Origin of the sequence: Actinomadura nitritigenes, from assembly GCF_017573545.1 — a bacterium.
In the GTDB taxonomy this organism is placed as follows: Bacteria; Actinomycetota; Actinomycetes; order Streptosporangiales; family Streptosporangiaceae; genus Spirillospora; species Spirillospora nitritigenes.
On sequence record NZ_JAGEOK010000006.1, the window covers coordinates 1 to 57,503 of the forward strand.

General features: G+C 73.0%; 50 protein-coding genes, 1 tRNA gene and 1 pseudogene (1 of these 52 running past the window's edge). 15 read left to right on the forward strand and 37 right to left on the reverse strand.

All coding sequences use genetic code 11. The features are described from left to right. Window positions 1–1,066: GumC domain-containing protein (locus tag J4557_RS09955; RefSeq protein ID WP_208266202.1), on the reverse strand; the 1,066-nt coding region annotated here is incomplete at its 3' end. A gap of 18 nt (window positions 1,067–1,084) precedes the next feature. Then, window positions 1,085–2,245, reverse strand: coding sequence for a glycosyltransferase family 4 protein (locus J4557_RS09960; protein WP_307799595.1), 1,161 nt, complete (start codon window positions 2,243–2,245; stop codon window positions 1,085–1,087). A gap of 161 nt (window positions 2,246–2,406) precedes the next feature. On the opposite strand from J4557_RS09960, the gene J4557_RS09965 reads away from it, so the two are divergent. After that, window positions 2,407–3,537, forward strand: coding sequence for a DUF1972 domain-containing protein (locus tag J4557_RS09965; RefSeq protein WP_208266203.1), 1,131 nt, complete (start codon window positions 2,407–2,409; stop codon window positions 3,535–3,537). A 4-nt stretch (window positions 3,538–3,541) separates the two neighbouring features. After that, a complete protein-coding gene (locus tag J4557_RS09970) occupies window positions 3,542–4,459 on the forward strand; it encodes a phosphotransferase (RefSeq protein ID WP_208266204.1) in 918 nt (305 codons plus the stop codon). A 105-nt stretch (window positions 4,460–4,564) separates the two neighbouring features. On the opposite strand, the gene J4557_RS09975 is transcribed toward J4557_RS09970, so the two are convergent. Both J4557_RS09975 and J4557_RS09980 read right to left on the reverse strand, forming a co-directional pair. After that, a complete protein-coding gene (locus tag J4557_RS09975) occupies window positions 4,565–6,193 on the reverse strand; it encodes a hypothetical protein (RefSeq protein WP_208266205.1) in 1,629 nt (542 codons plus the stop codon). Window positions 6,194–6,470: 277 nt separating this feature from the next. Next, complete coding sequence (locus tag J4557_RS09980; protein ID WP_208266206.1) at window positions 6,471–8,114, reverse strand: PQQ-binding-like beta-propeller repeat protein; 1,644 nt, start codon at window positions 8,112–8,114, stop codon at window positions 6,471–6,473. 551 nt (window positions 8,115–8,665) lie between these two features. Between J4557_RS09980 and J4557_RS09985 the strand changes: the two genes are divergently transcribed. Both J4557_RS09985 and J4557_RS09990 read left to right on the forward strand, forming a co-directional pair. Next, window positions 8,666–9,247 (forward strand): hypothetical protein, encoded by a 582-nt coding sequence (locus J4557_RS09985; RefSeq protein WP_208266207.1) that lies wholly within the window; start codon window positions 8,666–8,668, stop codon window positions 9,245–9,247. Window positions 9,248–9,304: 57 nt separating this feature from the next. Next, complete coding sequence (locus tag J4557_RS09990; RefSeq protein WP_208266208.1) at window positions 9,305–11,116, forward strand: right-handed parallel beta-helix repeat-containing protein; 1,812 nt, start codon at window positions 9,305–9,307, stop codon at window positions 11,114–11,116. A gap of 204 nt (window positions 11,117–11,320) precedes the next feature. Here the strand turns inward: J4557_RS09990 and J4557_RS09995 are convergent, their stop codons facing one another. Beyond that, the gene (locus J4557_RS09995; protein ID WP_208266209.1) at window positions 11,321–12,208 is read right to left on the reverse strand and encodes a sulfotransferase domain-containing protein; all 888 of its coding nucleotides are present in this window, start codon (window positions 12,206–12,208) and stop codon (window positions 11,321–11,323) included. A 98-nt stretch (window positions 12,209–12,306) separates the two neighbouring features. Here J4557_RS09995 and J4557_RS10000 point away from each other — a divergent pair, with 98 nt between their 5' ends. Continuing rightward, window positions 12,307–13,665 carry an O-antigen ligase family protein gene (locus J4557_RS10000; RefSeq protein WP_208266210.1) on the forward strand — a complete coding sequence of 453 codons (1,359 nt, stop codon included), beginning with the start codon at window positions 12,307–12,309 and terminating at the stop codon, window positions 13,663–13,665. Here the strand turns inward: J4557_RS10000 and J4557_RS10005 are convergent. After that, a complete protein-coding gene (locus tag J4557_RS10005; protein WP_208266211.1) occupies window positions 13,609–14,532 on the reverse strand; it encodes a hypothetical protein in 924 nt (307 codons plus the stop codon). The genes J4557_RS10000 and J4557_RS10005 overlap by 57 nt on opposite strands. A gap of 161 nt (window positions 14,533–14,693) precedes the next feature. Between J4557_RS10005 and rfbC the strand changes: the two genes are divergently transcribed. Then, complete coding sequence (gene rfbC / locus J4557_RS10010; protein WP_208266212.1) at window positions 14,694–15,293, forward strand: dTDP-4-dehydrorhamnose 3,5-epimerase; 600 nt, start codon at window positions 14,694–14,696, stop codon at window positions 15,291–15,293. Here rfbC and rfbD read toward each other — a convergent pair. The 13 genes from rfbD to J4557_RS10075 form a co-directional block, all read right to left on the reverse strand. Next, the gene (rfbD, locus tag J4557_RS10015; protein ID WP_208266213.1) at window positions 15,266–16,141 is read right to left on the reverse strand and encodes a dTDP-4-dehydrorhamnose reductase; all 876 of its coding nucleotides are present in this window, start codon (window positions 16,139–16,141) and stop codon (window positions 15,266–15,268) included. The genes rfbC and rfbD overlap by 28 nt on opposite strands. Continuing rightward, a complete protein-coding gene (rfbB, locus tag J4557_RS10020) occupies window positions 16,138–17,151 on the reverse strand; it encodes a dTDP-glucose 4,6-dehydratase (RefSeq protein WP_307799597.1) in 1,014 nt (337 codons plus the stop codon). The genes rfbD and rfbB overlap by 4 nt, the downstream gene beginning before the upstream one ends. Next, window positions 17,148–18,215, reverse strand: coding sequence for a glucose-1-phosphate thymidylyltransferase (locus J4557_RS10025; protein WP_208266214.1), 1,068 nt, complete (start codon window positions 18,213–18,215; stop codon window positions 17,148–17,150). Before J4557_RS10025 ends, rfbB begins: the two co-directional genes overlap by 4 nt. An 81-nt stretch (window positions 18,216–18,296) precedes the next feature. Further along, complete coding sequence (locus J4557_RS10030; protein ID WP_208266478.1) at window positions 18,297–19,559, reverse strand: sulfate adenylyltransferase subunit 1; 1,263 nt, start codon at window positions 19,557–19,559, stop codon at window positions 18,297–18,299. Between the two features lie 59 nt (window positions 19,560–19,618). Beyond that, window positions 19,619–20,536 carry a sulfate adenylyltransferase subunit CysD gene (gene cysD, locus J4557_RS10035; RefSeq protein WP_208266215.1) on the reverse strand — a complete coding sequence of 306 codons (918 nt, stop codon included), beginning with the start codon at window positions 20,534–20,536 and terminating at the stop codon, window positions 19,619–19,621. A gap of 120 nt (window positions 20,537–20,656) precedes the next feature. Next, window positions 20,657–21,694: an inositol monophosphatase family protein gene (locus J4557_RS10040; protein WP_208266216.1), complete on the reverse strand. Its 1,038-nt coding sequence runs from the start codon at window positions 21,692–21,694 to the stop codon at window positions 20,657–20,659. 141 nt (window positions 21,695–21,835) lie between these two features. Then, window positions 21,836–23,311, reverse strand: a complete 1,476-nt coding sequence (locus tag J4557_RS10045; protein WP_208266217.1) for a sugar transferase — start codon at window positions 23,309–23,311, stop codon at window positions 21,836–21,838. Window positions 23,312–23,501: 190 nt separating this feature from the next. Further along, on the reverse strand, window positions 23,502–24,077 hold the full coding sequence (pth, locus tag J4557_RS10050; RefSeq protein ID WP_208266218.1) for an aminoacyl-tRNA hydrolase: 576 nt from the start codon (window positions 24,075–24,077) through the stop codon (window positions 23,502–23,504). A 73-nt stretch (window positions 24,078–24,150) separates the two neighbouring features. Continuing rightward, a complete protein-coding gene (locus tag J4557_RS10055; protein ID WP_208266219.1) occupies window positions 24,151–24,795 on the reverse strand; it encodes a 50S ribosomal protein L25/general stress protein Ctc in 645 nt (214 codons plus the stop codon). A 682-nt stretch (window positions 24,796–25,477) separates the two neighbouring features. Next, window positions 25,478–26,458 (reverse strand): ribose-phosphate diphosphokinase, encoded by a 981-nt coding sequence (locus J4557_RS10060; protein WP_208266220.1) that lies wholly within the window; start codon window positions 26,456–26,458, stop codon window positions 25,478–25,480. A 185-nt stretch (window positions 26,459–26,643) separates the two neighbouring features. Next, on the reverse strand, window positions 26,644–28,086 hold the full coding sequence (gene glmU, locus J4557_RS10065) for a bifunctional UDP-N-acetylglucosamine diphosphorylase/glucosamine-1-phosphate N-acetyltransferase GlmU (RefSeq protein WP_208266221.1): 1,443 nt from the start codon (window positions 28,084–28,086) through the stop codon (window positions 26,644–26,646). Between the two features lie 180 nt (window positions 28,087–28,266). Continuing rightward, a tRNA-Gln gene (locus tag J4557_RS10070) sits at window positions 28,267–28,337 on the reverse strand. Between the two features lie 102 nt (window positions 28,338–28,439). Next, the gene (locus tag J4557_RS10075) at window positions 28,440–29,339 is read right to left on the reverse strand and encodes an ADP-ribosylglycohydrolase family protein (RefSeq protein ID WP_208266222.1); all 900 of its coding nucleotides are present in this window, start codon (window positions 29,337–29,339) and stop codon (window positions 28,440–28,442) included. A 160-nt stretch (window positions 29,340–29,499) separates the two neighbouring features. Here J4557_RS10075 and J4557_RS10080 point away from each other — a divergent pair, with 160 nt between their 5' ends. Beyond that, window positions 29,500–30,453 carry an acyl-CoA desaturase gene (locus J4557_RS10080; RefSeq protein ID WP_208266223.1) on the forward strand — a complete coding sequence of 318 codons (954 nt, stop codon included), beginning with the start codon at window positions 29,500–29,502 and terminating at the stop codon, window positions 30,451–30,453. A 53-nt stretch (window positions 30,454–30,506) separates the two neighbouring features. Next, window positions 30,507–31,268, forward strand: coding sequence for a TetR/AcrR family transcriptional regulator (locus J4557_RS10085; RefSeq protein ID WP_208266224.1), 762 nt, complete (start codon window positions 30,507–30,509; stop codon window positions 31,266–31,268). 102 nt (window positions 31,269–31,370) lie between these two features. Here the strand turns inward: J4557_RS10085 and J4557_RS10090 are convergent, their stop codons facing one another. Beyond that, complete coding sequence (locus tag J4557_RS10090) at window positions 31,371–31,733, reverse strand: VOC family protein (protein WP_208266225.1); 363 nt, start codon at window positions 31,731–31,733, stop codon at window positions 31,371–31,373. 225 nt (window positions 31,734–31,958) lie between these two features. Then, window positions 31,959–32,753, reverse strand: coding sequence for a trans-aconitate 2-methyltransferase (locus J4557_RS10095; RefSeq protein WP_243775554.1), 795 nt, complete (start codon window positions 32,751–32,753; stop codon window positions 31,959–31,961). Window positions 32,754–32,866: 113 nt separating this feature from the next. On the opposite strand from J4557_RS10095, the gene J4557_RS10100 reads away from it, so the two are divergent. Genes J4557_RS10100 through J4557_RS10110 form a run of 3 tightly spaced genes read left to right on the forward strand, consistent with a single transcriptional unit; the run spans window position 32,867 to window position 34,643 of the window. Next, entirely contained in the window at window positions 32,867–33,262 is a 396-nt protein-coding gene (locus tag J4557_RS10100; protein ID WP_208266226.1) for a PPOX class F420-dependent oxidoreductase, read from the forward strand. Beyond that, window positions 33,259–34,041 carry a patatin-like phospholipase family protein gene (locus J4557_RS10105; protein WP_208266227.1) on the forward strand — a complete coding sequence of 261 codons (783 nt, stop codon included), beginning with the start codon at window positions 33,259–33,261 and terminating at the stop codon, window positions 34,039–34,041. Before J4557_RS10100 ends, J4557_RS10105 begins: the two co-directional genes overlap by 4 nt. Beyond that, window positions 34,041–34,643 (forward strand): Maf family protein, encoded by a 603-nt coding sequence (locus J4557_RS10110; protein WP_208266228.1) that lies wholly within the window; start codon window positions 34,041–34,043, stop codon window positions 34,641–34,643. The genes J4557_RS10105 and J4557_RS10110 overlap by 1 nt, the downstream gene beginning before the upstream one ends. On the opposite strand, the gene J4557_RS10115 is transcribed toward J4557_RS10110, so the two are convergent. From J4557_RS10115 to J4557_RS10125, 3 genes are read right to left on the reverse strand one after another with little or no spacing between them, the layout of a single operon-like run. Further along, complete coding sequence (locus J4557_RS10115) at window positions 34,633–35,283, reverse strand: response regulator (RefSeq protein ID WP_307799600.1); 651 nt, start codon at window positions 35,281–35,283, stop codon at window positions 34,633–34,635. The genes J4557_RS10110 and J4557_RS10115 overlap by 11 nt on opposite strands. After that, complete coding sequence (locus J4557_RS10120) at window positions 35,280–36,467, reverse strand: sensor histidine kinase (RefSeq protein WP_208266229.1); 1,188 nt, start codon at window positions 36,465–36,467, stop codon at window positions 35,280–35,282. Before J4557_RS10120 ends, J4557_RS10115 begins: the two co-directional genes overlap by 4 nt. 5 nt (window positions 36,468–36,472) lie before the next feature. Next, window positions 36,473–38,656: an MMPL family transporter gene (locus J4557_RS10125; protein WP_208266230.1), complete on the reverse strand. Its 2,184-nt coding sequence runs from the start codon at window positions 38,654–38,656 to the stop codon at window positions 36,473–36,475. Window positions 38,657–38,859: 203 nt separating this feature from the next. On the opposite strand from J4557_RS10125, the gene J4557_RS10130 reads away from it, so the two are divergent. The 3 genes from J4557_RS10130 to J4557_RS10140 are packed head-to-tail and all read left to right on the forward strand — an operon-like array spanning window position 38,860 to window position 40,769. Beyond that, the gene (locus tag J4557_RS10130; RefSeq protein WP_208266231.1) at window positions 38,860–39,780 is read left to right on the forward strand and encodes a zinc-binding dehydrogenase; all 921 of its coding nucleotides are present in this window, start codon (window positions 38,860–38,862) and stop codon (window positions 39,778–39,780) included. A gap of 16 nt (window positions 39,781–39,796) precedes the next feature. Next, entirely contained in the window at window positions 39,797–40,231 is a 435-nt protein-coding gene (locus J4557_RS10135) for a nuclear transport factor 2 family protein (protein WP_208266232.1), read from the forward strand. A gap of 49 nt (window positions 40,232–40,280) precedes the next feature. Next, window positions 40,281–40,769: a MarR family winged helix-turn-helix transcriptional regulator gene (locus J4557_RS10140; protein WP_208266233.1), complete on the forward strand. Its 489-nt coding sequence runs from the start codon at window positions 40,281–40,283 to the stop codon at window positions 40,767–40,769. 187 nt (window positions 40,770–40,956) lie between these two features. Here the strand turns inward: J4557_RS10140 and J4557_RS10145 are convergent, their stop codons facing one another. From J4557_RS10145 to metG, 11 genes and pseudogenes are all read right to left on the reverse strand, one after another. Then, window positions 40,957–42,069, reverse strand: coding sequence for an amidase (locus tag J4557_RS10145; RefSeq protein ID WP_208266234.1), 1,113 nt, complete (start codon window positions 42,067–42,069; stop codon window positions 40,957–40,959). A gap of 57 nt (window positions 42,070–42,126) precedes the next feature. Continuing rightward, window positions 42,127–43,905: an ABC-F family ATP-binding cassette domain-containing protein gene (locus J4557_RS10150; RefSeq protein WP_208266235.1), complete on the reverse strand. Its 1,779-nt coding sequence runs from the start codon at window positions 43,903–43,905 to the stop codon at window positions 42,127–42,129. A gap of 42 nt (window positions 43,906–43,947) precedes the next feature. Continuing rightward, a complete protein-coding gene (locus tag J4557_RS10155; RefSeq protein WP_208266236.1) occupies window positions 43,948–44,193 on the reverse strand; it encodes a hypothetical protein in 246 nt (81 codons plus the stop codon). Between the two features lie 76 nt (window positions 44,194–44,269). Next, complete coding sequence (locus J4557_RS10160; protein WP_208266237.1) at window positions 44,270–44,413, reverse strand: hypothetical protein; 144 nt, start codon at window positions 44,411–44,413, stop codon at window positions 44,270–44,272. Between the two features lie 139 nt (window positions 44,414–44,552). Then, window positions 44,553–45,473 (reverse strand): 4-(cytidine 5'-diphospho)-2-C-methyl-D-erythritol kinase, encoded by a 921-nt coding sequence (locus J4557_RS10165; RefSeq protein WP_208266481.1) that lies wholly within the window; start codon window positions 45,471–45,473, stop codon window positions 44,553–44,555. Window positions 45,474–45,503: 30 nt separating this feature from the next. Beyond that, the gene (locus tag J4557_RS10170; RefSeq protein ID WP_243775556.1) at window positions 45,504–46,700 is read right to left on the reverse strand and encodes a glycoside hydrolase family 26 protein; all 1,197 of its coding nucleotides are present in this window, start codon (window positions 46,698–46,700) and stop codon (window positions 45,504–45,506) included. Window positions 46,701–46,866: 166 nt separating this feature from the next. After that, a pseudogene (gene rsmA / locus J4557_RS10175) lies at window positions 46,867–47,715 on the reverse strand (16S rRNA (adenine(1518)-N(6)/adenine(1519)-N(6))-dimethyltransferase RsmA); the annotation flags it as partial. A gap of 18 nt (window positions 47,716–47,733) precedes the next feature. Beyond that, entirely contained in the window at window positions 47,734–48,528 is a 795-nt protein-coding gene (locus J4557_RS10180) for a resuscitation-promoting factor (protein ID WP_208266238.1), read from the reverse strand. A gap of 655 nt (window positions 48,529–49,183) precedes the next feature. Further along, on the reverse strand, window positions 49,184–50,857 hold the full coding sequence (locus J4557_RS10185) for an FAD-binding dehydrogenase (protein WP_208266239.1): 1,674 nt from the start codon (window positions 50,855–50,857) through the stop codon (window positions 49,184–49,186). 52 nt (window positions 50,858–50,909) lie between these two features. Further along, window positions 50,910–51,740, reverse strand: coding sequence for a TatD family hydrolase (locus tag J4557_RS10190; RefSeq protein ID WP_208266240.1), 831 nt, complete (start codon window positions 51,738–51,740; stop codon window positions 50,910–50,912). Next, window positions 51,737–53,539, reverse strand: a complete 1,803-nt coding sequence (gene metG, locus J4557_RS10195; protein WP_208266241.1) for a methionine--tRNA ligase — start codon at window positions 53,537–53,539, stop codon at window positions 51,737–51,739. The genes J4557_RS10190 and metG overlap by 4 nt, the downstream gene beginning before the upstream one ends. Window positions 53,540–53,733: 194 nt before the next feature. Here metG and J4557_RS10200 point away from each other — a divergent pair, with 194 nt between their 5' ends. Continuing rightward, window positions 53,734–55,344 (forward strand): glycosyltransferase family 39 protein, encoded by a 1,611-nt coding sequence (locus tag J4557_RS10200; protein WP_208266242.1) that lies wholly within the window; start codon window positions 53,734–53,736, stop codon window positions 55,342–55,344. Window positions 55,345–55,360: 16 nt separating this feature from the next. Here J4557_RS10200 and J4557_RS10205 read toward each other — a convergent pair whose 3' ends face one another. Then, complete coding sequence (locus tag J4557_RS10205; protein ID WP_307799601.1) at window positions 55,361–57,145, reverse strand: hypothetical protein; 1,785 nt, start codon at window positions 57,143–57,145, stop codon at window positions 55,361–55,363. A gap of 169 nt (window positions 57,146–57,314) precedes the next feature. Next, on the reverse strand, window positions 57,315–57,503 hold the final stretch of the coding sequence (locus J4557_RS10210) for a glycosyltransferase family 2 protein (protein ID WP_307799604.1). The gene runs 1,149 nt beyond the window's last position; the window shows 189 of its 1,338 coding nt (coding positions 1,150–1,338); its start codon lies off the right edge, out of view; it ends in the stop codon at window positions 57,315–57,317.

Here is a 57,503-nt window from a genome sequence, read left to right on the forward strand (position 1 = left end):
TGGGCGGTCGGGGGGATCGTGGCCTGGATCGGGGCGGTCCGGGGCGGGTCCTCGGGGCGGCGCGGGCGAGCTCGGGCGGCGGCTGCTCCTCCGCGTAGCCGTCGGGCCGGTAGCCCTCGGGCCGGTACGCGTCGTCGCGGCCGTCGCCGAGGGACCGGCGGCCCTGGTAGGACCGGCCGGCCGGAAGCTCGGGCATCGGCGTCCCGGGGCCGCCGAGCATCCCGCCGGGGGCGCCGCCCGGCACGGCGCCCGCCGCGGCGGGGGGCGCGCCGTGCACCTGGCCGCGCGGCCGCGAGGACGCGCGCAGGAACGACACGATGCAGGCCAGGATCGCGCCGATCGCGAAGCCGATCGCGCCGTTCTGCGGCAGCTTGCTGGGCGTCGGCGCGGTCGGGTCGGCGGTGTCGGTGAACTGGACGCCGTCGTTGTTCTTCGACCGGGCCGACAGCAGGCCGCTCTCGTCCGACTGCATCTTCGCGAGCTGGCTCGCCAGCGCCCGGTACGGCCGCGAGCCCGCCTGCGTCGACTGCATCTGCTCGGTGATCTTCGTCTCCTGCTCCTTCAGCCCCTTGATCTGCTCGTCGAGGTTGCTGTTGTTCGTGGAGACGGTGACGTCCTGGTAGGCCTGCAGCACCGCGTTGGCGATGACGGCGGCCTCGGGCATGTTGGAGCCGGAGGCGGTGACGACCACGACCCCGCCGTCCGGCTTGCTGGAGGTCTTCACCCGGCCGCGCAGCTGCTCGCCGGTGAGGCTCGGGCCGTGCTTGCTCTTGACGATCTCGGCGGCGCGGGCCATCACGGGCGTGGAGCCGGCGAACGCCGCGCGCTGCGCGGTGTAGGCGGCGTACCCCTGCCCGGACACGACGCCCATGCGCAGTGCGTTGTTGTTGTTCGTCGGGTCGGTGACGGCGAACCGCGCGGTGGCGGTCGCGCCGCTGAACAGGATCTGGGTGGCGGCGACCGAGGCGAGGACGCTGGCCAGCACGATGATGAGAGACATCAGCCGGTAGCGCCAGACCGCCTCGACGAGGCTGATCTCCGGTGTGACGGGGGTCTGTGCTGTCATCGGATGCTCTTGGAGTCCTCAGGAGGCCGTGGGCGGGATGGGGTCGGCGTCGGGTCCGGCGAGACGGCGGACGGCGTCCCGCAGCTCGTGGTGGTAACGGTCCTTGCCGAACCGCCGGGCGGCGTCGGCGCCGGCCCGCTTGGCCATCGCCTGGGCGCCGTCCCAGTCGTCCAGCAGCCGGGCGATCCCGGCCGCCAGGGCGTCCGGGTCGTCGGGGGCGACCAGCACGCCGTTGTCGCCGTCGGCGACGATCTCGACCAGCCCCTGGGTGGCGCTGGCGACGACCGGCCGGCCGGCGAGCATCGCCTCGACGGCGACGTTACCGAAGGGTTCGACGCGCGAGGGGACGATCGCGATGTCCGCCTCGGCGAACGAATTCCACACCGACGGGCGGAAACCGGCGAAGGACACCGCGCCATCGCCGCCGGCGAGGCCGCGCAGCTCCTCCTCGAACCACTCATACCCGGGGAAGACGCTCCCGACCAGGGTCAGGTTCGCATCGTAGCCGCGATCGCGCAGTGATCGGACGGCGCGCACCGCCACATCGGAGCCCTTGCGCGGCGACAGCCGCCCGACCAGGACGATCCGGGCGGGCCCGTCGAGCACCGCGCGCGGCGGCGCGACCGGCTCGGGCGGCTCCTCGACCCCGTTGTAGATGATCTGGGCGCCGCGGCCGGCGGAGCCGAGGGCGGCGGCGCTGGCGCGGCTGTTGACGACGACGGAGCGCGCGAGCCGCAGCGGCATCGACAGCGCGGCGCGCACCGGGCCGGGCACGTCGTCCTCGGCCTCGTGCACGTGGCACAGCGAGGGCACGCGGGCGAGCCGGCCGGCGAGCAGCCACAGCGGGATCGTCACGGTGTTGACGTAGAGCGCGGCGGCCCGTTCGCGGCGCAGCAGCCGCCAGGCCCTCGGCAGCGCGCGGGCCGCGGCGAACGCCAGCCGGACGAGGCCGAACGGCGTCATGTACGACTTGCGCAGGACCGGGACGGGCAGGACGACGACCTCGGCGCCCGCGTCCCTCAGCACCGGCGCGAGCGGCCCGTCCGCGGGCAGCGTCACGATGACGCGGTGACCGGGGACCAGTGCGCGCACCGACTCCACGAGCATCCGGTCGGACCCGTAGAGATCGGGCGACGGGTGCGCCAGCACCACCGCGGACCTCGCGTCCCGTTCGGCCACTTGCCCCTCCTTCTGGTGATCCAGCCCCCTGGATACCAGTCTCCCGCAACCTTCAGATTAACTGTCGTTTACCGCAAGGACGCGCAACCCCCCTTCCGCATAATCTGGGCGGATCAATCACAAAGTGACGGTAATGGCTGGGGGTCAGGGTGCGCATCGCCATGGTAGGGACGCGCGGGGTGCCGGCGCGGTACGGCGGCTTCGAGACGGCGGTCGAGGAGATCGGCAAGCGGCTCGCGGCGGGCGGGCACGAGGTCACCGTCTACTGCCGGGGCGAGCGCCACCCGGAGCCCGAGTACCTGGGCATGCGGCTGGTGTACCTGCCGGCGATCGAGAAGAAGGTCGCCGAGACGCTCAGCCACACCGGGCTGTCGGTGCTGCACGCCTTCCGCAGCAAGATCGGCAAGGAGGGCGCGGACGTCGCGCTGCTGTTCAACGCGGCGAACGCGCCGATGCTGCCGGTCCTGCGGACGCTGCGGATCCCGGTCGCGACGCACGTCGACGGCCTGGAGTGGAAGCGCACCAAGTGGAGCGGCACCGGGCAGAAGTACTACCGGGCCGCCGAGGCGATGGCGGTGCGCTGGTCGGACGCGCTGATCGCCGACGCCGTCGGCATCCAGGACTACTACCGCGAGCGGTTCGACGCCGACACGGTGTTCATCCCGTACGGCGCGCCGATCCTGACCAGCACCGACACCGGGAAGCTGGCGGAGGCGGGGTACGAGCCGGGCGGGTTCCACCTGGTCGTGGCCCGGTTCGAGCCGGAGAACCACGTGCACCTGGCGGTGGAGGGCTACCGGCGCAGCAGGGCCGCGAAGCCGCTCGTCGTCGTCGGCTCGGCGCCGTACGCCGACGAGTACACCGCGAAGGTGAAGGAGCTGGCGGGCGACGACCCGCGCATCACCTTCATGGGCGGCGTGTGGGACCAGGACCTGCTGGACGCCCTGTACGCGGGCGCGCTCACCTACGTCCACGGCCACTCGGTCGGCGGGACGAACCCGTCGCTGCTGCGCGCGATGGGCGCCGGGGCGTCCGTGCTGGCCTACGACGTGAACTTCAACCGCGAGGTGCTGGGCGAGGAGGCGGGCCGGTTCTTCGCCGACGCGGCGGAGCTGGCGGCGCAGGTGGAGGCGGCGGAGGCCGACCCGGGCGCGGCGGCCGACCGGGGCGACGCGGCGCGCAAGCGGGCGGCGGAGCGGTACGTGTGGGACGACGTCGCGGCGTCCTACGAGCGGCTGTGCGAGGACCTGATGGCCGGTCGCCGTACGCGCAAGACCATTCGCGGTAAGTGACGGCATGACCGAGCAGATGACCACATCCGGTCATGAGTTCGTCCGCCCCCGGATGGGTACCGGCAATGTCCTGGTACCTGCCGATTCACGGCGCGGTGCCCGCGCCGGCGTCTCGCTGTTCACCCGGTCGAAGCTCCCCGCTCTGGCCGCCCAGTGGGTGCTGTACGGCGCGGTGGCGGTCGCCGGGCCGCGCGTCCTGCCGGGCCCCCGCGTCCGGTGGGAGCCGCCGGGAGGACCGGAGCGGTGGCGGACGCTGGTCGACCGGATCGGCACGTTCGACGGCCTCGCCCTCTACGAGCGCCCGCAGGCGTCCCGGACGGGCCTGGCGGCGGTGCTGCTGCGCGACGGGCGCCCCACCGGGTTCCTCAAGCTCCGCGACGACCCCGGCGAGCTGGACCGCGAGGAGCGCGCGCTGTCGGCGTTCCCCGAGGGCCGCGCGGACGGCTTCCGCGTCCCCCGCGTCCTGGACCGCGACGAGACCGCCGGATGGCACTGGATGGTGATCGAGGCGATGCCGCCGCGCCCGGCCCGCCCGGTGCGCGGGATCGCGCTGGCGCCGCTGCTGGCGGACCTGCAGCGGCGGCTCGCGGCGGTGCTGCCCCGCCCGTCCGGCACCCCGGACCACTGGGCGCCGATGCACGGCGACCTGACGGCCTGGAACCTGCGGCACTGCGGCCGGGGCCTGCCGTGGCTGATCGACTGGGAGGACGCGGCGTGGGCGCCGCCGGGCGCCGACCTCGTCTACTACGAGGCGACGCACGCCACCGTGTTCGGGAAGCCGTCCGGACGCGACGACGTGAGCGGCTGCGGAGAGGCGGCGGAGTTCTGGCTGAAGCGGGTCGCGCAGCGTTCCGCAAGCGACCACGACGCCACCTTCAACACCCGGCTCAGCGAGATCCTGCGGGGCATGGGACGGGGCTGAGCCCCCGGCCGGGCCACGGGTCCGCCGCCCCGCGCGCGCACGACGAACGCGCCCCGGTGACGTCCACCGGGGCGCGTTCTCGCGTCAGGGGTCAGTTCACGCGGGTCACCAGGTGACGGCCGTGGAGACCGGACCGGTGATGGTGTTGCCCAGCGGGTCCTTCACGCGGATCCGGTAGGTGTGCTTGCCCCTCGCCATGCTGGTGTCGGTGAAGGACATCGACGGCTCGGCCCAGAACTTCGACAGCCGCTTGACGGTGGTCAGCGCGGTCGTCGAGTTGTCGCGCAGCACCTCGTAGTGCAGCCAGCCGTTGTCCATGTCCCAGGTGCCGGCCCAGGACACCTTCAGGCCGGTGGACGTCTTGGTCACGGTGGGCGCCTTCAGGGAGCCGCTCTCCGGCCCGACCTTGTTCGCCGCGTTGGCCTTGATGGTGAACCGGACGAGGCCCGCCTGCGCCTTGCCGTTCACGTTCGGGAACTCGCCGCCCATCGCGACGTAGCTGCTGTTGCCCGTGACGGCCCACGCCGCCTGGTACTGCTGGGTGAAGGTGCCCATGCCGAGCTTCGGGAACCAGTCCAGGAGCTGCGGGATCGGCTGCCCGCTGTAGTTGCTGTTGGTGCCCGGCTTGGCCTTGTCGGTGCCGCGCGCGTCGAAGGTCTCGGCGAGCGTGCGGTGGTACGTCTCCGGGTCCGTCTCGGGGAACGCGCCGAGCGAGGTGCAGTCGTGCGCGTGGCCGACGCTGTAGACGGTCTGGCCGACGGGCAGGATGCCGTAGGTGGCTCCGTAGCAGTTGTCCAGCCACACCAGGGCGCCGTCGCTCGCCTTGGCGGCGAACCGGCCGTCGAACCAGTGGTACCGCTCGCCGTCGGCCGAGCCGTAGACGACGCCGTTCTGGATCCGCAGGTCCGTGACGTAGGAGTAGCCGTACTTGCCCGCGCTGTCGGGCTCGGTGGCCTTGGCCGGGATCGGCTTGCTGCTCCACGGCAGCGTCCCGCCGTTGGTCGCGCTGACGGCGCCGATGCCGACGTGCTTCTCGCCGTTCAACTGCTGGAACCGGCCGCCGACGATCACGCGGTCGCCGTACACGGCGAGCGCGTAGACCTCGTCGTCGTTCGCGGCGGGCTTCCAGGTGTCGATGTTGGAGCCGTCGGAGGCCTTCACCGCCGCGAGCCGCGTCCGCGACTTGCCGTTGACGTTGAAGAAGTTGCCGCCGACGTACACGGTCGAGTCGGTCGCCGCGATCGCCCGCACCCGGTTGTGCACGTTCGGCGCGAACGAGTCGATCAGCGCGCCGGTGGCGGTGTCGAACGCGGCGAGGTGGTTGTGCGCCTTGCCGTCCACCTTGGTGAAGTCGCCGCCGACGTAGACGCGCTTGCCGTCCGGCGAGGCCATGATGCGCAGGCCCTGGCCGTCGAGGGTGTGCACGAAGCCGGTGCTGAGCTTCCCGGTCGTCAGGTCGAACGCCATGATGTTGCCGCGGGCGACCTCGCCGGTCCCGCCCGCCTTGACGCCCGCCGGGCGCGCCTTGGTGAAGTTCCCGGTCGCGTAGACGGTGTTGCCGACCGTCGCCATGCTCCACACGACCCCGTTGACCTGCGCGGTCGGGAGCGGGTCGGCGCTCACGGTCGCGGGCACGCCCGAGGCCGGCATGGTGTCGGCCGCGACCGGCCCGGCCGGGGCGAGAGCGGCGCCCACGAGCGAGAGGGCGGCGGCGGCCCCCAGGCTCGCGCGCACGCTGGTACGGCGCTGTCGCAAAGAAGCACTCACGAGTCGGTTCCCCTAAAGCACGTGACCCCCGGTGACCCCCTCGGCCACTCCGGTCTGGCGATCTTAGTGGCCCCCGGGCGCCGCCCATCCGCGGAATTATGAAATCGTGATGGAAATCGCTTACAGAGCGCTTGATACCGACTGCTCAGCGCAGTATGGCCAATTCCGGAAATAGAAAAGCGCCCCGAGGTGTCAACCTCGGGGCGCTTTCACGCGTCGGGGGTCCCGGTCGCCCGGGACGCCGTCACCGCTGGACGGAGTTGGACGCCGCGCTCTTCACGGCGTTCCCGCTCGGGTCGACCGCGCGGATCTTGTAGGTGTGGGTGCCCTTCGGGGCGCTCGTGTCGGTGTAGGTGAGGGTCGCCGGGTTCCAGAACGAGGCCGACTTCTCCAGCGTCGCGATCGGGGTCGTGCCGCCGTCGCGCAGCACCTGGTACTTCAGCGTGGCGTTGTCCATGTCCCAGGTGGTCCTCCACGTGACGCGGATGCCGCCGCTGCGCAGGCTCGCCGTCGGCGCCTTCAGGTCGGCCGCCTCCGGGCCCACCTTGTTCGGCGCGTCCGCCTTCACCGCGAACCGGACGAGGCCCGCCTGCGCCTTGCCGTTCACCTTCGGGAACTCGCCGCCCATCGCGACGTAGCCGCCGTTGCCGGTGACCGCCCACGCCGCCTGGTACTGCTGCGTGAACGACCCGATGGCGAGCTTGGGGAACCAGTGCAGCAGGCTCGGGACCGGCTGCCTGCTGTAGTTGCTGTTGGTGCCCGGCGAGCCCTGGTCGGTGCCGGTCGCGACCTTGGTCTCCGACAGCGCCCGGTGGTTGGTCTGCGGGCTGGTGTCGGGGAACGCGCCGAGCGAGGTGCAGTCGTGCGCGTGCGACACGCTGTAGACCTCGTTGGCCACCGGGTACATGCCGTAGGTCGCGCCGTAGCAGTTGTCCAGCCACACCAGGTCGCCGCTGTCGGCCTTGGCGGCGAACCGGCCGTCGAACCAGTGCCAGCCCTCGCCGTCGGCGCCGCCGTAGACGATGCCGTCGTCGACGCGCAGGTCCGTCACGTACGAGAAGTGCTTGCTGTCGAGCTTCGTGGGGATCGGCCGGCTGCTCCACGGCAGCGTGCCGCCGTTGTTCGCGCTGACCGCGGCGATGCCGACGTGGGTCTCGCCGTTCAGCTTCTGGAACTTGCCGCCGACGAGCACGCGGTCGCCGTACAGCGCGAGCGCGTAGACCTCGTCGTCGTCGGCGGTCGGCCGCCACGTCCCGACGTTGGACCCGTCGGACGCCTTGACCGCCGCCAGCCGCGCCCGGCCGCTGCCGTTGACGTTGAAGAAGTTGCCGCCGACGTACACGGTCGAGTCGGTCGCCGCGATCGCGCGCACCCGGTTGTGCACGTTCGGCGCGAACGAGTCGATCAGCGCGCCGGTCGTGGTGTCGAACGCGGCGAGGTGGCCGTGCGGCTTGCCGTCGACCTGGGTGAAGTCGCCGCCGACGTACACCCGGCTGCCGTCCGGCGACGCGATGATCCGCAGTCCCTGGCCGTCGAGCGAGTGCACGAACGTGGTGCTGAGCTTCCCGGTCGTCAGGTCGAACGCCAGGATGTTGGACCGGGTGACCTCGCCGGCGCCGCCCTCGGCGACGCCCGCCGGGCGCGCCTTGGTGAAGTTCCCGGTCGCGTAGACGGTGTTGCCGACCGTCGCCATGCTCCACACCACACCGTTGACCTGCGCCGTCGGCAGCGGGTCGGCGCTGACGGTGGCCGGCGTCCCGGACGGCGGGTCGGTGTCGGCGGCGGCCGGACCGGCCGGCCCGAGCACCGCGCCGGCCAGCGAGAGGGCGGCGGCCGCCGCCAGGCCCGCGCGGACCGTCGTCCGGCGCTGTCGCAGAAGAGCTCTCACGAGTCGGATCCCCTAAGCCTTGGCCCGGTGGCCACCACGGCCACTCCGGTGCAGGGATCCTATTGGGCCACCAATCCGATACATCCGGCCCTCTATGAAATCGTGACCGAAGTCGCTTCCGCTGGCTGACCGGGGAGAACCCGATCTTCGGCGCGGCACGGGCGAGCCCCCGGGCGCGGCACGGGCGAGCCCCCGGGCGCGGCACGGGAGAGCGCCCCGGGCGCGGCCCGGTCCGCGCCCGGCAGTCGCCCCGCCCGGCAGTCACCCCGCCGTGCGATCCGCCGCCCGATGGACAGCCGCCTGCGGTGGTCATGCTCCGCAGGAACCCGTTGACCTGCGCGGCGCAAAAGCGGTGAAGACGGCTATCGCCGTTTTACGGACGCGCGGCGCACGCCGGTGCGAAGGTACAGATCCCACTGACCAATCCCCCGCCGATCGTCTCCGGTGCCCCCTCGGTCCGGAGTGAGAGAGCAGGTGGATCCCGGGTTCCTGTCTAAACTGTTCTGCCCTGGAACCTTCGTTTCGTTTTCCACTGATGAGGAGAAAGCCGGATGTCCGATCGGGGAGCGCGTCCGCACAGGCATCTCGCCGCGACGGGTGCCGTCCTCGCCCTCGCGCTGGCGCTGACCGGATGCGGCGGCGGGAAGAAGAAGTCGGCCGACCCGAAGCCGCCCCCGCCGCCGAGCGCGCAGCCGACCGAGCAGGCCAACGCGGCGCCCGGCTCCACCGCGCTGAAGTCGTCCGGCGGGCTGCGCAAGCCCGTCACCTACGACGACAAGATCAGCGTGGCGATCAGCAACATCCGCTATGTCAAGAACAAGGACCAGGGGCCCGGCGAGCTCACCGGCAAGGTGCTCACCATCTTCACGCTGACGTTCACCAACGGCTCCGGCAAGCCCCTCGACCTCAACAAGGTCCAGGTCACGGCCGTCTACGGGACCAAGAAGACGCGGGCGCAGCACACCTCCTACGCCAACCTGAACGACTTCTCCGGCGCCGTCCCGGCCGGGGGGACCAAGGCGGCGTCCTACGCCTTCGACCTCCCGTCGACGGGCTACAAGTCCGTCATGGTCGGTGTCAAGTTCGACGCCCAGCACAAGACCGCACTGTTCGCGGGCGCCCTCCACAACTGACGGTTCCGCGAGGTACGTTCGTGGTTCCAGCGTTTCCCGGGGGTAAAGGGTCGTGACATGTCTGGCTCGAACCGGTCGCGCACCGCTCAGCGCGCGATGATCGTCAAGGTGCTCGCCCTGCCGGTGATCGCGGGCGTCGGCTTCCTCGGCTGGCAGCTGCCGCAGAGCCACGACCCGGCCCCGCAGACCGTCCCCGTGCCGGGCGCGCCGGGCGCCGCGCCCATCGGCTCCACCGCCTACGAGATCCCCGACGGGGCGCTGTTCGTGTCGCCGTCCGGGAACGACCGCGCGGACGGCACCAGGAAGCACCCGCTGCGCACGCTCGCCAAGGCGGTCGCGAAGGCGCGCTCCGGCGGCACGGTCGTGCTGCGCGGCGGCGTCTACCACGAGTCGGTCACCGTCCCCGGCGGCAAGCGCCTGACCGTCCAGTCCGCGCCGCACGAGGCCGTCTGGCTCGACGGCAGCTCGCCGGTCGGCGGCTGGCGGCAGGGGAACCGCGCCTGGGTGCACGAGGGCTGGACGACCCGGTTCGACGCCAGCCCGACCTACACGGCGGGCGCCCGCGCCAGCGGCGACTCCGACTTCCGGTTCGTCTCGCCCGACCACCCGATGGCCGCCCACCCCGACCAGGTGTGGCTGGACGGCGTCCCGCAGAAGCAGGTCGGATCCCGCGGCGACGTCAAGGACGGCACCTTCTACGTCGACGAGGCGTCCCGCCGGCTCTACCTCGGGACGGACCCGCGCGGCCACGACGTGCGCGCCAGCACGCTGTCCGAGGCGGTCACCATCGGCGGCGCCGGGTCCCGGCTGCGCGGCCTCGGCGTGCGCCGCTACGCCACGTCCCTCCCCCAGCTCGGCAGCGTGAAGGTCACCGCACCGGACGTCACCGTCGAGAACGTCGCGGTGAACGAGTCGGCCACCACCGGCCTCAGCGTGCTCGCCGCGCACGCCCGCGTCCGGCACGTCACCACGACCGGCAACGGCATGCTCGGCGTCCACGCCAACTACGCCGACGACCTGCGGCTCGACGCGGTGCGCAGCACCGGCAACAACGTCGAGCGCTTCAAGTACTCGCCGGTCTCCGGCGGCGTGAAGGTGACCCGGTCCCGGAAGGTCGCGGTGACCGGCGGCGTCTTCGCCGACAACCTCGGCAAGGGCGTGTGGATGGACGAGTCCGTCTACGACATCACGCTCACCGGCGACCGGATCCTGCGCAACGCCGACCACGGCGTCTCGCTGGAGCTGAGCGCCAAGGCGGTCGTCGCCGGCAACGTCATCGGCGACAACGCCGGCGACGGGGTGAAGGTGAACAACACCTCCGACGTCCAGATCTGGAACAACTCGCTGTCCGGAAACGGCCGCACGATCCACCTCGCCCAGGACCCGCGCAGCCCGTCCGACCCGAACGCGGCGGGCCGCGACCCCCGGCAGAAGAGCGGCGACCCGGCGATGACCTGGCGCGTCTCCAAGGTCGTCATCAGCAACAACACGCTCGCCGACGCGCGCGCGGGCACCCCGTGCCTGCTGTGCGTGGAGGACGGGACGCACCAGCGCGGCGGCGGCCAGATGGGCGTCACCGTCAACGGCAACGTCTACGTCCGGCCGGGCGGCGGCCCGAGCACCCTCGTCCGGTGGGCGCGCGGCTCCGGCGGCACCACCGACTTCGGCGACCTCGGCCGGTTCCGGTCGGAGACCGGGCAGGAGGCGCGCGGCGTGCTGAAGACCGCCGCGACCGCCGCCGGGCCGGACGGCGAGCTGGAGCGCACCTTCGCCGCCCAGGCGGACGCCGGCACCGCGCTGCCCCTCCCCGCCCCGATCGCCGCCCTCGTCGGCAAGCCCGCCGGAACCCGCCACATCGGCGCGTTCTAATTGCATCGCCCTCGGCGGTCGGGCCCTGGGGGCCCCTCCCTTCAACGGGCACTGCGTGCGATCGCAGCATCGCTCCGACTCGCCCTGGGGGCTCGCTGCGCGATCGGATTCTCGCAAGCTCGAATCCGGCTTCGCACGCGATCGCGACGCTCGAGGTCCGCGACGGCCGGGGCAGCGGGCTGAGGCCGGCGGGCAGGCGTGCTGTTAAGGGCGCGTCCAGGGGAACTCGCGGCCCAGCAGGGCTTCCAGGTCGGCGTTGTAGGGGGCGTAGTGCTCGGCGAGGGCCTGGCGGGTCGCGGAGGCGAGGTCCTGGCTCGGCGCCGCGTTCCACACCTTGATCGCCGACGGGGGCAGCGGCGCGGGCTCCAGCCCGAGGAACCGCGCCACCATGTCGCAGGCCCCCTGCGGGTCGGCGTAGAACTCCTCCGCCGCCAGCACGCAGAACCGCTCCGCCGGGAAGTGCTTCATCCAGCGCCGCAGGTGCGGGGCGTACTCGCCCTGCGCCCGGTAGGACTGCTGCTCGTGCGCGTAGCTCGCGTAGCCGGGCTGCTCGGCGACGATCCGCTCCTCCTCGCCGGCGAGCCGGTCCGCCTCGGCGGCCAGCGCCTCCTCGAACGAGGGCAGCTCCTCGGCGTTCTGCCGCCGCCGCTCCCGGTAGTGCGAGAACGCCCGCTCGATCGGGTCGCGCAGCACCAGCAGGATCTTCGCGTCCGGGACGTCCCGCCCCGCCCGCTCCGCCGCCAGCGGATGGAACAGGTAGTACGGCGACCCCTCGCCCACGACCTTCCCGGCCCGCCGCGCGGACGCGGGGAAGTGCGACCGGTACCAGGCGGCGCCCTTGTCGTAGTTGGAGTCGAAGTAGTGCACGCCCTTGGTGTGGTTGTCCTTGGGCAGCAGCCGCGCGTTCGGGAACAGCGGCATCACATGCGGATGCTCCAGCAGCGTGTAGTACAGGGAGGTGGAACCCCCGCGCTTCGCCCCGATCAGCAGGAAGTCGGGGCCGGGGCGCAGGGCCGCCGTGCTCATCCCGTACCCACGGATCATGCTGCGGCCCGCGGCGACGACCGGGCCGGGAAGAGTCCCTCGATTCACATCGGACAGATTACCGGCCCGGCGCCCGTATTCTTGGTCTCGTCTTCAACGGGCCCGCGAGGGCGCGACGGCGGCCGGACTCACCCAGGGAGGGCCTCATGACCGTCAGGAGCGTCTTCCCGCGCCGCCGGCCGCCCGCGCCGAGCGCCGGGTGGTGGGCGTTCACCCTGCCGCTCGCCCTGATGCTCGCCAGCGACTACAAGCTGCGCAGCCGCGACGTCGACAACGCCGTCGGCGGCAGCGCCGACCTGACCGTCCTGGTCGAGATCGCGATCTACGGCGCCGCCGCCTTCTACCTGGTGTGGAAGTTCGGGCTGCGGGCGCCGCGCCGCCGCACCACCGGGCTGCTGCTCGCGGCATGGCTGTTCTGCGGGTACGTGGCGTTCTCGGCGCTGTGGTCGCCGTTCAAGTCGCTCGGCCTCGTCCGCGGCGTCCAGCTGCTGATCACGATGCTGGTGGCGCACACCATCGCGACCCGCGCCACCCCCGCCGACCTGCGCAAGCTCGCGCACATCTTCGTCGGGATCGTCCTCGTGTCGGTGGGCATCGGCGTCGCGCACCCGTTCCCCCGGACGCTGCACACCGAGAGCCGGTTCAACTGGCTGTACGTCCACCCCGTCATCGCCGGCGTGTACCTCGCGATCGCGATCCTGCTCGTCGTCGGCTACCTGATCCGGTGGAACCGGCCGCAGGACCGGCTGTGGCACCCGGCCGTCTACGCGGTGGCGCTGGCGCTCCTGACGGGCGCGCTCGTCGCCACCGGGACGCGCGGCGCCGCGCTCGGCTGCGCCGCCGGCCTGCTCGTGCTGCTGGCCACCGCCCGGGGCCCCAAGGGCCGGATCGACGTGATCGTGATGGGCGCCGCGGTCTCCGTGCTGGCGGTGCTGGCGTTCTCCGACAAGATCCTCGCGTTCGTGGCGCGCGGCGAGAGCACCCAGCAGCTCGCCACCCTCAACTCCCGCACCGAGCTGTGGTCGCTGGCGATGGACGCGTTCCGGGAGGAGCCGATCTTCGGCCGCGGCCTCGGCGCGTCCCGCGGCCTGTTCCTGGACAGCATCGGCCTCGGCGGCGGCCACAACGCGTTCATCAACGCGCTCGTCGACAACGGCGTGGTCGGCACCGTCGCGTTCGCGGCGCTGCTGCTGACCCTCGGGTTCGTCCTGCTGACGCTGTGCCGGCACCAGACGCTGCGCGCCGACGCCGGCATGCTGCTGGGCATCTTCGGCTGCTTCCTCACCGACAGCATGACCACCGAGGGGCTCGCCGCCCCCGCGAACGTGTCGTCGGTGTGGCTGTTCATCCTCGTCGCGTGGGCGGAGACGCTGCGCCGGCAGGGCGGCGACCCGCTCCCGGTCGTGCAGCGGTCGCCCGCGGAGACGGTCGTGGACGCGGCCGGCTGGTCACCCGCCACCGTGACGGCGACCGCGCAGATAGAAGCCGGCCCCGAGCAGCCCTAGCAGCACCAGCCCGACCAGCGCCCCGGTCCCGAGGAGACCGCCCGGCATGCCGGACTTGGACGGGATCTCCACCGGGGAGCCGCCGCCGGTCGCCGGCGACGCCGACGCGTCCGGCTCCGTCGCCGCGTTCGCCTCGGGCAGCGCCACCGTCCGGAACACCGGACGGGCGCCCGCCCCCGCCAGCAGGGCCTTCCGGCCGTCCGACGACACCCCGAACGCGGGCCCCGCCAGCGACGCCGCCGTCTTCACGACCTGCCCGACGTCGTCCCGGATCCCGCCGAGGATCCGCACGTCCGTGGTCGTCTTCAGGACCACCCGCCCGTCCCGGGTGAAGTCGCCGCCGCGCACCGGGAACGGCAGCGTCCGCAGCCGCGTCAGCGCGTTGTACGACGGGCCGAGCACCCCCGGCAGCGCGAACACGGCCGCGGCCGTCGCGTCCCGGGTGATGATGTAGACGCGGCTCTCCGCCGGATCGGCCAGCAGCGCCGCGCCCCGGTGCCCCCCGTCGGGGTACTTGAGCCTGAACGTCTTCACCGGCAGCGCCCCGCCGGTGAGGGTCTTCGGCTCGGCGACCCGGTGCAGCAGCAGGCTCCCCGCCCGGCCGGAGCTCAGGTCCCCGACGAACAGCCCCGACTCCCCGGCCCCGTTCTTCACGACCGTGATGGCGTCCCACCGCGCCGCCGCCGCGCCGGACAGCGTGTACGTCGCGCGGGTGCGGCCCTTGGCGTCCAGCGCGAACAGCCGGGGGCCGCCTGCGGCGGAGGCGACCGTCCACCAGATGTCGGGATGCAGTACGCCCGCGACCATCGCGGCGGGCCCGGCCAGCGCGGGCCGGAACGCGGCGCGGGCGGCCGCCGTGGTCGTCACGGCGGGACTCGGTGACGGCGCCGCCTCCGCGCCCGCCGCCGGCCCTGTCAGAACCACGAGCACCGCCGCCGCGCCACCCGCGGCGAACCGGAGCCTGAGGGGATGCGTTCTCACAGTTCGACGTCCATCTCTGCCGGGAATCGTGTGGCATTCTTGCGCATGTGGATCCGCTCGGCATTAAAGGTACTTACTCCTTCACCCCCCGTGTGCACGGTGACCAGCGGGGATCTTTCCATGAGTGGTTCCGGGGGGACGAGCTGCGGACGGCCGCGGGGCACGGCCTGAACCTCGCGCAGGCGAACTGCTCGGTGTCGTCCAAGGGGGTGCTGCGCGGCGTGCACTTCGCCGACGTCCCGCCCGGCCAGGCCAAGTACGTGACGTGCCTGCGCGGCGCGATCCTCGACGTCGTCGTCGACCTGCGCGTCGGCTCCCCCACGTTCGCGCAGTGGGAGGGCGTCCGGCTGGACGACGAGTCGCGCCGCTGCCTGTACGTCGCCGAAGGCGTCGGTCACGCTTTCATGGCGCTGACGGAAGACGCGACGGTCGTCTACCTCTGCTCGGAGCCCTACGCGCCGGGCCGCGAGCACGCCGTGCACCCGCTCGACCCGGAGCTCGGCATCGAGTGGCCCGCCGACATCGAGCCGGTGCTGTCCGACAAGGACGCGCAGGCGCCCACCCTCGAGGAGGCCCGCCGGGCCGGCCTGCTGCCGTCCTACCAGGACTGCCTCGACCACTACGCCAAGCTCGGCCTGCCCGGCTGAGCCTCCGGCCACGCGGCCGCCAGGGACGGCCAGGCGGCGTGCAGGGCGTCCCGCCAGTCGTGCATGGGCGCCAGGCCCGCCGCCGCCCACCGGCCGTGCCCGAGCACGCTGAACGCCGGACGCGGCGCGGGCCGCACGAACCTCTCGCTCGTCGTGGGCCGCACCCGGGCCGGGTCGAGGCCGAGCAGCGCGAACACCTCGCGGGCCAGCCCGTACCAGGTCGTCCGGCCCGCGCTCGTGCCGTGGTACACCCCGGCGGGGGCGCCGGCGCGGGCCAGCGCGACGATCCGGTCGGCGAGGTCGCCGGTCCAGGTCGGCTGCCCGGCCTGGTCGTCGACCACCTCGACGGTGTCGCGCTCCCCCGCCAGCCGCGCCATCGTCCGGACGAAGCTGGGCCCGTGCGCCCCGTACAGCCACGCCGTCCGCACCACGTACCCGCGCTCGTAGCCGAGCACCGCCGCCTCGCCGGCGAGCTTGGTGCGGCCGTAGGCGTTGACGGGCGCGGTCGGCGCGTCCTCCGGGTAGGGCTCGGTGGCGGTGCCGTCGAACACGTAGTCGGTGGACACCTGCACGAGCTTCGCGCCGATCTCCGCGCACCCCGCGACGAGCGCCTCCACGGCGGTGCCGTTCACGGCGAGCGCCGCGTCCTCGTGCGCCTCCGCGTCGTCCACGGCCGTCCAGGCGGCGCAGTTCACCACCACCTCGGGCCGGTGCCGCCGCAGCGCCTCCCGGACCGCGCCCGCGTCGGTCAGGTCCAGCTCGCCGCGTCCCGGCGCCACGGCGCCGTCGAGGCGCGCGACGACGTCGGTGCCGAGCATTCCGCCGGCACCGGTGACCAGCCACGTCACCCCGCGCTCCCGGCGTCCTCCGACCGCTTCTTCAGCGGCTCCCACCAGGCGCGGTTCTCCTCGTACCAGCGGACCGTCGCGGCGAGGCCCTCGTCGAACGCCACCTGCGGCGCGTACCCGAGGGCCCGCAGCTTCGCGTCCGACAGCGAGTACCGGCGATCGTGGCCCTTGCGGTCCTCGACGCGCTCGACCATGTCCCAGCCGGCGCCGACCGCGTCCAGCAGCCGCCGCGTCAGCTCCAGGTTCGTCAGCTCCGCCGTGCCCGCGATGTGGTACACCTCGCCGGGCTCGCCGCGCTCGGCGACCACCTGGATGCCGCGGCAGTGGTCGGCGGCGTGGATCCAGTCGCGCACGTTCCCGCCGTCCCCGTACAGCGGCACGGTACGGCCGTCCATCAGGTTCGTGGCGAACAGCGGGATGGCCTTCTCCGGGTACTGGTACGGCCCGTAGTTGTTGCCGCAGCGGGTGATGCTGACGGGCAGCCCGTGTGTGCGCGCGTACGCGCGCGCCATCATGTCGCCGCCCGCCTTCGCCGCGGAGTACGGCGAGTTCGGCGCGAGCGGCGCCTCCTCGTCCCAGGAGCCCTCGTCGATGCTGCCGTACACCTCGTCGGTGGACACCTGCACGACCCGCGGCGTCCCCGCGTCCAGGCACGCCTGCATCAGCGTCTGCACGCCGAGCACGTTCGTCCGCGCGAACTCCGCGCCGCTGGCGATCGACCGGTCCACGTGCGACTCGGCCGCGAAGTTCAGCACCACGTCGTGCCCCGGCACCAGCTCCGCGAGCAGCCCGCCGTCGCAGATGTCGCCGCGGACGAACGTGAACCGCCCCTCGACCGGCTCCAGGTTCGCCAGGTTCCCGGCGTAGGTCAGCTTGTCCAGCACGGTGATCTCGGCGCCCGCCCACGCGGGGAACGCGCCGGACGCGAGGTCCCGCACGTACTGCGACCCGATGAACCCGGCCCCACCCGTCACCAGCACCCGCGGGGCGCCGCTCCTCTGGCCGCTCACTTGCTGATCTGCACTTTGCTGTGATCTCCCAGTACGAGACGGTGCGCCTTCGGCACCCGGGGGGCGGGGGTGACCTCGGCCTCCCGGCCGATCAGCGAGCACTCGATGCGGCCGACGCCGTCGATGGACGCGCCGCGCAGCACGATCGAGTACTCGATCTCGCTGTCCAGGACCGCGCAGTCGCGGTCGATGGAGGTGAACGGGCCGACGTAGGAGTCGCGGACGACCGAGCCGGCGCCGACGATGACCGGGCCGACGACGCGGGACCCCGCGACGCGGGCGCCCGCCTCCACCACCACCCGGCCGATCAGCTCGCTGGCCTCGTCCACCTCGCCCTCCACATGAGGTTCGACGCCCTCCAGGACGAGGCGGTTGACCTCCAGCATGTCGGTGACGTTGCCGGTGTCCTTCCAGTAGCCGGTGATCACCGTGGACTCGACCCGGTGGCCGTGGTCGATCAGCCACTGGATCGCGTCGGTGATCTCCAGCTCGCCGCGCGCGGACGGCTTCAGCTCCGCGACCGCGTCGTGCACCGCCGCGCTGAACAGGTACACCCCGACGAGCGCGAGGTCGCTCTTCGGGAACTCCGGCTTCTCCTCCAGCGCGACGACGCGGCCGGCGCCGTCGAGTTCGGCGACGCCGAACGCGCGCGGGTCGGAGACGTGCGTCAGCATGATCTGCGCCTGCGGGCGGTCCGCGCGGAACCGGTCGACGAGCCCGTCGATGCCGCCGACGATGAAGTTGTCGCCGAGGTACATCACGAAGTCGTCGCCGCCGAGGTACTCGCGGGCGATGAGGACGGCGTGCGCCAGCCCGCGCGGGGCGTCCTGGCGCAGGTACGTCACGTCGAGGCCGAGCGCCGAGCCGTCGCCGACGGCGCCGCGGATCTCCGCCTCGGTGTCGCCGACGACGATGCCGACCTCGCGGATGCCGGCGTCCCGGATCGCCTCCAGGCCGTAGAACAGCACCGGCTTGTTCGCGACCGGGACGAGCTGCTTCGCGGAGGTGTGGGTGATGGGGCGGAGCCGGGACCCGGCCCCGCCCGCCAGCACGAGGGCCTTCACCGGATCACGTCCAGCACGGCGCGACGGCGGAGGTCGGGCCCTGGGGGGCGGGCAGGTGCACGGGGGGCTCCAAAGGGGTGCTTATCGGGCGCCGGTGATCATCCCGGCGCCGACGGTGTTGTTGGTGGCCTCGTCGATCAGGATGAAGCCGCCGGTCAGCCGGTTGCGGTTGTAGTCGTCGACGAACAGCGGCTGCGTCACCCGCAGCGAGATCCGGCCGATCTCGTTCAGCCCGAGGCCCTCCGCCTGCTCGTCGCGGTGCAGCGTGTTGACGTCCAGCCGGTAGTGCAGGTCCTTCACCAGCGCCTTCGCGGTGCGGGTGGTGTGCTTGATGATCAGCTTGGAGCGCGGGGTGAGGACCCGGTCCGGGGTCATCCAGCACACCATCGCGTCGAGGTCCTGCGCGGCCTCGGGACGGTTGTGCGGGCGCGCGATCATGTCGCCGCGGGAGATGTCGATGTCGTCGGCGAGCCGCAGCGTCACCGACATCGGCGCGTACGCCTCGTCGACCGGGCCGTTCGGGCCGTCGATGTGGGTGATCGTCGTGGTCAGCCCGGACGGCAGGTGCACCACCTCGTCGCCCGGCTTCAGCACGCCGCCCGCGACCTGCCCCGCGTAGCCGCGGTAGTCGTGCAGCTCGGGGTCGGTGGAGGCGTGCGGCCGGATCACGTACTGCACCGGGAACCGCACGTCGATGAGGTTGCGGTCCGAGGCGATGTGCACGTGCTCCAGGTGGTGCAGCAGCGACGACCCGTCGTACCACGGCATGTTCACGCTGCGCTCGACGACGTTGTCGCCGTGCAGCGCCGAGATCGGGATGAACGTGAGGTCGGAGACGTCCAGCTTGGTGGCGAACGCGGTGAACTCGTCGACGATCCGCTCGTAGACGGCCTGGTCGTAGTCGACGAGGTCCATCTTGTTGATCGCCACGACCAGGTGCGGGACCTGCAGCAGCGTGGTCAGGAACGCGTGCCGCCGGGACTGCTCCAGGATGCCCTTGCGGGCGTCCACCAGGATGATCGCCAGGTCGGCGGTGGACGCGCCCGTCACCATGTTCCGGGTGTACTGGATGTGCCCGGGGGTGTCGGCGATGATGAACTTGCGGCGCGGCGTCGCGAAGTAGCGGTACGCCACGTCGATGGTGATGCCCTGCTCGCGCTCGGCGCGGAGCCCGTCGGTCAGCAGCGCGAGGTTCGTGTACTCCTCGCCGCGGTCCGCGCTGGTCTTCTCGACCGACTCCAGCTGGTCCTCGAAGATGGACTTGGAGTCGAACAGCAGCCGCCCGATGAGGGTGGACTTGCCGTCGTCGACGCTGCCGGCGGTGGCGAAGCGCAGCAGGTCCATGCCCTTGACCTGCCCGGTCGCGGCGGACGCGCTCGCGGCGGGCTCGCTCGTGCTGGTCATTAGAAGTAGCCCTCCTTCTTGCGGTCCTCCATGGCGGCCTCGCTGGTCCGGTCGTCGGCGCGGGTCTGGCCGCGCTCGGTGATCCGCGTCGCGGCGATCTCCGCGATCACCTCTTCCAGCGACACCGCGGTCGACTTCACCGCGCCCGTGCAGGACGCGTCGCCCACCGTCCGGTACCGGACGGACGCCTCGAACTCCGGCTCGTCGTCACCGCGGTTCGCGAACCCCGTCTCGGCGTCCAGCAGCAGCCCGTCGCGCTCGAACACCCGCCGGGTGTGCGCGAAGTAGATCGGCGGCAGCTCCAGCTCCTCGCGCCGCACGTAGTCCCAGATGTCCAGCTCGGTCCAGTTCGACAGCGGGAACACCCGGACGTGCTCGCCCTGCGTGATCCGCGTGTTGAACAGGTTCCACAGCTCCGGCCGCTGGTTCTTCGGGTCCCACTGGCCGAACTCGTCCCGGAACGACACCACGCGCTCCTTCGCGCGCGCCTTCTCCTCGTCGCGGCGCGCACCGCCGAACGCCGCGTCGAACCCGTGCTCCTCGATCGCGTCCAGCAGCGGCGTGATCTGCAGCCGGTTCCGCGACGCGCGGCGCCCCTTCTGCTCCACGACCCGGCCGGAGTCGATCGCGTCCTGCACCGACGCCACGACCAGCCGGACGCCCAGCTCGGCGACCCGCCGGTCCCGGTACTCCATCACCTCGGGGAAGTTGTGCCCGGTGTCGACGTGCATCACCGGGAACGGGATCGGCGCGGGCCAGAACGCCTTCTGGGCCAGGCGCAGCATCACGATGCTGTCCTTGCCGCCCGAGAACAGCAGCACGGGCCGCTCGAACTCGGCCGCCACCTCCCGGAAGATATGGATCGACTCGGCTTCGAGGACGTCTAGCTGGGACAGCAGGTAATCGCAACGCTGCATGGTCTGGGACTCTCTCCACGCTGTTCTGGCAGATGCAACCGGTGGCACGGGACGGGCGCTCGCGCTTCCCACCGGATCGAACGTCGGCCCGCCGCTGATCGGTCCCGCCGGGCGAGGCGGTCAGTCGGGCAGGCTGTCGCCCGCGTTCTCCCGGTGGGGGGACGACCCCCCACTCCCCCCGGTCCCGAGGGTTCCGATGCCGGTCAGCAGCGTCGATGCCGACACGGGATGGCACACCAGGATATCCGGCAGCCTCGGGTCCCTCCGGTTGTACTCCAGCGGAGACCCGTCGACCCGGGACGCGTGCGCGCCCGCCGCCAGCGCCACCGCCGCCGGCGCCGCCGAATCCCACTCGTACTGGCCGCCCGCGTGCACGTAGGCGTCCACCTCGCCGAGCAGCACCGCGGAGATCTTCGCCCCCGCCGACCCGATCGGCACGAGCTCCACGTCGATGCCCTCCGAGGGGGGACGACCCCCCACGCCCCCCGCGACCGCCTTCTCGAGCTTCTCGGCGAGCCGCTGCACGAACTCCGGCGGCCGCGTCCGGCTCACCGCGATCCGCAGCTTCCCCGGGTCCGGCGCGGGCACGTGCAGCGGCACCTCCCGCGGCAGGCCCCGGCGCGCGGTGTCCGAGCCCGCGGTCACGGGGTCAGGCTCGCCCGGGTCGTCGCGGACGAGCACCGCGCCGCCCGTCGCTTCGGTGCGCAGCGTCAGGCCCTGCGCCGGCAGCGCCACCGCGCCCGCCGACAGCCGCGCCGCGCCCGCCGCGTCCCGCTCCCACAGCGCCACGTGGACGGCCCAGTCGCGGCGGCCCTCCTCGGAGAACTCCCGGGTCCCGTCCAGCGGATCGATGATCCACACGCGGGACGCCGACAGCCGCTCGTCCTCGCCGGTGTTGCGGGTCGGGGCGCGGTCGTCGCCCTTGGAGCGCTTGCCCGCCACCGACGAGCGGCCCTCTTCCGAGAGCACGGCGTCACCGGGACAGCGCTCCGCCAGCGCCGCCATCAGGTACTCGTGCGACCGCAGGTCGCCGGTGTCCTTCAGGGCGCGCCCGTCGGCGAAGCCCATCTCGTCCCGCACGCCCAGCAGCAGCCGCCCCGCCGCCGCGGCGAGCTCCGCCGCCAGCGCGTGGTCGTCCGCCACGGCTCTCTCGGTCATCCTTTGATCACATTCCCGACTCGACTGGTCTGCCCGGTCTACTTTCTCATGCATACCCCACACCGCCCGGTGCCAGGGTCACGTCCCACCTGGCGAGACCGGGCGTCCGGCACCTCACCCGCGTCCGGTACGGACGCGCGGCTAGTAGGCGCCGGAGCCGCGGAACACCGCCGACCACGTCTTCCACATGATCTGCAGGTCCAGCGCCAGCGACCAGTTGTCCACGTACCGCAGGTCGAGCCGGACCGACTCGTCCCACGTCAGGTCCGAGCGACCGCTGACCTGCCACAGCCCCGTCAGCCCCGGCTTCACCACGAGCCGCCGGTACACGTCGCCGCCGTACTGCGCGACCTCCTCCGGCAGCGGCGGGCGCGGACCCACCAGCGACATGTCGCCCCGCGCCACGTTGAACAGCTGCGGCAGCTCGTCCAGCGAGTAGCGGCGCAGCCACCGCCCCACCTTCGTGATGCGCGGGTCCTCCCGGATCTTGAACAGCACGCCGTCGTTCTCGTTGTGCTCCATCAGCGCGTTCTTGCGCGCCTCCGCGTCCTGCACCATCGTGCGGAACTTCAGCACCGTGAACTCGCGGCCGCCGCGCCCGACCCGGACCTGCTTGAACATCACCGGCCCGGCGCTCGTCACCTTGATCAGGAACGCGACCACCAGCATCAGCGGGCTCAGCAGCAGCAGGCCGGTCAGCGCCGCCGTCCGGTCGAACAGCCCCTTCAGCACCCGCCGGCCGCCGTCCAGCTCCGGGTGCTCCACGTGCAGCAGCGGCAGGCCCGACACGGGGCGGATGGAGATCCGCGGACCGGTCACGTCCATCAGCGCCGGCGCCACCACCAGCTCAACGTCGTCCCGCTCGATCTGCCACGCCAGCCGGCGCAGCGCGACCCCGTCCATCTCCGGGCACGCCAGCACCGCCACCGAGTCCGCGCCGATGCGCTCCGCGACGGCCGCCGTCTGCCCGAAGTCGCCGAGCACCGGCACGCCCTCCACCTCGTGGACCGCGTCGTCGCCCGACGCCAGCGCCGGGGGCAGGCACACCGCCACGATGTCCATCCCGTGGTACCGCTTCTGCCGCAGCAGCCGGATCAGGTCCGCGACGGACGTGCGGTGCCCCACCGCCACCACCCGCCGCATGCACTCCCCGTTCCAGCGCTTGCGGTGCAGCCACTTGCGCAGCCGGTACCGCGCGACCAGGTCCAGGAACGTGCCGAGCGGCATCGCCATCACGACGTACCCGCGCGCCACCTCCGTTTTGGTGGCGTACGCCAGGATCGCCAGCGTCGCGGTGAAGATGAACCCCGCGCGCAGGACGCCCTTGAACTCCTCGTACCCCACGCCGATGTACCGCGGCTGGTACGCCCGGCACAGCATCAGCATCGGCACCCACAGGACCGGCAGCGCCACAGTCAGCGCGACGTACGGCGCCGTCGGATCGCTCGGCACCCCCGGGAAGCGGAGCACGAACGCGATCACCCCGGCCGCGAGCATGCTGAAGAAGTCGAGCCCGCCGGCGAACCGGCGGTACCATCCGCTCCAGCTCTGCGCATCCGGGCGACGTTGCTCCTGGCGAATCGGTGACTCGGCCTGAACCTTGTCAACGACGGCCATACGACCTCACCCAACCCCTGTAACGCGCGCCCCGAAAAGCTCGATCCACCCCAGAGACGGTTGAACAGCGCCCAAGGTTCACATAAAACGTGGACCTCATCCGCGCAGAATCCTACGAGCGCCGCGCCGTGCCCGCCTCACCACGGACCGCATCCGGCCGATTGCCGCGAACCCCTGCGCCGGTGGGGTTTCAGCCCGCGTGGAACACGTTCTGCGCCGTTTCCAGGCTCCCGGTCAGCAGCGCCTCCACCGCGTCCGCCGCCCGGTCGACCTCCAGATCCAGGACCTTCCGCTCCGCTGCCGAGAAGTCCTTCAGCACGAACGCCGCCGCGTCCATCCGCCCGGGGGGCCGCCCCACCCCGAACCTGACCCGCAGGTACTCCTTGTCGCCCAGCGACTTCGTGATCGACCGCAGCCCGTTGTGACCGTTGTCACCGCCGCCGCGCTTCAGCCGCAGCGCCCCGAACGGGATGTCCAGCTCGTCGTGGACGACGATCATCCGCTCCGCCGGCACCTTGTAGAAGTCCCGCAGCCCCTTCACCGGGCCGCCCGACTCGTTCATGTACGTCCGCGGCTTCGCCAGCACCGCGCGGACGCCCGCCAGCCGGCCCTCCAGCACGTCCGCCCGGGAGCGGTGCGCCTTGAAACGGCCGCCCGCCCGGCCCGCCAGCACGTCCAGCACCATGAACCCGGCGTTGTGCCGGTTGCCGGCGTACGACGGTCCCGGATTGCCCAGGCCGACCACCAGCCAGACGTCCGCGCTCACCCGATCTCCTCACAGCGGAAGGCCCCCGCAGGCGCGCCTGCGGGGGCCGTCGTCGTTTCGCCGTTCCGCGGTCCTACTCGGCGGACTCCTCCGCCTCGCCCTCGGCCGCCGCCTCGGCGGCCTCGGCCGCGGCTTCGGCGGCCTCCACCTCGGCCTCGGTCTCGGTGGCGCCCGCGGACGCCGACGCGTCCGTGATCTGCAGGATCAGCGTCTCCTCGTCGACCGCCAGCGTGGTGCCCGACGGCAGCTTCAGGTCCTTGGCGAGCAGCTGCGTGCCGACCTTGACGCCCTCGATGGACAGCTCCACCGACTCGGGGATGTGCGTCGCCTCGGTCTCGACCGAGATCTGGACGGCCTCCTGCTGCACGACGCCGCCCGCGACGACGTCGCCGACGACGTTCACCGGCAGGTCGACGGTGACCTTCTCGCCGCGCTTGACCAGCAGCAGGTCGACGTGCTCCAGGAAGCCCTTGATCGGGTCGCGCTGCACGTCCTTGGGCAGCGCGAGCTCCGAACCGCCGCCGACGCCCTCGATGGTCAGCAGCACGTTCGGGGTCTTCAGCGCGAGCATCAGCTCGTGGCCCGGCAGCGTGATGTGCTGCGGGTCGGTGCCGTGACCGTAGAGGACGGCGGGCACCTTGCCGGCCCGGCGGGTGCGCCGCGCGGCACCCTTACCGAACTCGGTGCGCGGCTCGGCGGCGATGCGTACCTCGGACACGGCGAAAACTCCTCGTTGTTGCGATCCACGGCCGTCCCGCAGGACGTCCGCTACGGACAGAGCGAATCAGGCGTAGCTCGATGCGTCAGGCGCCTCGAAGATTCTTTGCGTTACCCGGGGAGTACGGACCTGAACGGAGCCGCACTGACGACCCGGGGCATACGCGGATTCAAGAAGTCTAGCCGATCGTTTCCACGCGCAACGCCATCGCCCCCGCGACGACCCGCCGCGGGGGCCCTTCTCGAACGTTGACGGCCCGGTCAGAGCCGGACGCGAACGGCACCCTCACTGGGAAAGACGAACGCCCGCCCCGCCCGGTTCCGATACCCCGGCCCGCCGACCGCATAACCGGAGGGCCGCCCCCGACAATCAGCCCGACACGACGACCTCGGCCACCGAAGTGGCCTGCGACCGGTCACCTCAGCGGGGCGGCCCCGGCCGCAGAAGTGACCTCGACCGCCGACGGCGAACCGACGACCTCGGCCACAGGAGTGGCCTCAGCGGGCGGCCCCGGCCACGCGCCGACCCGAGCCGTCGCGATCGCGAGCGAAGCCGGATTCGAGCTTGCGAGAATCCGATCGCGCAGCGAGCCCCCAGGGCGAGTCGGAGCGATGCAGCGATCGCACGCATTGCCCGTTGAAGGGAGGGCCCCCAGGGCCCGACCGCCAAGGGCAAGGCAATATCAGCTGTGCCCGCCGAAGAGGCTGGTGACGGAGCCGTCGCTGAAGACCTCGTTGATCGCGCGGGCGATCAGCGGGGCGATCGACAGGACCGTCAGCTTGTCGAACTGCTTGTCCTCCGGGATGGGCAGCGTGTTGGTCAGGACGACCTCGGAGATCCGGGAGTTCTTCAGCCGGTCCACCGCGGGGCCCGACAGGACGCCGTGGGTCGCGGCGACGACGACCTTGTCGGCGCCGTGGTCGAACAGCGCGTCGGCGGCCTTCACGATCGTCCCGCCGGTGTCGATCATGTCGTCGACCACGACGCAGGTGCGGCCCTTGACCTCGCCGACGACGTCGAAGACCTTCACCTCGTTGGCGACGTCCGGGTCGCGCTTCTTGTGGATGATCGCCATCGGGACGCCGCCGAGCCGGTCGGACCAGCGCTCGGTCACCCGCACCCGTCCCGCGTCGGGCGCGACCACGGTCACCCGGGAGGTGTCGAGGCGGCTCTCGAAGTGCTGCGCCAGCAGGTCCAGCGCGAACAGGTGGTCGACCGGGCCGTCGAAGAACCCCTGGATCTGCGCGGTGTGCAGGTCCACGGTGATCAGCCGGTCGGCGCCGGCGGTCTTGAACAGGTCGGCCATCAGCCGCGCCGAGATCGGCTCGCGGCCGCGGTGCTTCTTGTCCTGCCGGGCGTAGCCGAAGAACGGCGCGACGACCGTGATCCGTTTGGCGGACGCCCGCTTCAGCGCGTCCACCATGATCAGCTGCTCCATGATCCACTGGTTGATGGGAGCTGTGTGGCTCTGGATCACGAAGGCGTCGGAGCCACGGACCGACTCCAGGAACCGCACGAACGTCTCACCGTTGGCGAAGTCGTACGCGGACGTCGGCGTCAGGTCGACGTGGAGGTTGTCGGAGACCTCCTTGGCCAGGTCCGGGTGGGCTCGGCCGGTGAAGAGCATCAGCTTCTTCTGACCGCTCGCTTTGATCCCACTCACCTCTGACAACTCCCCCTCAATGGAACTGTGCACTCATGTGGGTTGTTGTCCCCACTCCCCGGGCACCACAAGAGTCTCCTCCGTGATGCCCGGTCGTCTTTTGTCCGTGGGGGACGCCGCTGTCCTCCACCTCCCCGCCGTACGGCGGGGCAGTCGTCGGCGCGCCGGTTCTCCGGCGCGTCCCGTCAGGCCGGCTCGTCCCGGTCCTCGGCGGCGCGGCGCGCCGCCTCCGCCGCCGGCGTTCCGGGCCGCTTGCGCTCGACCCAGCCCTCGACGTTGCGCTGCCGCGCCCGCGCGACCGCCATCGCCCCCGGCGGGACGTCCTGGATGATCACCGAGCCGGCCGCGGTGTAGGCGCCGTCGCCCACCGTGACCGGCGCGACGATCATGTTGTCGCTGCCGACCTTCACATGGGAGCCGATCACACTGCGGTGCTTGCGCTCGCCGTCGTAGTTCACGAACACCGAGCTCGCGCCGATGTTGGAGTGGTCGCCGATCTCCGCGTCGCCGACGTAGGTGAGGTGCGGCACCTTCGTGCCCTCGCCGATCTCGGCGTTCTTGGTCTCGACGTAGGTGCCGATCTTGCCCTTGCGGGCCAGCCGCGTCCCGGGCCGCAGGTAGGCGAACGGGCCCACGGACGCCTCGGGCCCGATCTCCGCCTCGACGCACACCGCGTTCACCACGGACGCGTCCGCGCCGACGCGGGTGTCGGTCAGCGTGCAGTTCGGCCCGACGCTGGCGCCCGCCTCCAGGTGGGTGCGGCCGTGCAGCTGGGTCCCCGGGTGCACGACGGCGTCCGGCTCGGCGGTCACGTCCGCGTCGATCCAGGTGGACGCGGGGTCGATGATCGTCACCCCGGCCCGCATGTGGGCCTCGAGGATGCGGTCGTTCAGCTGCCGCCGCGCCTGGGCCAGCTGGACCCGGTCGTTCACGCCCTGCGTCTCGACCCAGTCGGCGACCAGGTGCGCGCCGGCCCGGTGGCCGTCGCCGCGCAGGATCGCCACCACGTCGGTGAGGTACTCCTCGCCGCCGGCGTTGTCGGTGGTCACCCGCTTGAGCGCGTCCTCCAGCAGGGCGCCGTCGAAGGCGTACATGCCGACGTTGATCTCGGTGACGGCGCGCTGGGCGTCGGTGGCGTCCTTGTGCTCGACGATCGCCTCGACGCTGCCGTCCGCCGCCCGGATCATCCGCCCGTATCCGGTCGCGTCGGGCATCTCGGTCGTCAGGACGGTGACCGCGTTGCCCTCGTCCTCGTGCGTGCGGACGAGCGCGGCGAGCGTCTCGCCGCGCAGCAGCGGATGGTCGCCGTTGGTCACCACGACGGTGCCGTCGAGCGAGCCGGTCCGCTCCAGCGCCATCCGGACGGCGTGCCCCGTCCCGCCCTGGACCTCCTGGACGACGGGCTCCACGTCCGGCGCGTGCTCGCCCAGGTAGGCGACGGCCTGCTCGCGGCGGTGCCCGACGACCGCGACGAGCCGCCGCGGCTCCAGCTCGCGGGCGGCGGCGAGGACGTGGCCCAGCATCGCGCGCCCGCACAGCTCGTGCAGGACCTTCAGGGTGCGGGACTTCATTCGCGTGCCCTCGCCCGCGGCGAGAACGATGACGGCGGCCGGGCTGTTGGCGCTCACTAGGAGGCTCCTCGGCATCGCGGACGGGATCGGTTGCGAGCGCGTCCACCTGCGGCATCAGGGCATGGCAGGCCGGAGCGCACCCGACACGGGAAGGATACCGCCCGCCGGGCGCGCGTCACCCCGCGGGCCACCTCACCAGGACAGACGCCCCAGAAAACGGCGATCCGGACACTTGGGCTCCCGGGGGAGGAATCGAACCTCCGTTGACTGAACCAAAATCAGTTGTCCTGCCCCTAGACGACCCGGGATGGGCGTTGTGCACCTCTCTGCGATGGAGTGTCAGCTCGCACGGGACACGATACCGAGTGGATCCCCAGCGCCCCCACGGCTTTTCCCTCGCCCGCAGGACTTTACCGGGCGAGCCAGCCGGGCAGGGGTTCGCGGGCCTCCGACCAGGAGGCGGGGACGGCCTCGGCGCCGAGATGGGCGGCCACGATCCCGCCCGCGATCGCGGACATGGTGTCCATGTCGCCGCCGACCATGACGCACGCGCGCACCGCCGCCTCGTAGTCGGTCAGCCGGGTGGCCGCCGCCCACAGCGCGTACGGCACGGTGTCCTGCGCCGAGATGCGATTGCCGTTGCCCAGCACGTGGGCGGCGTCCCGCGGGGACTTGGACAGCAGGCGCAGCGCCCGCTTGAGGCCGCGCCGCACGTACTCCCCCATCGCGGTGTGCTCCAGTGCCACCTCGATGACGTCCTTGGGGACGACCCTGCCGTCCTTCTGGGAGGCGACGTAGGCGGCGGCGACGGCCACCGCCACGGCACCGGCGATCCCCTCGACGTGCGAGTGGGTGATCTCGGCGGAGAGGGCCGCCTGGGCCGCCGCGCGGCCGAGGTCGTCCGCGAAGAAGGCGCCGAGTGGCGCGACGCGCATCGCCGCGCCGTTGCCGAAGGAGCCCTTGCCGTCGAACAGCTCCCGCGAGGCGCGGTGCCAGTGGTCGCCGCCCCGGATGCGCTCCAGCAACTCGAGGGCGCCCGCGCCGTAGCGGCGGTGGACGTCGAACCTGTCGGCGAACGACCGCGCCAGCACATCCTGGTCGATTTGCCCGAATCGGTTTAGAACGTCTACTACCGAGCACGCCATCTCCGTGTCGTCCGACCACCCCCACGGCGCGGGCGGCACACCCGCCTCCGCGGACACGTGCCGGTTGGCCAGGACGAAGAACTGGTCGCCGAACGCGTCGGCGGTGGAGAGGCCCGCCAGGGAGGCGTGGGCTCGGGTGGAGCGCTCGTCCAGGGTCGGGGGCATGGGCGGTCCTTCCGCGGCGGGCAGTGAGGTTTCGCACGAGAGTTTTGTGGCCCATGAGAGAGATTCCCACTGATTTTACCGGGCACCTCTGTCCAACTTACGGACCCGTAGGTTACGTTGGCGTAGGTAGGCGCCCCCTAGTCACAGGAAGTGGTGACGCATGACAACGGCTCCGACCATGGCTCCTCCCCGACCCGAACGGCGTCCCGAACTAGCACCCGACCAGCAGGGAAACGCCGAACGCCTGCTCGTCGCGGTGTTCACCGGCGTCCCGTTCCTGGCCCTGTTCGCGGCCGTTCCGCTCGCCTGGGGCAGGTTCCTCGGCTGGACCGACGTCGCGCTCACGGCCGTGTTCTACCTGCTGTCGGCGGGCGGGATCACCGTCGGTTACCACCGGTACTTCACGCACGGGTCGTTCAAGGCGAACCGGGCACTCAAGATCTTCCTGGCGCTGGCCGGCAGCATGGCCATCGAGGGCCCGGTCATCACCTGGGTGGCCGACCACCGGCGCCACCACAAGCACTCCGACCAGGAGTTCGACCCGCACTCGCCGTGGCGGTTCGGGAACGACTGGAAGGCCCTCGCCAAGGGCCTGGTGTGGGCGCACTACGGCTGGCTGTTCGACGCCAACCGGACGTCCAAGCAGCGGTTCGCCAAGGACCTGCTCAAGGACCGCGACATCACCCGGATCCACCTGGCCTTCCCGGGCCTGGTGGCGGTGTCGTTCCTGCTGCCGGCCGCGCTCGGCGGCCTGATCACGATGTCGTGGCTCGGCTTCTTCACGGCGCTGTTCTGGGCGGGGTTCGTGCGAATCACGCTCGTCCACCACGTCACGTGGGCGATCAACTCGATCTGCCACACGTTCGGCAAGGAGGACTTCGAGGTCCGCGACAAGTCCCGCAACGTGTGGTGGCTGGCGATCCCGTCGCTCGGCGAGTCGTGGCACAACCTGCACCACTGCGACCCGACGTGCGCGCGGCACGGGGTGCTGAAGGGGCAGGTCGACATCAGCGCGCGGATCATCTGGGTGTTCGAGAAGCTGGGCTGGGCGCGGGACGTCCGGTGGCCGAAGGACGACAGGCTGGCCGCGAAACGCACGAAGCAGGCGGCTTGACCGTCACAATTGATCCCGTGACAGATCCCGCTCCCAGGCCCCGCAGAAAGCGGATGACCGGCAAGGAACGCCGCGAGCAGCTCCTCGACATCGGCCGCACCCTGTTCGCCGAGCGTGGCCTGGACGGCACCTCGGTGGAGGAGATCGCCTCCGCCGCGGGTGTGTCGAAGCCCGTGGTGTACGAGCACTTCGGCGGCAAGGAGGGGCTCTACGCGGTCGTCGTCGACCGCGAGTTCGAGCGGCTGCTGAGCCTGGTGACCGAGGCGCTGAACTCGGCGATCCACTACCGGAGCAAGCTGGAGAAGGCGGCGCTGGCGCTGCTGGAGTACATCGAGGGGCACCCGGACGGGTTCCGGATCCTCGTACGGGACTCGCACGGCGGCACCGGGACGGGCAGCTACGCGAGCCTGCTCAGCGAGATCGCCGGCGAGGTGGAGTACATCCTCGCGCAGGAGTTCGACCGGCACGACTACGACGACAAGTTCGCGCCGCTGTACGCGCAGAGCCTGGTCGGCATGGTGGCCCTGACGGGCCAGTGGTGGCTGGACGTGCGCAAGCCGAAGCGCGAGGAGGTCGCCGCGCACGTGGTGAACCTCGCGTGGAACGGCCTCGCGGGGCTGGAGCCGAAGCCGTCGCTGGATCCGCGGCAGCGCCGCAAGGAGATGGAGCGCGCGGAGAAGCGCGCGGAGAAGGCGGCCGCGAAGGCGGAGAAGGCGGAGGAGAAGGCGGCGGCGAGGGCCGAGAAGGCGCAGCGGAGGAGCCGCCGCGAGGCGGAGGCGGACTTCGCGGACCCGAGCCCGCATCCGTCGGTCTGACCCGGTCCGGGGGCCGGTCGTGCGCTGGAGCGTGCGGCCGGCCTCCGGCTTTCGCGCGGGCGGGCCTCCGGCCTTCGCGCGGGCGTTCGGAGGGGCGGGCGGTCAGCTCTCGGGCTGGAGGAATTCGAGGCGGTTGCCGACGGGGTCGTCGGCGTAGAAGCGGCGGTATCCGGGGAACAGGCCGTCGTGCCGGACGTCGTGGCCGGCGGCGCGGAGCCGGTCGGCGAGGGCGTCGAGGTCGCCGGTGAGCAGGCCGGGGTGCGCCTTGCGGGCGGGGCGGAAGTCCTCCTCGATGCCGAGGTGGAGTTCGAGGCCGGGGCCGCGGAACCAGGCGCCGCCGCGCTTGGCGAGCTCGGGCGGCTTGGCGATCTCCTGGAGGCCGAGGACGCCGGCGTAGAAGGCGCGGAGGGCGTCCTCGCTGCCGGGCGGGGCGGCGAGCTGGACGTGGTGGAGGGCGGTGAGCATGCGGGCCTCCTCGCGAACGGACGCCGGCGGCCGTCCGGAGTTCGTCCGGGCGGCCGCCGGCAGGGGTCGCCGGCATCGGGTCGCGAAGCCGGGGTTCGGTGCCGGGCCGGGCGGTCTGCGATCATGTGCGGGTCGCGTCCGCGCGGCCTGGATGCCGCCCGCCGGCCGAGCTGGCACACCGCAGGGGAACGAGTCGCTTCCCTCGGCCGGCGGGCGGCACCCCGTCTAGGGGGCGTGACGTGCGGCGATCACGAACACTCTCCTGAACGGGAAGACGGTGCCGTAGGGGCGGCGGGGGTAGGCGTCGCGGAGCCTGTCCCGGTAGGCGGCGAGGAACTCGCCGGCCTCGTCCGGCCCGAGCGCCGACAGGACGGGGCGCAGCGCGGTGCCCTTGACCCATTCGAGGACGGGGTCGTCGCCGCCGAGGACCTGCATGTAGGTGGTCTCCCAGGCGTCGACGGCGCATCCGTGGCGGGCGAGGCGGTCGAGGTAGCCGGCGGGGTCGAGGACGGGGTCGTCGCGGACGGTGCCGGCGAGGCGGTCGCGCCAGCGCGGGGAGCGGCACAGCTCGCGGAGCAGGACGTGGCTGGGCGCGTCGAAGTTGCCGGGGACCTGGAAGGCGAGGCGCCCGCCGGGTGCGAGGGCCTCGACCCAGCGCGGCAGCAGGTCGAGATGGCCGGGGACCCACTGCAGGACGGCGTTGGAGACGATGAGGTCGACGGGGTGGTCGGGCCGCCAGTCGGCGACGTCGGCCACGTCGAAGGTGAGCCGTCCGGGGATCGCGTGGGCGCGGGCGGCGGCGATCATCTCGGGCGAAGAGTCGAGGGCCCGCACGACCGCCCGGGGCCAGCGGCCCGCGAGGGTCGCGGTGAGCTCCCCGCTCCCGCACCCGAGGTCGACGACGTGCCGGGGCTCGACGGGTCCGAGCCGGCCGACCAGTTCGATGAACGGCCTGGCGCGCTCGTCGCCGTAGACCCCGTACTGCGCGGGGTCCCACACGGCCTCAGCTTGTCTCGACATCAAGAGACATGATGCCGCGCCCATATCTTGATGTCAAGAATCTTGTCCGCCGCCGCGCCGCACCAGTCATCCGACGGATGCCGGGCGCGGCGCCCCGTTCCTAGGGTCGGGGCATGACGTTCAACGAGGTCGAGCAGAGGTATCTGGCGCAGGTCCCGCGCGGACGGCTGGCGACGGTCGCGCCGGACGGGAGCCCGCAGAACAAGCCGGTCGGTTTCGAGGTCGACGCCGAGCACGGCACGATCGACATCCACGGGTTCGGCATGGCGGGCTCGGCGAAGTTCCGCAACGTCGAGCGGAACCCGGCCGTGTCGTTCGTCGTGGACGACGCGATCGGCGAGGGTGCGGCGAACATGCGCTTCCTGGAGATTAGGGGCCGGGCCGAGCAGGTCCGGGACGGCGACCGGGAGAACTGGTTCATCCGCATCCGGCCGCGCCGGCTGCTGGCGTTCAACATCGACCCGGACCGTCCCGGCATGCACGCGCGCGACGTCGAGGCCGGCCGATGAGCTGGGGACTGGTGCTGGGCCCCGGCGGCCCGGTCGGCACGGCGTGGCTGGCCGGGCTCGCCGCGGGGCTGCGGGAGGCGGGGGTCGACCCGGCCGGCGCGGGGACGATCGTGGGCACGTCGGCGGGCGCGATCGCGGCCGCGATGATCGCGACCGGCCGCGACCTGGCGGCGGTCGCGGAGATGCCCCCGGCGAACGGCCCGCGCCCCGCGCGGAGTCCGGCGGTGATGGAGCGGGTGTTCGGGCTGATGCGCGATCCGGCGCTGGAGCCGGACGAGGCGCGCCGGCGCGTCGGGCGGCTGGCGGCGGAGGCCGAGGCGCTGCCCGCCGAATGGCACCGCAAGCGGATGGAGTTCCTGGTCGGGACGGACGCGTGGCCGGAGGGCCGGCTGCTGATCACGGCGGTGGACGTGGCGTCCGGCGAGCCCGTCGTCTGGGACCGGGCGAGCGGCGTGCCGCTGTCGGCGGCGGTCGCGGCGAGCAGCGCGGCGCCGGGCCACGCCCGTCCCGTCGAGATCGGCGGGCGGCTCTACATGGACGGCGCGTTCGGCGGCGGCTCGTGGCCGTGGCTCGCGCGGGACGAGGCGAAGGTCGTGCTGGTCGAGCCGTTCGCGCACATGTCGGACGGCGCGGGGGGCGACGTGCGGATCGTCCCGGACGCGGCGGCGCTGGAGGCGTTCGGCGGCGACGTGGGCGACGTGACCCGGTGGGCGGAGTGCTACCGGGCGGGCGTCCGGCAGGCCCCCGGGGCCGCGCGGCTGATCGCTACTGTGGCCTGATGCGGAAGGTGGTGCTGGCGTCGGCGTCGACGGCGCGGTTGCGGATCCTGCGGGAGGCGGGCGCGGACCCGGAGGTCGCCGTCAGCGGCGTGGACGAGTCGGCGGTCGCCGCCGGCTCGGTCGCCGGGCTGGCCGGCGCGCTGGCGCGGGCGAAGGCGCGCGCGGTCGCGGGCGGTGTCGCGGACGCGATCGTGATCGGCTGCGACTCGCTGCTGGAGGTGGGCGGGCGCGCGTTCGGGAAGCCGGCGTCGGCGGAGGAGGCCGCGGCGTGGTGGGCGGCGCGGCGCGGTGCGACGGGCGTGCTGCACACCGGGCACTGCGTGGTCGACACGGCGTCGGGGCGGGACGCGCTGGAGGTGGCGAGCACCCGGATCCGGTTCGGCGACCCGTCCGACGAGGAGATCGCCGCGTACGTCGCCACGGGCGAGCCGCTGCACGTCGCGGGCGCGTTCACGCTGGAGGGGCGCGGGGCCTGGTTCATCGACGGGATCGACGGCGATCCCGGCACGGTGATGGGCCTGTCGCTGCCCCTCCTGCGGCGGATGCTGGCCGGTGTCGGGGTTCCGCTGACCGAGGTGTGGCCGGTCCCGGTCACCGCTTGATCAGGCCGCGCTCCAGCGCGACGACGACCGCGCGGGTGCGGTCGCTCACGTCGAGCTTGGCGAACACGCGGAGCAGGTGCGTCTTCACCGTCGCCTCCGCGATGACGAGCCGCCGCCCGATCTCGGCGTTGGACAGCCCGTCCGCGACCGCGTCCAGCACCTCCGCCTCCCGGGCGGTGAGCGCGACGGGCGCGGGCTGCCGCATCCGCGCGACGAGCCGCTGCGCGACGCGCGGGGCGAGGACGGTCTCGCCGCGCGCGGCGGCCCGCACCGCGTCGGCGAGCTGCTCGCGGGTGGCGTCCTTGAGCAGGTAGCCGACGGCGCCGGCCTCCACGGCGCGCTCGATCTCCTCGTCGGTGTCGTAGGTGGTGAGGATCAGCACGCGGGTGCCGGTGCGGCGGGCGAGGATCTCGGTGGTGGCGGACACCCCGTCCAGCACGGGCATCCGCAGGTCGACGAGCGCGACGTCCGGCCGGAGCCGTTCGGCGAGGCCGACGGCCGCGCGGCCGTCGCCCGCCTCGCCGACGATCTCGATGCCGGGCTCGCCGGCCAGCAGCGCGGCCACGCCGGCGCGCATCACGGTGTGGTCGTCCACGAGGATGACGCGGACCGTGCCGTCGTTCGGGGTGCGGTCGTTCACGGGGTGCCTTCGCGGGGGAGCAGGGCGAGGACGCGGGTGCCCTCGCCGGGGGCGCTGGTGACGGTGAGCAGGCCGCCGAGCTCGGCGAGGCGGCGGCGCATCCCGTCCAGCCCGAACCCGCCGGACGCGGCGCCGGGCGCGAAGCCGCGGCCGTCGTCGGTGATCTCCAGTTCGACGCCGTGCGGGCGCGCGGCGAGGACGACGCCGACGGTGGAGGCGGCGGCGTGCTTGCGGACGTTCGCGAGCGACTCCTGGGTGCAGCGCAGCAGCGCGACGCGGGTCGGCTGGTCGCAGCGGACGTCGGGCAGGTCGGCGTCGACGGTGAGGCCGGTGTCCTCGGCGAACCGGTCGAGGGTGCGGCGCAGGGTCGCGGCGATGGAGCCGGCCGCGACGCCCTCGCGCGGTGCGGAGCCGACGAGGACGCGGGCCTCGGCGAGGTTCTCGCGGGCGGTCCGCTCGATGGACGCCAGCTGCCGGGCGCTCGCCTCCGGGTCGGTGCCGATGCCCGCGCGGGCGGCCTCGGCGAGCACGACGATGGACGCCAGGCCCTGCGCGAGGGTGTCGTGGATCTCGCGGGCGAGCCGCTCCCGCTCGTCGGCGGCGCCCTGGCGGCGCTGCGCCTCGGCGAGGCGCCGCTCGGCGTCCTCCAGGTCGGCGGCGAGGAGGCGGGCCCGCTCGGCCTGCCGGTCGACGACGCGGGTCATCCAGATCCCGACGAGGATGCTCGCGGCGTAGCCGGTGAGGGCGGCGACCGAGTTGCCGGTGACGAGCGCCCCGTCGGGGTGCCGCTGGACGGCCATGCCCGCGACGGCGGCCGCGGTCGCGACGCCGCTGAGGGCGATCGCGCGCCGCGGGCCGCCGCCCTGGATCCAGAAGTGCGGGAGGGACACGATCAGCAGCGACGCGGTGCCGTCCGCGAGGTAGGACACCCCGCCGATGCCGGCGGTCAGCACGCCGAGGAACGTGTACCGGCGGACGGCCGGGTTCCCCGGGAACGTCCCGGTGATCGGGTGGCAGACGGCGAGCAGGGCCAGCAGCGCGAGCGTCCCGGACCGGATCCCCTCGCTGCGGTCCCAGGCGGCGATGCCCGGCGGGACGAGGCCGAAGCAGATCCACAGGGCGGTGTACCAGCGGCGCACCGCCCGTGCCTGGAGCCGGTCGTCGTGCTGTGGCCCTCGCTCCATGGCGGTCAGCCTACTTTCGCCGGGGCGAGGGCCGGGACGGCGGCGGGCGCGGGCCGGGACGGCCACCAGGTCCGTTCGCCGAGCAGCAGCATCAGGGCGGGCAGCACCACGATGCGGATGACGAACGCGTCCACCAGCACCGCCACGGCGAGCGCGAAGCCCATCTGCTTCATCTCGATGATGTGCAGCGGGATGAAGCTGGCGAAGACGGTCACCATGACGAACGCGGCGCTGGTGACGACTCCGGCGGAGCGCCCGATGCCGTCGAGGACGGCGGTGCGGGTGGAGGCGCCGGCGAGGCGCGCCTCCCGGATCCGGCTGATCACGAAGACCTGGTAGTCCATGGACAGGCCGAACAGGATCACGAACAGGAACAGCGGGACGCGGGAGCCGATCGTCCCGGTGGAGGTGAAGCCGAGCAGGCCCTCCGCCCACGTCCCCTGGAACGTCAGGACGAGCAGGCCGAGCGCGGCGCCGGCCGACAGCAGGTTCAGCAGCACGCCGACCGCGCCGAGGACCACGGACCGGAACGCCCACACCGTCATCCCGAAGGTGACCAGCAGCAGCGACGCGATGATGAGCGGCAGCTTCTGCTTCTGGTGGTCGGGGTAGTCGGCGTAGCGGGCGACGTCGCCGGTGACGGCGACCTTGACGCCGGGCAGCCTCCCGACCGTGGCGGGCACGTAGTCGTCGCGGACGGTCCTCAGGGACGCGACGGCGGCCGGGTCGCCGACGTAGTGCGGGACGGCCAGTTCCAGCAGGCTCGTCCGGCCGTCCTGCGAGGTGCGCAGCCGAGACGTCCCGGACAGGCGCGGGTCGTGCTGCGCGCGGCGGCCGAGGTCGCGAAGCGCTCCCGCCACCTCCGCCCGCTGGGACGGGCCGGCCTCCACAACGACCTGGTGCATGGCCTTGAGCTCGGGGAACGCGGCGTTGAGCCGGTCGTAGACCTGCATCGCCGGGATGGCGCGGGGATGGGTCTCGCGGCCCATGTCGGTGAGCTTGAGGCCGAGGAGCGGCGCGGTGAGCGCGAGCATGACCAGCAGGCCGACGGCCAGCGTGGCGGCGGGGTGCCTTCCGGTCGGCCGCAGCAGGGCGCGGGTGATCCGCCCGCCGGTCTCGGAGCGCGTCCCGCGCACCCGCCTTCCGTTCCGGATCCGGCGCTCCCGGCGGCTCTCCGCCCACTGGCCGAGCTTGGCGAGCAGCGCGGGCAGGACGGTGAGGGAGCTGAGGACGGCGACGACGGTGACGACGATCGCGCCGGTCGCGATGGAGGAGAAGATCACGTCGTCGGCGAGGTAGAGCGTGGCGCTGGAGACGGCGACGGCGATGCCGGAGACGACCACGGCCCGTCCGGAGGTCGCGGCGGCCAGCTCCACGACGGCGGCGGGCGACAGCCGGCCGCCCGACCGGGCGCGCTCCTCGCGCTCGCGCTTCAGGTAGAAGAGCGTGTAGTCGACGCCGACGGCCATGCCGATGAGCAGGATGACGTTGGTGCCGACGCCCGCGTCCGGGAAGACGTGCGAGGCCAGCATCGACAGCCCGACGGCCGCGGCGATCGAGGACAGCGCGAGCAGCAGCGGCACCACGGCCAGCGCCACCGAGCCGAACACGACCAGCAGCGTGACCAGCGTGACGGGCAGCGCGATCACCTCGGTCCGCGACAGGTCCTTCCCGCGCAGGTGGTCGACGCCCTTGCTGATGGACGGGCTGCCCGTCTCCTCGACCCGCACCCCGGGGTGCGCGGCCTGGACCTGCTCGGTCTGCGCGATCAGCGGCGCGACGTGCTTCTTGCCCTCCAGTTCGGGGCCCCGCATGGTGACCTGGACGCGGACCGCCGTCCCGTCCGCCGCGCGGATCGGCGGGGAGACCGACGCGACCTCGGGCAGCCGCGCCATCCGGGCCGCGGCGTCGCGGGCGGCGGCGTCCGCCTGCGCCGCGTCCAGGCGGCCCGCACCCGGCTTCGCGGTGATCAGCACCTGCTCGGCCGGCCTCTGCTCCAGGCCGCCGCGGGCGGCCATCGCCTCGGCGCGGCCGGCCTCGCCGATCCGGAAGTCGGCGCTGGTCGCCGCGTGCCCACCCACCGATATGCCGACCCCGAGGCACACCGCGACGAACAGGAACCAGCCGGCGATCGCCCGCCAGGGGTGCCCGGCGCTCCACCGGGCCATGCGCACAGGAAGATCTCTCATGCCCGAAATGCTCGCGCCGCGGCCCCCTCCGGCATGAGCCTCGACCGGCTGAACCTGCCGTCCACCGACCGGTGGACCCGGGCTGACAACCACTGGTTGTCGTTCCTGCTCAATGGCTGTTGGACCGGGGTGTTCGGGGTGCGGTCCACTGGGTCCACCGCCGCCGGTGGAGGGCCACCGGGGCAGGGATGCGAGGAGGGATCGTGAAGGCACTCGTGCCGACGGGCGACGCGCGGGAGGCGGTCGCGTTCGCCGACGTCGACGAGCCGGAGCCGCGCCCGGACGAGGCGCTGGTGAAGGTGGCGGCGTTCTCGGTCAACCGCGGCGAGACGTTCCAGCTGGAGGGCGACCGGCCCGGCTGGCGTCCCGGCAAGGACGTCGCGGGCCTGGTCGTCCAGGCGGCGGCGGACGGGTCGGGGCCCGCGTGCGGAACCCGGGTGGTCGGGCATCCGCCCTCGGCGGGCTGGGCCGAGTACGCGGCAGTGCCTGCCGGGTCGCTGGCGGAGCTGCCCGCCTCGGTGCCGGTGGAGACGGCGGCGGCGCTGCCGCTGGCGGGACTCACCGCGCTGCGGCTGCTGCGCGCCGCCGGGCCGCTGGCGGGACGGACGATCCTGCTCACGGGGGCGTCCGGCGGCGTGGGGCACTACGTCACCGAGCTGGCCGCCGCGGCGGGCGCGGAGGTCACCGCGGTGTCGGCGACGCCGGAGCGCGGGCGGCGGCTGGCGGAGTTCGGCGCCACGGTGGTGCCGGACGCGGCGGCCGCGGAGGGCCCGTTCGACCTGGTGCTGGAGTCGACCGGCGGACGGGAGTTCCCGGACGCGCTGGCGCGGCTGCGGCGCCGGGGCACGCTGATCTGGTTCGGGCAGGCGTCCCGGACTCCCGTGACGCTGGACTTCTTCCGGTTCTTCAACGGCCCGGAGTCGGCGACCATCCGGCACTTCCACTACGAGGACGCCGACACCGCGAACGCCGACGACCTGGCCGTGCTGGTCCGGCTCGTCGACCGGGGGCGGCTGCACCCGGAGATCGGGCGGTCCGCCGACTGGTCGCAGACCGCCGCCGTCCTCACCGACCTGCGCGAACGCCGCGTCCGCGGCAACGCGATCCTCACCATCGACCGCTGAGAGCAAGGAGACCGAGATGAACGCCGAGACCGAGATGAACGCCGGGACCGGGATGAACGCCAAGGACGTCGTGGTCCGCTACGTCCAGGCCGTCGCCGACGGCGATCTGGCGACGATCAGGGACAGCTTCGCCGAGGACGCGACCTGGACCTACCCCGGCGACCTGCCGCTGACCGGCACCTGGAAGGGCCGCGACGCCATCGTCGACGACTTCCTCGGGGCCGCGACCGGCGGCCTGTTCAAGCCGGGCACCGCGCCGGAGGTCGCGCTCGTCAACGTGATCGCCGAGGGCGACCAGGTGCTCGCCGAGTGGACGGCGAAGGGGATCACCCGGTCGGGCAAGATCTACGACAACCGGTGCGCCGGGATCTACGTCGTCCGGGACGGGAAGATCGTCTCGGTGAAGGAGTACGCCGACACCCAGCACGTCGAGCGAACCCTGTTCGGCTAGCGATGACCGGCCGCAGGTCCCTCGATATCAAGACAGGTAGGCTTGCGGCATGGAGGATGAGGTCGACCGGCTGGTCGCCGCGTGGCAGGCCGAGCGCCCGGACCTGGACGTCCGGCCGCTGCAGGTCCTCAGCCGGGTGTCCCGGCTGGCCCGGCACCTCGACCGCGCCCGCCGCGCCGTGTTCGCCGCCCACCAGGTGGAGTCGTGGGAGTTCGACGTCCTCACCGCGCTGCGCCGGGCCGGCTCCCCCTACCAGCTCAGCCCGGGGCAGCTGCTGCGCGCGACGCTGGTCACGTCCGGGACCATGACCAACCGCATCGACCGGCTCGCCGCCGCCGGCCTGGTCGAGCGGCACCCCGACCCGCAGGACAAGCGCGGCGTCCAGGTCCGCCTCACCGAGGCGGGCCTGACGCGCGTGGACGCCGCGTTCGCCGACCTGCTGGGCCGCGAGCAGGCCATCCTGGAGGCCCTCACGCCCGACCAGCGCGAGACCCTGGCCGTCCTGCTCCGCACCCTCCTGATCCCCTTCGACGCGTGATCTCCGCAGGCCGGGCCCACTGCGCTCGCCTGGCGGCTCGCTCCGCGACCTGGCCCGGGCGAACGCGGCATCGCTTCGCGATCCGCCCGGCCGAGGGTCGCCTCCGGCAGCGCCTCGCCCGGTCAGGTAACGCGTTCGCGCGCGGGTCGAGACCCTCCGGATGGGGTTCCGGCCGCTGACACTCGCGTCAGGCGAGCGCCGCTTCCAGTGCGGCGGCGACGGCGCAGAGCCGTTCCTCGCCGCCCGCCGGGCCGATCAGCTGCACGGACGCGGGGAGGTGCGAGCCGGGCAGCGGCACGGGCAGCGCGAACGCCGGCAGCCCCGCCACGTTGACCGGCCCGGTGAGCATCGTCAGCAGCAGGTCGTCGTCGCCGCCCGGCGGCTCCGGCGCGACCCCGGCCAGCACCGGCAGCGCGAGCACGCCGTGCCGGTCCAGCAGCGCGTCGAACTCCGCCCGGACCGTCTTCTGGAGCTGCTCGGCCCACGGGCGCTTGCCCGCCGCGGCCTCCTTCAGCACCCTGAGCCGCCGGTACATCCGCTCGCTGATCCTGGACGGGTCGCCGAGCAGCCCGCCGTTCCGCGCGTACGCCTCCTCGCCGACGAACACGCCGTTCGCGAGCGCCGCGTCCTGGAAGTGCTCGCAGGTCTCGTCGGTGATCGGGCCGAGCCGGCGGAGCGCGTCGTCCACGGCCGCGTCGATCGCCGGGTCCACGTTCGGGACGCGGAGCCGCCCGACCGTCATGCCGGGGTCGTAGGCGTCCGGGGCGAAGCCCGGCTCGATCAGCCGCATGCCGGTGACGACGGCGGCGACGTCGCGGCCCAGCGGCCCGACGGTGTCCAGCGTCGGGGACAGCGGGTAGACGCCGTCCAGCGGGACGCGCCCGTGGGTCGTCTTCAGCGACGCGATCCCGCAGCACGCCGCGGGGATCCGCACGGACCCGGCGGTGTCGGTGCCGAACGCGACGTCCGCCTCCCCGCTCGCGACCGCCACCGCCGACCCGCTGGACGACCCGCCCGGCACCCGCGACGGGTCCAAGGGGTTCACCGGCGTGCCCGACCACGGGTTGACGCCGTCGGCGCCCAGGCAGAACTCGGTGAGGTTGGCCTTCCCGACGATGCGGGCGCCCTGCGCGCGCGCCGACGCGACAACGGGTGCGTCCGCCGCCGCCGGCTCGGCGCGCTCGGCCACCGCCCGGCTCCCCGCCGTGGTGGGCAGCCCGGCCACGTCGATGGCGTCCTTCACCGCGAGCCGCGGACCGTCCCCGGGCGCGTCGTCGATCTTCACGATCCAAGTCGTCATTGTCGGATCATGGCGATTCCGGACGCCGAGCACCAGGGGTCCGGCCGATCCGAAGGCTCAGTCGACGTCCTCGGCGAGCATCAGCCACTCCTCCTCGACCCGCGCCGCCTCCGCCTGGATCTCCTTCAGCCGCCCGTCCAGCTCCTGGAGCTTGACGAAGTCGGTGGCGTGCGCGGCGAGCCGCTCGTGCAGCTCCGCCTCCTGGCCGGACAGCTTCTCCAGGCGGCGTTCGAGCCGGTCCAGCTCCTTGCGGACCTTCCAGTCCTGCCCGCCCTTCGGCTTCGGCGGCGCGGCGGCGGGCGCCTCCTGCGCGCGCGCCTGGACCGTCCGGGTCCGGGCGGTTCCGGCGGCGCGGCGCTCCAGGTACTCGTCGACCCCGCCCGGCAGCATCGACACCCGCCCGTCGCCGAGCAGCGCCACCACGTGGTCGGTGATGCGCTCCAGGAAGTACCGGTCGTGACTGACGACGACGAGGGTGCCGGGCCAGCCGTCCAGCAGGTCCTCCAGCTCGGTGAGCGTCTCGATGTCGAGGTCGTTCGTCGGCTCGTCCAGCAGCAGCACGTTCGGCTCGCCCATCAGCAGCCGCAGCACCTGGAGGCGGCGCCGCTCGCCGCCCGACAGGTCGCCCACGGGCGTCCACTGCCGGTCCCCGGCGAAGCCGAGCCGCTCCAGCAGCTGGCTCGCCGTCCACTCCCGCTTCCCGACCGTGATGCGGCGGCGGATCTCCTCCACCGACTCCAGCACCCGCCGGGACGGGTCCAGCTCCTCCAGGTTCTGCGACAGGTGCGCCAGCTGGACGGTCCTGCCCCGCACGACCTTCCCCGACACCGGCGCCACCGAGCCGTCCAGCAGCCGCAGCAGCGTGCTCTTGCCGCTGCCGTTGACGCCGACGAGCCCCACCCGGTCGCCCGGGCCGAGCCGCCACGTCATCCGCTCGAAGATGTCCCGGCCGCCGTCGTCCCCGACCCGCACCGTGACGTCCTCGATGTCGTACACGGTCTTGCCGAGCCGCGCCGTCGCGAACTTCGTCAGCTCCACCGCGTCGCGCAGCGGCGGCTCGTCGGCGATCAGCGCCTGCGCCGCGTCCACCCGGAACTTCGGCTTGGACGTCCGCGCCTGCGGGCCGCGCCGCAGCCACGCCAGCTCCTTGCGCAGCAGGTTCTGCCGCTTGGCCTCCGTCGCCGCCGCGATCCGGGACCGCTCCGCCTTCGCCAGCACGTAGGCGGAGTAGCCGCCCTCGTACCGCTCGACGCGGCCGTCGACGACCTCCCACGTGCGGTCGGTGACCTCGTCGAGGAACCAGCGGTCGTGCGTGACGACCAGCAGCGCCACCCGGCGGTCCTTCAGGTGCCGGGCCAGCCACGCGATCGCCTCGATGTCGAGGTGGTTGGTCGGCTCGTCCAGCATCAGCAGGTCCGACTCGGGGACGAGCAGCCGCGCCAGCGCGATCCGGCGCCGCTCCCCGCCGGACATCCCGGCCAGCGGCGCGTCCAGGTCGACGTCGGCGAGCAGCCCGCCGAGGACGTCGCGGGCCCGGGTGTCGCCCGCCCACTCGTGCTCGGCGCGGTCCCCCAGCACCACCGACCGGACCGTCGCGCCCTCGGGGAACACGTCCCGCTGCGTCAGGTACCCCAGCCGCAGGCCCCGCGCGTGCGTGACGCGGCCCGCGTCCGGCTCCACCTCGCGCGCCAGGACCTGCACCAGCGTGCTCTTGCCGCCGCCGTTGCGGCCGACGACCCCGACCCGGTCGCCCTCGTCCAGCCCGAGGGACACCGCGTCCAGCAGCGGCTTCGGCCCGTACGCCTTCGCGACGTTCTCAACGTTGATCAGATTCACGACGCCGTCCAGCCTATTGCCCCGCGCGCATTGCCCGTGCGGTCAGCCCTGGGGCGGGGCGGGCGGGCCCTGCGGCCCCGGCTGCCCCGGCTGCCCGTACGGCGGCTGCGGCGGGAGCTGCGGATTCGGCGGGTACGGGGCGTTCGGCGGGTACGGGGCGCCGGGCGGGCGGTACGCCGAGTCCGCGCCGCGCTTGCGGGCGCTCACGGCGACGAGCACGACGACCAGCACGACCACTCCGGCGAGCACGAGGAGGGCCAGGACGATCAGCAGCGAGAGGGCGGCCATACGGATTCCTGAGTTCGGGGGACGCGGCGCGGGCGGCGTGCGGGCACGCGTGGCGCGCCGGGGCGCCCGCCCGGCCTCAGCGTAGCGGGGGACGGCGCGAGGAGATCGCCGCGTCGGGGGCGTCGCGGCGGATCGCCCGGTCCCGGCGCACGGCCAGGACGGCGAGCGTCGCCATCATCACGACGGCCACCAGCGCCAGCAGCCCCGTCAGGTACGTCATCGCTCCACCTCGTCGCGGAATCGGCGTCAATGATCAGGACGCCGCCGGGGCGCGGGGAGTTCGCTTGTGTGCCGAGAGCACACACCGTGACGCTACCGGCACGTCCCGGGGGCAGCGCCCGCGGGCCCGCCCGCCGGGGTCAGAGCACGGTCGCGCCGGGCACCGGGCCCTGCGCGCGGACGATCTGCTCGGCCACCCCCGCGCCGTCCAGCGCCGCCGCGAGGTCGGCGGCGTCCTCGTCGGTCTCGGCGAGGAACGCGCAGGTCGGGCCCGACCCGGACACCAGCGCGCCGATCGCGCCGAGGTCCCGTCCGGCGTTCAGGGTGCGGGCCAGCGACGGCCGCAGCTCCAGCGCGGCGGGCTGCAGGTCGTTGGCGAGCGCGGCGCCGAGCGCCTTCGCGTCGCCGGTCGCGAGCGCCGTCATCAGGTCCTCCGCGACGGACGGCCGCGGGGCGCTCTCCCCCGCCGCCTCCCGCAGCCGGTCGCACTCGGCGTAGACCTCGGGCGTCGACAGGCCGCCGTCCGCCGCCGCGAACACCCAGTGGAAGGTGCCGCGGGTCAGCGCCGGGGTGAGCCGCTCGCCCCGCCCCACGCCGATCGCGGTCCCGCCGAGCAGCGCGAACGGCACGTCGCTGCCGAGCTCGGCGCCCATCTCCATCAGGTCGTCCCGCGACAGCGCCGGCCGCTCCCGGTCGTCCCACAGCCGCGCGCACGCGACCAGCGCGGCGGCCGCGTCGGCGCTGCCGCCCGCCATGCCGCCCGCGACCGGGATCGCCTTGCGGATCCGCAGCCGGACGCGGGGCTCCACGCCGAGCCGGGACGCGACCAGCACCGCGGCCCGCGCCGCCAGGTTCCGGGCGTCGGTCGGGACCCGGCCGATCGCCACCCGCGAGTACGGCGCCGCCTCGACGGCGAGCTCGAGGCCGTCGGCCGGCTCCGCGGTCAGCTCGTCGAACAGCGACACGGCGTGGAACACGTTCACGAGGTCGTGGTAGCCGTCCTCCCGGATCGGCCCGACCCCGAGCTGAAGGTTGACCTTTGCGGGGACGCGTACCCTCACTGCGCTCACGCCAGAACCCTACGGGAGAGATCAGCCTCCGCTCGTCACGGGGAGGTTGCGGGGATTGAAGTAGGGCGTGGTCGCCAGCTCCCGCAGCGCCGACACCGCGTGCGTGTCGCCCGTCACCGCGTACGCGCGCCGCTTGTCCCGCGCGTCCTCGGCCTGCTCGTCGGAGTCGAAGTAGACGACGGCCTTGACCTGCGGGTCCTCCAGGGTCTTGGTGGCGGCGCGCAGCCACTCGGCGCGCCGCTGCCCGTAGGACTTCGGCACCCCGAACTCGGCGATCATGATGGGCTTGTGCCGGTTCCTGGCCCACTGCATGAACAGCTTCAGCGTCTCCGACAGGTCGCGGTACTCGTAGTCGGCGCCGGGCGGCGCGTCCGCGCAGATCCAGTCGACCTGGTCGTCGCCGGGGTAGAAGGCGCCCGCGTTCGGCGCGCCGAACCCGCGCGCGCTCGGGCACCACACCCAGGCGACGTTGTCGACCTTCTCCGCGGTGAAGATCTGCCGCAGGTGCTTCCACGCGGCGATGAAGTCCGCCGGGGAGTGCACCCGGTCCTTGACCGACGACCGGTCCATGTCGCGGGACCAGCGCAGGAACACCGGCTTGCCGGTCGCCTTGATCGCCTTCGCACGGGCGCGGATCAGCGCGTCGTACTTGCCTTGGACGATCTCCTTGGTGTCGGCGCCCGCCCAGGTCAGCAGCAGGTACCGGTTGCTGTTGACGACGGAGGAGTCCAGCCCGGTCGGGAAGTCGGACTTCCAGCCCCGGTAGCTCTGGACGATGTCCAGCTGCCGTCCCATGTCCCGCTCGAACGCGGCGACGGGCGCCATGCCCGGCTTGTCGGCGTCCTTCCCGGTCGGGCCCGCCGACGGCGTGCCCGACGCGGTACCGGACGCGCCGTCCGCCGGTGAGCCGGACGCCGTCGACGACGGCGACCTGGTCGCCGCCCCGCCCACGGCGGGCGGCACCCACGCGCCGAAGTAGGCGCCCTTCGCCGGCGGCGTCGGGGCGATGCCCGCCCGCGCGGTCGTCGTTATCTTCGGGGCCGCGCCGGCTCCGTCACTGCAGCCCGCCGCCACCGTCGCGACCAGGCCGCCCGCCGCCACCAGCGCCGTCGCCGCCAGCGGCAGCCGGGCCGCCCGCGCCCCGCCGGGCCGGAAGGCGCGCGCCGTCCGGGCCCGCTCGGTCCCCGCCCGCGCCGTCCGCGAACGCGCCTTCACCATCGCCCTCCGACTCCTCCGTGTCCATCGCCCCGGCGTCCGTCCCGCCGGAGCCGCTCGCACCGGCGTCCGTCCCGTGTGAAACCCCGTCAGGACGCGCCGCACCGGGGTCCGCGTCGGGCCCGGCGGCAGCCGCCGGGGCGCCGGGAGCACCGTCCCCCACGATTGAAGGACCATACTCGGCAATACGGGCGAAGGCGGCCACGTCCAGAGCTTCGCCCCGCGCCCGCGGATCGACGCCCGCCGCGCGCAGCGCCCGTTCCGCCTCCGCCGCCGACCCCGCCCAGCCCGCCAGCGCCGCCCGCAGCGTCTTGCGGCGCTGCGCGAACGCCGCGTCGACCACGGCGAACACCTGCTTGCGGGACGCGGCGGACGCCGGCGGGTCGCGCCGGGTGAACGCGACCAGCCCGGAATCGACGTTCGGCACCGGCCAGAACACCGCCCGGCCCACGGGCCCGGCGCGGCGCGCCTCCCCGTACCAGGCGAGCTTCACCGACGGCACCCCGTAGATCTTGCTCCCGGGCGCGGCCACCATCCGGTCGGCGACCTCCGCCTGCACCATGACCAGCGCCGACCGCAGCGACGGCAGCACGTCCAGCAGATGCAGGACGACCGGCACCGCCACGTTGTAGGGCAGGTTCGCCACCAGCGCGGTCGGCGCCGGCCCCGGCAGCCGTGTGATCTTCATCGCGTCGGCGCGCACGACCTCCAGCCGGTCCGCGAGCGCCGGCTCCCGCGCGGCCGCCGTCGCGGGCAGCTCCGCCGCCAGCACCGGGTCGATCTCCACCGCGACCACCCGCCGCGCCTCCGGCAGCAGCGCCAGCGTCAGCGACCCCAGCCCCGGCCCGACCTCGATGACCACGTCGTCCGGGCCCAGGTCCGCGGCCCGCACGATCCGCCGGACCGTGTTGGCGTCGATGACGAAGTTCTGCCCGAGCGTCTTGGTCGGCCTGATGCCCAGCCGCGCCGCCAGCTCCCGCACGTCCGCCGGCCCGAGCAGCCCCTGTCTGTCCCCCACGAGAACAAGTGTGGCAGGTCAGGAGAACAGGAACTTCCCGCATACCGGCCACTGCCCCTGCCAGCGCCCGTTCACCCGGTTGTAGAGCAGCTGCGCCCGGTACGTCTGCTCCCCCGCGCTCGCGTCCGACGGCTTGCCCGACCCGCCGACCGACGCCCACGACGACATCGAGAACTGGTACAGGCCGTAGTAGCCGGACGGGTTCACCGCCTTCGGGTTGCCGTGCGACTCGCAGTTGGCCAGCCCCGCCCAGTTCAGCCTCGCCGCCGAGCCCGTGCCCGCCGACTTCGGGCCGACCGCCACGATCCGCGCGACCGGCTTGCGCTTCACCTTCTGCGCGATGACCGCCTTGACCTTCTTGCCCTTGCGCCGCACGTACGCCATCTGCACGATCTTGATGCCGGCCCGGCCCTTGCGCAGCTCCTTCTGCGACCACGGCGGCACCGACGCGCTCTTCTTCTCGATCGTGGGCGCCGGCACCTGGACCGTCTTCGTGACCGGCTTCGACAGCAGCCGCAGCACCCTGATCGTCTCCCCGGCGGGCTGCTCGCGCGCGGGCTGCACCAGGTCGTAGCGGCCGAGCTTCACCCCCGCCTGGTCCAGCACCTGCTGGACGGTCGTCCCGGTCGTCATCGTCGTCGTCTTCTTCTTGTCCACGACGATGACGACCTTGCGCGGCGCAGGCGCGGACGTCTTCGGCGCGTCCGCCGCGCGCACGGTCGACTGCGGCTTCGGCGACCCGCCGCCTCCGCACGCCGACGCCAGCAGGACCGTCGCGATCAGGACAGCAGAAGTCGCAGGGGCTCGACGCACCGTTCCTCCAGGGGGAGCCGAGCGGGCCTGGGGGGTCGCCCGCTCAACGGCCAGACACTAGAGCGGAACGCCCGCCGCCCGCCACCTCAACGCCCACATGCGTCCCCGCTCCCCCTCGGGTAAGAGGAAGCGAACCCGAACGGCCATATTCACAGCGTCACCATCTGACTACTCTCAGTAATCGAGAGTCCACCTCGAAGAAGAAGGGAGCCCACGCCGAACGCGGGTGTCCAGGGCGCGGAAGCCCGCGAAGAGGCCAGGGGGCCGGTGCGGACGGCCAGAGCCCGGCCGTCCGCACCGTCCTTCTTGCTTTGTCCTCGGCGGTCGGGCCCTGGGGGCCCTCCCTTCAACGGGCAAAGCGGCGATCGCTGCATCGCTTCGACTCGCCCTGGGGGATCGCTGCGCGATCGGATTCTCGCAGGCTCGAATCCGGCTTCGCACGCGATCGCAACGCCCGGGTCGCCGTCGGCTGAGCTTACGGACGATCACCTTTCCGCCCGTCCGGGGTGCCGCTTTCGTCCGTGCCTCGCTGTTCGCCCGGCCTCGTCGCGGCGCGCTTTGCCGCGTGTTGCAGCGCGCCTGCGGTCATCGCGGTCCCGTTCCCGGACCGCCCTTGAAGCCTTGCCGGGCGCGGCCGGGGCTCTCGCGTGCGGGGTCAGGCGGTTGCTTGGGCGGCGGCTCGGGCTGCGGCTCGGGCGGAGAAGAGGCAGCCGCCCAGGAAGGTTCCCTCCAGGGCGTTGTAACCGTGGACTCCTCCGCCGCCGAACCCCGCGACCTCCCCCGCCGCGTACAGGCCGTCGATCGGGCGGCCGTCGAGGCCGAGGGCGCGGGAGTCCAGGTCGGTCTGGATGCCGCCGAGCGTCTTGCGGGTGAGGACGTGCAGCTTCACGCCGATGAGCGGGCCGGCGGACGGGTCGAGGATACGGTGCGGGACGGCGGTGCGGCTGAGCCGGTCGCCGAGGTAGCGGCGCGAGTTCCGGATGCCCTGCACCTGCGCGTCCTTGCTGAACGGGTTGGCGATCTGCAGGTCCCGGGCCTCGATCTTGCTCCGCAGCAGCGCGGCGTCCAAGAGCGGCTCGCCGGTGAGGGCGTTCATCCCGTCCACCAGTCGCTCCAGGGTGGAGGCGACGACGAAGTCCGCGCCGTGCCGCTTGAACGCCTCGACCGGGGCGGGCGCGCCCTTGGAAAGGACCCGTTCGCGCAGCACCGCCTTGCGGTCGCCGCTGGTGAGGTCGGGGTTCTGCTCCGAGCCCGACAGCGCGAACTCCCGCTCGATGATCCTCTGGGTGAGGACGAACCAGGAGTGGTCGTAGGCGGCGATGTCAGGGGTGGTGCGCAGGTGTTCGAGGGTGGAGAGGGTGTCGTAGCCGGGGAGGCAGGGGGCGGGGAGGCGCCGTCCCAGGGCGTCAAACCACATCGCCGAGGGGCCCGGCAGGATCCTGATGGCGTGGCCGGGCCAGATCGGGTCCCAGTTGCGGACGCCCTCGGTGTAGTGCCACATCCGGTCGCGGTTGACGAGGCGGACGCCGGCGTCGGCGCTGATGTCGAGCATCCGGCCGTCCACGTAGGCCGGGACGCCGGTGATCATGTTCGCGGGTGCGGTGCCGAGGCGGCCGGGCCAGTGGCGGCGCACCATCTCGTGGTTCCCGCCGATGCCGCCGCTGGTGACGATCACCGCCTGCGCCGACAGCTCGAACGCCCCGGTCTCCTCACGGCTGGACGCGACGCCGCGCGGGGAGTCGTCCTCGGCGAGGACGGCGCCGCGTACTCCGGTCACGGCGCCGCCGGTCAGGGTCAGGCCGTCCACGCGGTGGCGGTGGTGGAAGGTCAGCAGGCCCTCATCGGCGGCGCGGCGGGCGCTGCGGGCGAACGGCGCGACGATGCCGGTGCCCGTCCCCCAGGCGATGTGGAAGCGCGGCACCGAGTTGCCGTGGCCGTCGGCGCGGAGGTCGCCGCGCTCCGCCCAGCCGACCACCGGGGTCAGCCGGACGCCCCGGGACGCCAGCCACGCCCGCTTCTCCCCGGCCGCGAACTCCACGTAGGCGCGCGCCCACCGCACCGCCCAGGAGTCCTCGTCCTCCAGACGGTCGAACCGGGCGCTGCCCTGCCAGTCGCTCCAGGCCAGCTCGAAGGAGTCCCGCACGCGCAGCCGGCGCTGCTCCGGCGTCCCGACCAGGAACAGGCCGCCGAGCGACCAGTACGCCTGCCCGCCCAGGTTCGCGGCGTTCTCCTGCTCCACCAGCGCGACCCGGCGCCCGCGCGCGGTCAGCTCGTGCGCGGCGACCAGCCCGGCCAGCCCCGCGCCGACGACGATGACGTCAGCGTCCATCCCGCCTCCCTCCCCTGGCCTATGCCCGGGGAGAGGAGGCCCGCACCCCCGGCTACCAGCCGCCGAAGGTGCGTTCGCCGTTGGCGGCGATGGCGGCGCACAGCTCGGCCAGGTCGACGTTCTTGACCTCGGCCATCGCGCGGACGGTGTGCGGGATGAGGTACGACGCGTTCGGCTTGCCGCGGTTCGGGACCGGGGTGAGGAACGGCGCGTCGGTCTCGACCAGGACGAGGTCGAGGGGCGCGACGCGCAGCGCCTCGCGCAGCGGCTCGGCGTTCTTGAACGTGACGTTCCCGGCGAAGCTCATCACGTAGCCGCGGTCGGCGCAGACCTTCGCCATGGCGGCGTCGCCGGAGAAGCAGTGGAACACCACCCGCTCCGGCGCGCCCTCCTCCCGCAGGATCGCCAGCACGTCGTCGTGGGCCTCGCGGTCGTGGATGACCAGGGCCTTCCCGGTGCGCTTGGCGATCGCGATGTGGGCGCGGAACGACGCGTGCTGGTCGGCCTTCGGCGCCCAGTCGCGGTAGTAGTCCAGGCCCGTCTCGCCGATCGCCCGCACCTTCGGGTGCGCGGCCATCGCCTCGACGTCGTGCAGGACGGCGTCGTCGATGCCCGTGGTCTCGTTCGGGTGGATCGCCACGCCCGCGTAGACGTCGTCGAACTCGTCGGCGGCGTCGACCGCGAACCGCGACGACGGCAGGTCGCAGCCGATCGTCACGATCCGGGTGACGCCCGCCGCCTTCGCCGAGTGCACCTGCTCGCTGACCGGCGTGTCGACGATGTCGAGATGGCAGTGGCTGTCGAACACGTCGACCGGGAGCCGCTCGGGCAGCGGCGGGAACGACCGCGCGACCTCGCCGCCCTCGTCGTCCGCCGGGCTCACTCCGCCTCCAGCCGGGCGAGCTCCTCGTCCACCACGGACGCGTCGAGCTTCTTGAACAGCGGGGTCGGCTTGGCCAGCGGGACCCCCGGCTTGATCGGCATGGACTCCCAGCGCGCCGCGGTGGCGTAGTCGCCGGTGAGCACCCGGTAGTCCGGGCCGCCCTCCTCCGAGACCGTCTCCAGCCTCGGCATGCCGCTCCACACGCCCTCGCCGCCGAGCAGCTCGTACACCTTCTGCGAGGAGTTCGGCAGGAACGGGGTCAGCAGCGTCTTGGCGTCGTCGACGACCTGCAGCGCGGTGTGCAGGATCGACTGGACGCGGGCCGGGTCGTCCTTCAGCTTCCAGGGCGCCTGGTCCGACAGGTAGCGGTTGGCGTCCCGGACGACGTCGAGCGCCTCGGTGATCGCGTTCTTGAAGCGCGACCGCTCCAGCTCGGCGCCCACCGCCGCGAACCCGTTGCGGCTGCGCTCCATCAGGGCGCGGTCGGCGTCGTTGAGGTCGCCCGGCTCGGGGATCGCGCCGAAGTTCTTCGCGGCCATGTTCACCGACCGGTTGACGAGGTTGCCCCACGCGGCGACCAGCTCGTCGTTGTTGCGGCGGACGAACTCCGACCAGGTGAAGTCGGTGTCGTTGTTCTCCGGGCCGGCGACGGCGACGTAGTAGCGCAGCGCGTCGACGTCGTAGCGCTCCAGGAAGTCCTTGACGTAGATGACGACCTGGCGGGACGAGGAGAACTTGCGGCCCTCCATCGTCAGGTACTCCGACGACACGACCTCGGTCGGGGTGTTCAGCGCGCCCAGCGAGCCGGGCTCGCCGCCCTTGTCGCCCCGGCCGCTGTAGCCGAGCAGCATCGCCGGCCAGATCTCGGCGTGGAAGACGATGTTGTCCTTGCCCATGAAGTAGTAGGACAGGGCGTCCGGGTCCTGCCACCAGGCGCGCCACGCGTCCGGGTCGCCCGAGCGCTTCGCCCACTCCACGGACGCCGAGAGGTAGCCGACGACCGCGTCGAACCAGACGTACAGCTTCTTCGCCGGGTTCTCGCGCCAGCCGTCCAGCGGGATCGGCACGCCCCAGTCGATGTCGCGGCTGATCGCCCGCGGCTGGATGTCGTCCAGCAGGTTCAGCGCGAACTTCACCACGTTCGGCCGCCACGCCAGCGACCCGCCCTGCTTGCCGCGCAGGTACCGGCCGAGCACGTCGGTGAAGGCGGGCAGGTCGAGCATGAAGTGCTCGGTCTCGACGAACTTCGGCTTCTCGCCGTTGATCCGCGACACCGGGTTGATCAGGTCGACCGGGTCGAGCTGGTTGCCGCAGTTGTCGCACTGGTCGCCGCGCGCGCCGTCGTACCCGCAGATCGGGCAGGTGCCCTCGATGTAGCGGTCCGGCAGCGTCCGGCCGGTGGACGGCGAGATCGCGCCCATCGTGGTGGTGGGGAAGATGTAGCCGTTGTCGTAGAGGCCCTTGAAGATCTCCTGGACGATCGCGTAGTGGTTCAGCGTGGTCGTCCGGGTGAACAGGTCGTAGGTCATGCCGAGGCCGTGCAGGTCCTCGGCGATCACGCCGTTGTAGCGGTCGGCCAGCTCGCGGGCGGTCACGCCCTCCTTGTCGGCCTGCACCTGGATCGGCGTGCCGTGCTCGTCGGTGCCGCTGACCATCAGGACCTGGTTGCCCGCCATCCGCTGGTAGCGGCTGAACATGTCGGCGGGCAGCGCGAAACCGGAGACGTGCCCGATGTGACGGGGCCCGTTGGCGTACGGCCAGGCGGGCGCGGTCAGGATGTGTCGGCTTGACGAGGACATGGAATCAAGGGTAGTCGCGCCGCCCCCTTGAACCGCACCGATATCGCCACCTGTGGATAACTCCCCGGGGGACGCCGGCTGGAAGGTTGCTGCAGATCCGGTACGGCCGACTACGGCGGGTCCGCTACGCGAGTAGCCTGGTCCGGCGCCCAGCGCAGTCCAGCCCGTCGTCCAGCCAGGGGCAGAAGCAAGCCATGCCGCAGACCACGGCCGACCAGCCGGCCGTCACGCAGGAAACGACCACCGGACGGGCCGGCGGGGCGCCCCGGCGGCTGATCGCCCGGATCCGCCGGACCCGCCGCGTGTGGTGGCTGGCGCTGCTCGTCGGGGTGTGCGCCGTGGCGGCGCAGTGGGTGCTCATGACGCCGCCGCTGTACTTCGACCCCTACTACGTGTGGCTCGCGGCCCGCGACTGGCCCGACATCCCGCTCGGCGTGTTCCCCTTCGACGAGGTCCCGCACCAGGTGACGCGGATCGGGCTGGTGCTGCCCGCGCGGCTCGTCCAGGACGTCCTCGGCCCCGGCCAGGCCGCCTACTTCGTGATCGCCGCGCTCGGCGGGGTCGCCTTCTTCGTCGGCACGTACCTGGTGGTGCGGGCGCTGTTCGGGGACGTCGCGGGCCTGCTGTCGGCCGGGGTCCTGCTGGTCCACCCGTTCTTCACGATGACCAACCCGTACGGCCATGAGATCACCTGGTCGACCGGGGTGATGCTGCCCGACATGCCGGGCGCCGGGCTGTTCGCGATCGGGATGGCGGCGCTGGTCGTGGCGAGCCGCCGCACGGGACGCGTCCAGACGCGGTTCCTGCTGGCGGCGGGGCTCCTGCTCGGCTGCTCGTTCCTCGTCCGGGAGTTCCTGGCGTTCCTGTTCCTGGCGATCCCCGCCTACCTGGCGCTGCTGCGGATCCCGTGGCGGCGCAACGTCACGGTGGGCGCGCCGATGGTGGTCGTGCTGGCGTTCAACTTCGTCCACAACCAGATCGTGTGGGGCAACCCCCTCGCCGGGCTGATCTCGGCGGCCGAACACGGCGGCGAGTCCCGCGACCACGTGACGCGCGGGCTGGCGGCGCGGTCGTTCCTGCGCGCCATGCACGACTGGAACCCGCTCGGCACGGTCTTCGTCGTGGCGCTGGCGCTGACGATCATCGGGTTCGCGGTCACCCGCGACCGGCGGCTCGCGCTGGTGCTGGTGTGGTTCTTCACCCTCGCCGTCCCGCTGACGCTCTTCTCCGGCGTCCTCGACCCGCACAGCATCTCCCTGCGCGCCTGGCTCCAGCGGTACTGGTTCGCGGTGCTCCCCGCGCTGCTCGCGGGCGGGTTCGGGTCGCTGATCCTGATGTTCAGGATGATCCCGGACGGCCTGGTCGCGCGGCTGCGGCTGCGGACCCTCGTCGTCCCGGTCGCGGCGGTGGCGCTCGGCGGCGCGTACGTGTGGGCCGCCGTCACGGCCGTCCCGGAGCTGCCGCGCGACAAGGCGTGGAACCAGCTGCGGATCTACCTCGGCGAGCACCAGGACCTGCGGCTCATCTGCGCCGACCGGCGCCTCGCGCAGACCCTGACGTTCTACACGCGGGACATGTGGGGCAAGCCGATCTGGCACGGCGAGATCCGCGACTTCCCGCACTACGTGCCGCAGCTTCCGCTCGACGCCCTCAAGGGGCCGATGCTGTACACGCACTGGCGCGGCCAGGAGTCGCAGATCGCCGCGGGCTGGCGGCCGGACCCCGCGAAGGGCTGGCGGCTGATGTGGCGGTCCTCCGACGGCGTCCTGCAGCTGTGGAACCCGCCGCCCGGCGCCACCGGGTGACGGCCCCGCCGGGCTGCTAGCGGGTCCAGGCGACCCAGTCGCCCTCGACGGTGCGGCGGCTGTCGACGACCTTCCAGCCGGAGGGCGCGCCGTGCGGCCAGGACCGCTCCGCCGGGACGTTCTTGGGCCACCACATGATGACCATGTCCGCGTCCCGCGGCGCCGGGGTGGTCTGGGCGTTGAAGACGCTGCCGTCGCTCCACCAGGCCCAGTAGTACTGCGACAGGCGGATCGTCCACGGGACGTTCCAGTCGATCGCCACCGACCCGGTGCCGCGCAGGCCCGGGATCCCCCGCAGGTCGGTGTGCGCGATCTCGGCGTCGACCAGCGGGTGCGCGATCCGGTCCGTGGCGGTGACCGACATCGCCAGCGTCACCGCGGCGAGGAGCCCGGCGAGCAGCGCCGGACCCCGGCGGCGCAGCAGCACCGCCGCGACCGCGAGGCCGAGCAGCGCGAGCCCCGCGACGGTGGCGTGCCACAGCTCGAACGACTTCCAGTCCCAGGTCAGGAACGACGTCTCCGGGAAGTCGAACGACGTGAACGTGTACCGGGTCAGCCGGTCGCCCGCGTACCACTGGACGACGCACGCCGCCAGGAGGGTCAGGACGGCCGCCGAGCCCGCCACGAGCGCCACCGTCCGCCGCGACGCCCGCAGCAGCACCGCGATCCCCACCATGAACAGGACCGGGGTGATGCACGCCAGGTAGCGGCCGTAGACGTAGTTGCCGATCCGGTACTCGTCGGGGAGGGCCGCGGACGTCGCGAACGCGATGCCCGCCACGATCGCGAGGACGCCGAGCGCCAGCATCCGCTGCCGGAGCGGCGTGCCGCGCCGGACGGCGGCGAACGCGACCGTGATGAGGCCGATCGCCGCGACCCCGCCCGTCGCGACGGCCTGGTACCAGATCTGGCCGGTGCCGAGCGACAGCATCCAGGCCCAGCCGTCCTGCGTGGTGACGCGGCGGACGAGGTTCCCGCCCAGGTCGTTGTCGCCGGACGGGTACATGTGCGGCAGCAGCGAGCGGTTCAGCAGCGTCCCGGCGCCGACCGCGGCGGCGAGCACGAGGGCCTGCACCGCGACGCCCCGCCAGGGCCGCCACCGGAGCACCAGGGCGGCCGTCAGCAGCACGGCGTGCACGCCCAGCAGGATCGTCCCGCGCGTGTGCGAGGTGTAGGCGAACGCGACGAGCAGCGACGCGCCCGCCCCGTACAGCGCGACCCGCGGCGTGTCCCCGGCGGGCGAGCGCCCGGCGTGCAGCCAGGTGTGGACGAGCAGCAGCCAGCCCACCACGGCCACCGGCAGGACCGCGTCCGTCAGCGCGAACTCGGAGAAGAACAGCACGCCCGGCAGCAGCGCCGTCACGTGCGCGAACAGGTACGACCAGCGCCGCCGCACCTGGAACGCCCGCAGCATCAGGTAGGCCAGCGGCATCATCAGCGCGCTGATCAGGGCGTTGACGACCAGGGCGCCCCGGTACACGCTCACCGGGTCGTGCGCGATCCACAGCACCGGCGCCAGCAGCAGCGGGTAGCCGCCGCGGTACACCGTCCCGTAGGACATGTCGGCGTCGGGACCGCCGGTCAGGACCCGGGCGGCGAACAGGTACCCCGACTCGTCCGGCGTCGCCACCGGCATCGTCTGCCCGGACGCCAGCCACAGCCGCACCGCGACCTGCGCCGCCCAGCCGAGGACGAACAGCAGCACCCAGCGGCGCCGCCCCATCGACGCCGGAGCGTCCCGTCCGGCCTGGGGCGGGGCGGGCGGGCGGGACAGGACCGGCGGCGCGGCCTCGGTGCTCACGGCCGCCCGGTCCGCCGGCCGCGCGCGGTCAGGGAACGAAGATCCATGTTCGTCTCAGCCTGTCACAGCGCCGCGGGGGCGGACGTCCCCGGCCGGGAAACCCTCAGCAAGTTCTCGGCTTCGGACACGCTCCGTCACGGTGCCGGGACAGCGGGGGTCCGGGAGCCGGTCAGCGCTCGTCCGGCGTCCCGGCGGCCTCCGCCGCCTCGGCGGAGCCGGCGGCGTCCGCGGTGGCCTTCTCCGCGTCCTCGCCGGAGGCGGCGTCCGCTTCGGCGGCCGCGGTCTGGCGCTCGCCCGCGACCTTGTGCACGGCGGCGTCCACCACGCCGGCGGCCTCCTCGGCCGGGTCGGTGAGCGG

Excerpts from the sequence above, each read along its gene's own strand:
- J4557_RS09970 (WP_208266204.1), top strand. The coding sequence starts at position 3,542 with ATGACCGAGCAGATGACCACATCCGGTCATGAGTTCGTCCGCCCCCGG.
- J4557_RS10030 (WP_208266478.1), bottom strand. The coding sequence starts at position 19,559 with ATGGACCTGCTGCGCTTCGCCACCGCCGGCAGCGTCGACGACGGCAAG.
- J4557_RS10200 (WP_208266242.1), top strand. The coding sequence starts at position 53,734 with ATGCCGCAGACCACGGCCGACCAGCCGGCCGTCACGCAGGAAACGACC.
- J4557_RS10105 (WP_208266227.1), top strand. The coding sequence starts at position 33,259 with ATGAGCTGGGGACTGGTGCTGGGCCCCGGCGGCCCGGTCGGCACGGCG.
- J4557_RS10040 (WP_208266216.1), bottom strand. The coding sequence starts at position 21,694 with ATGACCGAGAGAGCCGTGGCGGACGACCACGCGCTGGCGGCGGAGCTC.
- J4557_RS10000 (WP_208266210.1), top strand. The coding sequence starts at position 12,307 with ATGACCGTCAGGAGCGTCTTCCCGCGCCGCCGGCCGCCCGCGCCGAGC.
- metG (WP_208266241.1), bottom strand. The coding sequence starts at position 53,539 with ATGTCCTCGTCAAGCCGACACATCCTGACCGCGCCCGCCTGGCCGTAC.
- J4557_RS10140 (WP_208266233.1), top strand. The coding sequence starts at position 40,281 with ATGGAGGATGAGGTCGACCGGCTGGTCGCCGCGTGGCAGGCCGAGCGC.
- J4557_RS09990 (WP_208266208.1), top strand. The coding sequence starts at position 9,305 with ATGTCTGGCTCGAACCGGTCGCGCACCGCTCAGCGCGCGATGATCGTC.
- J4557_RS10085 (WP_208266224.1), top strand. The coding sequence starts at position 30,507 with ATGACCGGCAAGGAACGCCGCGAGCAGCTCCTCGACATCGGCCGCACC.
- J4557_RS10095 (WP_243775554.1), bottom strand. The coding sequence starts at position 32,753 with ATGTCGAGACAAGCTGAGGCCGTGTGGGACCCCGCGCAGTACGGGGTC.
- J4557_RS10155 (WP_208266236.1), bottom strand. The coding sequence starts at position 44,193 with ATGGCCGCCCTCTCGCTGCTGATCGTCCTGGCCCTCCTCGTGCTCGCC.
- J4557_RS10120 (WP_208266229.1), bottom strand. The coding sequence starts at position 36,467 with ATGGAGCGAGGGCCACAGCACGACGACCGGCTCCAGGCACGGGCGGTG.
- J4557_RS10185 (WP_208266239.1), bottom strand. The coding sequence starts at position 50,857 with ATGGACGCTGACGTCATCGTCGTCGGCGCGGGGCTGGCCGGGCTGGTC.
- J4557_RS10125 (WP_208266230.1), bottom strand. The coding sequence starts at position 38,656 with ATGAGAGATCTTCCTGTGCGCATGGCCCGGTGGAGCGCCGGGCACCCC.
- J4557_RS09985 (WP_208266207.1), top strand. The coding sequence starts at position 8,666 with ATGTCCGATCGGGGAGCGCGTCCGCACAGGCATCTCGCCGCGACGGGT.
- J4557_RS10100 (WP_208266226.1), top strand. The coding sequence starts at position 32,867 with ATGACGTTCAACGAGGTCGAGCAGAGGTATCTGGCGCAGGTCCCGCGC.
- J4557_RS10145 (WP_208266234.1), bottom strand. The coding sequence starts at position 42,069 with ATGACGACTTGGATCGTGAAGATCGACGACGCGCCCGGGGACGGTCCG.
- J4557_RS10075 (WP_208266222.1), bottom strand. The coding sequence starts at position 29,339 with ATGCCCCCGACCCTGGACGAGCGCTCCACCCGAGCCCACGCCTCCCTG.
- J4557_RS10170 (WP_243775556.1), bottom strand. The coding sequence starts at position 46,700 with ATGGTGAAGGCGCGTTCGCGGACGGCGCGGGCGGGGACCGAGCGGGCC.
- J4557_RS10110 (WP_208266228.1), top strand. The coding sequence starts at position 34,041 with ATGCGGAAGGTGGTGCTGGCGTCGGCGTCGACGGCGCGGTTGCGGATC.
- J4557_RS10045 (WP_208266217.1), bottom strand. The coding sequence starts at position 23,311 with ATGGCCGTCGTTGACAAGGTTCAGGCCGAGTCACCGATTCGCCAGGAG.
- J4557_RS09965 (WP_208266203.1), top strand. The coding sequence starts at position 2,407 with ATGGTAGGGACGCGCGGGGTGCCGGCGCGGTACGGCGGCTTCGAGACG.
- J4557_RS10080 (WP_208266223.1), top strand. The coding sequence starts at position 29,500 with ATGACAACGGCTCCGACCATGGCTCCTCCCCGACCCGAACGGCGTCCC.
- J4557_RS10090 (WP_208266225.1), bottom strand. The coding sequence starts at position 31,733 with ATGCTCACCGCCCTCCACCACGTCCAGCTCGCCGCCCCGCCCGGCAGC.
- cysD (WP_208266215.1), bottom strand. The coding sequence starts at position 20,536 with ATGCAGCGTTGCGATTACCTGCTGTCCCAGCTAGACGTCCTCGAAGCC.
- J4557_RS10135 (WP_208266232.1), top strand. The coding sequence starts at position 39,797 with ATGAACGCCGAGACCGAGATGAACGCCGGGACCGGGATGAACGCCAAG.
- J4557_RS10160 (WP_208266237.1), bottom strand. The coding sequence starts at position 44,413 with ATGACGTACCTGACGGGGCTGCTGGCGCTGGTGGCCGTCGTGATGATG.